Raw genomic sequence first — 56968 nt, 5'->3', positions numbered from 1 at the left:
CAAGGTGCTACTGCCGTTCCCGCGGCTGTTTGTCGTCGCCACCCGCTAAGGGCGACGCCAGCGCCAGATGACGCAGGCGTAGATGGCCAGGTTCAGCACCAGCACGATGCCGCCCAGCAGCAGCTGGACTTGCGGCGTCAGGCCGGCGGGGTAGATCAGCGGCCAGATGTAGTGTTCGACGAAGCCGCCGTGGTAACCCGCGTCACCGGCGGCCAGACGCATGCGGTTTTCCCAGTCGGTGAGCGGGCATTGCAGGTGCAGGCCTTCCACCGCCAGGCCCCAGGCCAGGGCAGGGAGGTGCAGGAGCAGGGCGGGGCGCCACTTGAGCACCAGCAGACCGCCGAACAGGACCAGCAGGATGAAGGCCAGGTGCAGCAGGACCAGGGCGTCGGCGGCCAGGCGGAAAAGCATGGTGGGTGGGCCTGGAAATGAGGTATTCCCAGCATAGTTGTATTGCCTGTGATGGCCTCTTCGCGGCTGAAGCCGCTCCCACAGGTACTGCGCAGGTTTCGGGGGCGGTGGGGTACCTGTGGGAGCGGCTTTAGCCGCGAAGAGGCCGGTACAGGCTCTACAGCTCTTCCTGAACCATCTGCAGGAAGGTGGCCACCACCCGGCGGCTTCTTTGCTCGCTGAGGCACACCAGCGTCTCGGTCAGATGCCGCTGACAATCGACGATCGGCAAGGCACACACCCGCGCGTCCGCGCCAAATTCGGCCGCCGACACCACCCCCACGCCAATCCCCACCACCACGGCTTCACGCGCTGCCTCGCGGCCTTCCACCTGGATCGCCGGGCGAATCCGCAAGCCTGCGCGCTGCATCTCTTCCTCCAGCGTCTGCCGCGTCACCGACCCCGGTTCGCGCAGCACCAGCGGCGTGTCATCCAGGTCCGCCAGGCTGATCGAGCTGCGGCTGGCCCACGGGTGATTGTGGGAGACGAACGCCACCATCGGGTCGCGGCGCAGCGGCACGCAGTACAGCCGCTCGTCATCGACATCGCGCCCGAGCAGCGCCAGGTCGGCCTGGTAGCTGAACAGCCGTGCCAGCGACTCGTCGGTGTTGCCGGTCTCGACCTTGACCTGGATGCCCGGGTAGCGCTGGCAGAAGCGCGCGATCTGCGGCAGCACATGCACGGGCGCATCCACCGCCAGCACCAGGCTGCCGGTATGCAGGGCGCGTGAGTCCTGCAACAGGTCATGGGCCTCAGCCTCGCAGGCGAACAGGCGCTGGCTGATGCCCAGCAGGCGCTCGCCCAGGTCGGTCAGCTGCACCGAGCGTTTGTTGCGCTGGAACAGCAGCACGCCGAAGCGCTCCTCGAGCTTGCGCACCTGGTCGGACACCGCCGGCTGGGTCAGAAACAGCTTTTCCGCCGCGCGGGTGAAGCTGCCGTGCACAGCCACTGCATGGAACGCCTTCAGTTGAGCGTGGGATACCGACATGCCGACTCCAGTAACAAGCTGAACTTATGTGTGAAATACGATAAATCGATTTTCTTTATCAGTCAGCAACTGTTTCCATACGTTTCAACCCGAGGCCGTCGCCACAAGCAGCGGCCGGGCCATGGCCCGCACACGGTGCCATCTGACCAGATGACGAGCCTTCGTCATGCAGTGCGCAACACAACAACAAGACAGGCGTTTTTTAACAATCTGCCGGCACACTTGAGCAAGAGGTCAGAGTCAATGAATCAATCACTAGCCGCGTTGAAACGCTGGCGCATCCAGATTTTCGCGATCACCTGGCTGGCCTACGCCGCCTTCTACTTCACCCGCAAAGCCTTCTCGGTGGCCAAGCTCGGCATCGCTGAAGACCCGACATTCATGCTCGACAAGGCCGCCATGGCCAACCTCGACGCTATCTACCTGGCCGCCTATGCCGTGGGCCAGTTCACCTGGGGCATGCTCGCCGACCGCTTTGGCCCGCGTGTGGTGGTACTGGGCGGCCTGCTGATTTCGGCCGCGGCCGCGGTGGTGATGGGCAATTACGCGACCTTCCCGATCTTCGCCACCTGCATGCTCATCCAGGGCCTGGCGCAATCCACCGGTTGGGCCGGGCTGTGCAAGAACATCGGCAGCTTCTTCCCGGCCTCGCAGCGCGGGCGGGTGCTGGGGCTGTGGAGTTCGTGCTACGCCTTCGGCGGCCTGGTCGCTTCGCCGTTCGCCGGCTGGTGGGCTTACACACTGGTCGGCACCTGGCATGCAGCGTTCTTCTCCAGTGCCGCGGTGGTGGCCGGTGTGGCCGTGCTGTTCTTCTTCCTGCAGCGCAACAAGCCCGAAGACGTCGGCCTGGCAGCCGTCGAACCGGAGCCACAGAGCATGGCCCCGGCCGGCAACCTGTGCAGCGTCTGGGCGCCACTGCGCGAAATCCTGCGCAACCGCACGGTGCTGACCCTGGGCATGGCGTACTTCCTGTTGAAGCCGGCGCGCTACGCGATCCTGTTGTGGGGCCCGGTGATCGTCTTCGAGCAGATGCCGTCGGTGGGCAAGGTTGGCGCGGCGATCATCCCGACCGCCTTCGAACTGGCCGGGCTGCTGGGCCCGATCATCATCGGCCTGGCCTCGGACAAACTGTTCGGTGCCCGGCGCATGCCGGCCTGCGTGATCAGCCTGGTGCTGCTGACGGTGACCCTGGCCGCGTTCATGGGGGCCATGCACAGCGGCAGCATCGTGCTGGTGGTCGCCCTGCTGTTCGTCATGGGCCTGACCCTGTACGGGCCGGACTCGATGATCAGCGGCGCGGCGGCTATCGACTTCGGCACGGCCAAGGCCGGCGCCACCGCGGCAGGCTTCGTCAACGGCTGCGGTTCGGTGGGGGCGGTGCTCGGTGGCCTGCTGCCAGGCTACTTCGACAGTGTCACGGTGTTCATCGTGTTCGCTGGCTGCGCGCTGTTCTCGGCCCTGGTGCTGCTGCCGCACTGGAACAGCCGCCCGGCCAGTACGCCCCAGGCTGAGGACGTGGCACCCAACACCAGCATGGCGATCAAGCCACTGCGCAGCTGAAGGAAAGCGCGCAAGGCCGACAAACCGTGAGATTACTTGTCGATCCGCTGCCCGAGGGCGTATAAACTGCTCCCACTTTTGGCCGGTCGCTTCCTGAACCGGCCGCTGAAACAAAGAGAGTCGACATGGGCGCACAGTGGAAAGCCAAACATAGAGAAACAGCTGCCAATGCCAAGGGCAAGATCATGGGCAAGCTGGCCAAGGAAATCCAGATCGCGGCCAAATCCGGCGCCGACCCGGACATGAACCCGCGCCTGCGCCTGGCCATCGTCCAGGCCAAGAAAGCCTCGATGACCCGCGAGACCCTTGAGCGTGCCATCAAGAAAGGCGCTGGCCTGGACGGTGAGGCCGTGCAGTACCATGCCGTCAGCTATGAAGGCTTCGCCCCGCACCAGGTGCCACTGATCGTCGAGTGCCTGACCGACAACGTCAACCGCACCGTGGCGCAGATTCGCGTGCTGTTCCGCAAGGGCCAGCTGGGCGCCAGCGGCTCGGTGACCTGGGACTTCAACCATGTCGGCCTGATCGAAGCCACCCCGGAAGGCGATGCCGACCCGGAAATGGCCGCCATCGAAGCCGGTGCCCAGGACTTCGAGGAAGGTGAAGAAGAAGGTTCGACCTTGTTCATCACCGATACCACCGATCTGGATGCCGTGCAGAAGGCGCTGCCTGAGCATGGTTTCACCGTGACTTCGGCGAAGATCGGCTACACCCCGAAGAACCCGGTGAGCGCTGCCAGCCTGAGCGCTGAAGCACTGGCCGAGGTGGAAGCGTTCCTCGAGGCGATCGACGAGAACGATGACGTGCAGAACGTCTACGTTGGCCTGACTGACTAAAAAAGCTGGGGCCGCTTCGCGGCCCATTCGCGACACAAGGCCGCTCCTACAGGAATACGCGTTTCCCTGTAGGAGCGGCCTTGTGTCGCGAAACGAGGGCAAAGCCCTCGCCAGCAATCCGGAGCCGAACACCGATGAACCCCACCTTCGCCTCCCTCAGCCTCGCCCACCTGCGCACCCTCGACTGCCTCCTGCAGCTCAAGAACCTCAGCCACGCCGCCGACCGCCTGGATGTCAGCCAATCGGCCCTGAGCCGCCAGCTGGCCCACCTGCGCGAAGCCTTCGACGACCCGTTGCTGGTGCGCCAGGGCCGCGGTTATGTGCTCAGCGAACACGCCGAAGCCCTGGTCGAACCCCTGCGCCAAGTGCTCGAAGAACTCCAGGCCCTGCGCCAACCCGCCGCCTTCGACCCGGCCCGCTGCGAGCGGCGCTTCTGCCTGGCCGCCTCCGACTACGTGGCCGAGCACATGCTGCCGCTGCTGGTGGCTGCCTTGGAGCAGGAAGCCCCAGGCGTCTCCATCGACTACCGCACCTGGCAGGCCGGGCAATACGCCTTGCTCGCCAGCGGCGAGATCGACCTGGCCACCACCTTGTTCGACGAATCGCCGCCCAACCTGCATGGGCGACTGCTCGGCGAAGACCGCGCGGTGTGCCTGATGCGCCAGGATCACCCGCTGACCGCGCTGGACGTGCTTGGCCAGGACGACTACCTGGCCTGCAAGCATGTGCGCATTTCTGGTGGCGGCGACAAGGACAGTTTCATCGACCGCCACCTGCGCGCCCAGGGCCTGCAACGGCGCATCAGCCTGGAAGTGCCGTTCTTCTCGGCCACCGTGCAAGTGATTGGCAACAGCCAGGCGCTGGCCACGGTGCCCGAGCACATCGCCCGGCAGCTGTGCCGCCTGCATGGGCTGGCGTGGCGGCCGTTGGGGTTTGTCGAACATACCCAGCGCTATTGGGTAGTGTGGCATCAGCGCTTGCAGGCCTCGGCCGAGCACCGCTGGTTGCGCAACCGGGTGTTCGAGCTGTGGCGGCAGTCGCAGTTCGGGGTGCAGGGCGGGGTTGCGGGTTTGCCATAGCAGGTATGCGCGAAGCGGGGTTATTCGCGTGGGCGCAGGCGCCTAGACTGGGGGCACTGGACAATCCTCAGGAGAGCGCGCGTGACCCCAGAACAATTCCGCCAGTACGGCCACCAGTTGATCGACCTGATCGCCGACTACCGCCAATCCGTCGGCGAACGCCCGGTCATGGCCCAGGTCGAGCCCGGCTACCTCAAGGCCCAGCTGCCCCAAGGCGCCCCGCAGCAGGGCGAGCCGTTCGAGGCCATCCTCGACGACGTCAACCAACTGGTCATGCCCGGCCTGTCGCACTGGCAGCACCCGGACTTCTACGGCTACTTCCCGTCCAACGGCACCCTGTCGTCGGTGCTCGGCGATTTCCTCAGCACCGGCCTCGGCGTGCTCGGCCTGTCGTGGCAATCCAGCCCGGCGCTGAGCGAGCTGGAGGAAACCACCCTCGACTGGCTGCGCCAGTTGCTCGGCCTGTCGGGCCAGTGGAGCGGGGTGATCCAGGACACTGCGTCCACCAGCACCCTGGTGGCGCTGATCAGCGCCCGCGAGCGTGCCACCGACTACGCGCTGGTCCGCGGCGGCCTGCAGGCCGAAGCCAAGCCGTTGATCGTCTATGTCAGCGCCCATGCCCACAGCTCGGTGGACAAGGCCGCACTGCTGGCCGGCTTTGGCCGCGCCAACATCCGCCTGATCGCTACCGATGAGCAGTTCGCCATGCGCCCGGAAGCGCTGCGGGCGGCCATCGAGCAAGACCTGGCCGCCGGCAACCAGCCATGCGCCGTGGTGGCCACGACCGGCACCACCACCACCACCGCCCTCGACCCACTGCGCCCGATCGGCGAAATCGCCCAGGCCAACGGGCTGTGGCTGCATGTCGATTCGGCCATGGCCGGTTCGGCGATGATCCTCCCGGAATGCCGCTGGATGTGGGACGGCATCGAGCTGGCCGACTCTGTGGTGGTCAATGCTCACAAGTGGCTGGGCGTGGCGTTCGATTGCTCGATCTACTACGTGCGTGATCCACAGCATTTGATCCGGGTGATGAGCACCAACCCGAGCTACCTGCAGTCGGCGGTGGATGGCGAGGTGAAGAACCTGCGGGATTGGGGGATTCCGCTGGGTCGCCGGTTCCGTGCGCTGAAATTGTGGTTCATGTTGCGCAGCGAAGGCGTGGAGGCGTTGCAGCAGCGCTTGCGCCGGGACCTGGACAATGCCCGCTGGCTGGCGGAACAGGTTGCAGCTGCGGCGGAGTGGGACGTGCTGGCGCCGGTGCAACTGCAGACCTTGTGCATTCGCCACCGGCCAGCGGGGCTGGAGGGGGAGGCGCTGGATGCGCATACCAAGGCGTGGGCTGAGCGGTTGAATGCGTCCGGGGTGGCGTATGTGACGCCGGCGACGCTGGAAGGGCGGTGGATGGTGCGGGTGTCGGTGGGGGCCTTGCCGACCGAGCGGGAGCATGTCGAGAAGCTTTGGCTGAACCTGCAGGATGTGGTTAAAGGCTGACATCGCCGGGGCTGCTTTGCAGCCCTTTCGCGACACAAGGCCGCTCCTACAGGAGTACGCGATTCCCTGTAGGAGCGGCCTTGTGTCGCGAAAGGGCCGCAAAGCGGCCCCCTGCAATCTATCAGTTGCTCACCGCCTGAAAGCTACCCTTGCGGCTGGCCTCGAAGGCTTCCTTTTCCATCGGCTTGGCATCCGGATTACCCAGGTCTTCCATCGCCATCCGATGGGTCTCCGGCGCAATGTAGGCCGCCAGTGCACACACGCAGGTGATAAAGAACGCCAGGCCACCGATCACCAGCGGAATGTTCTCCGAACCCGGTGGCGCCACCAGGGCGAACAGCGCCGGCAGCATGGCGGTGAGCATAGTGCCGATGTTCTGCGCGATGGCCATGGCCGATACGCGGTAGCGGGTGTGGAACAGCTCCGGGTAGAAGCTTGGGAACACCGCGTTGTAGCCCTGGTAGACCATGCCCCACATCACGATCGAGGCGGCGAAGGCCAGTGGCACGTTCTGGATGCTGATCGCATACAGGTAGACGAAGGCCAGCAGGCCAGAGCCCAGGCAGCCGGCGATCATGGTCGGGCGGCGGCCGATCTTGTCGGACAGGTTGCCCACGAACGGGATCACCAGCACAGCGACAATGTTGCCCACTACCGGGATCCACAGGTACACGCTCTTGTCGAAGCCGATACCGTAGGCTGGCTGCACCGCGTAGGCCGCGCCGAAGATGGTGGCAACTACCGGGATCACGTTCATCAGGGCCATGAACATCACCAGCACCATGTGCTTCCAGCTGTGGCGGAAGGCCTCGCTGATTGGCGACTTGGCAACCTTGTCCTGCTTCTCTTCCTTCACGAACGCCGGGGTTTCGTGCACTTCCTTGCGGATGATGAAGCCCGCGATCAGGACGAAGGCGCTCATCAGGAACGGAATGCGCCAGCCCCAGTCATTGAAGGCGTCGCTCGGCATGAAGTAGGCCAGTGGCAGGAACACCGCCGCTGCCAGCACCTGGCCGGCCTGCACGCCCTGCAAGGTGAAGCTGGCGTAGTAACCGCGCCGTCCGAACGGGGCGTGCTCCATGATCATCGAACTTGCGCCGGAGATTTCACCGGCCACGGCAAAGCCCTGGACCAGGCGCAGCACCACCAGCAAGGCCGGGGCCAGCAGGCCGATGTCGTGGTAGGTCGGCAGCAGGCCCACGGCCATGGTCGACAGGCCCATCAGGAACATGCACAGCAGCAATACGTTCTTGCGCCCGCGGGTGTCACCCCAGTGGCCGAGCACGAAGGCGCCGATCGGGCGCGCCAGGTAGCCCACGCCGTAGGTGGCCAGCGAGGCGATGATGGCCATTTTCGGGTCGGTGTTGGGGAAGAAGATCTGCGGGAAGATCAGCGCCGCAGCCTGGGCATAGATGAAGAAATCGTAGTATTCGAGTGCCGAGCCAATCCATCCGCTGGCGGTCGCTTTCTTGGCTTGAGAGCTTGAGTGGGCCATCGTTGTCTCCGTTGTTCTTGTAGGTCGTCGCACGGCTGGCGTCGCCCAGGGGCGGCCAGAGGGGGTGCGATCGCTTGTCGGGAGTAGGGCGGTTATAGCGCTGACGATCGCAGGCGGTGTCTGCAAAGGGAGGACGAACGAGCAGGTGCGGATCGCAAGGCGATGGAGGTGTGCATAGGTCGGTACCCGGTTTATTGAACTTATTATGTCGTGACGTTGGGCTTGTCTGCGCAGGTGCTGTCGAACGCCCGTCAGGGCAGAAGAGGGCGGTCGGTGTGCCTGCGTCTGGGTCCATGTTTGCCTAGGGTTGGCAGTGAATCAATTCGCCAGAATCGGTTTTGTGCGGTAATCGAACGCAAAACTAACCATTTCGTACAAACAGATTGCCGGGCCGACTTTACCTGCGAATAATCGACAGTGCCAGGAACCCAGCGCGGTTTCGGCCCGTCGTCCGTCCAATAACAAGGAACTTCCCCATGCAGCGTTCGATAGCCACCGTGTCCTTGAGCGGCACCCTGCCGGAAAAGCTCGAAGCCATCGCCGCCGCCGGTTTCGACGGCGTCGAGATCTTCGAGAACGACCTGTTGTACTACGCCGGTAGCCCCCGTGAAGTGCGGCAGATGTGCGCCGACCTCGGCATTGCCATCACCCTTTTCCAGCCGTTTCGCGACTTCGAAGGCTGCCGCCGCGACCGCCTGCAGAAGAACCTCGACCGCGCCGAGCGCAAGTTCGACCTGATGCAAGAGCTGGGCACCGACCTGGTGCTGGTGTGCAGCAACGTCCAGGCCGACGCCCTTGGGGATGAACAGCTGCTGGTGGACGACCTGCGCCTGCTCGGCGAGCACGCGGGCAAGCGCGGCCTGCGTATTGGCTACGAAGCCCTGGCCTGGGGCCGCCATGTCAATACCTACCAGCAAGTGTGGAACCTGGTGCGCCAGGCCGACCACCCGGCGCTGGGCGTGATCCTCGACAGCTTCCACACCCTGTCGCTCAAGGGTGATCCGGCGGCGATCCGCGACATTCCCGGCGACAAGATCTTCTTCGTGCAGATGGCCGACGCGCCGATCCTGAACATGGATGTGCTGGAGTGGAGCCGCCACTTCCGTAACTTCCCGGGCCAGGGCGAAATGGACCTGGCCGGCTTCCTCGCGCCGATCCTCGCCACCGGCTACCGCGGCCCGCTGTCGCTGGAAATCTTCAACGACGGCTTCCGCGCCGCACCGCCACGGCAGAACGCCGCCGACGGCCTGCGCTCGCTGTTGTACCTCGAAGAGCAGACCCGCCTGCGCCTGGAGCAGGAAGGCACCGCCATCGAGCCGGGCGTGCTGTTCACCCCGCCGGCCGCCAGCGCCTATGATGGCGTGGAGTTCCTCGAATTTGCCGTCGACGAAGCCGTCGGCGCGCGCCTGGGTGGCTGGCTCAAGCGCCTGGGCTTTGCCGAAGCCGGCAAGCACCGTAGCAAGGACGTGCGCCTGCTGCGCCAGAACGACATCAACATCGTGCTCAACGCCGAGCCGTATTCCTTCGGCCACAACTTCTTCGAGGCCCACGGCCCGTCGCTGTGCGCCACCGCCCTGCGGGTGAAGGACGAGCATGCCGCGCTGCAACGCGCCACGGACTTCCGTGGCCAGCCATTCCGCGGCCTGGTCGGCCCCAACGAATGCGAAGTGCCTGCCGTGCGTGCGCCGGACGGCAGCCTGATCTACCTGGTGGAACAGGGCAAGGAAGGGCCGTCGCTGTACGACACCGACTTCCGCCTCGACCCGGCCGCCAGCGCCACTGGTGGCCTGCAGCGCATCGACCACATGGCCCTGGCGCTGCCGGCCGAATCGCTGGACAGCTGGGTGCTGTTCTACAAGAGCCTGTTCGATTTTGCCGCCGATGACGAAGTGGTGCTGCCCGACCCGTACGGCCTGGTCAAGAGCCGCGCCTTGCGCAGCCCGTGTGGCAGCCTGCGTTTGCCGCTGAACATCTCGGAAAACCGCAACACCGCCATCGCCCATGCGCTGTCCAGCTATCGTGGCTCGGGCGTGCACCACATCGCCTTCGATTGCACGGACATCTTCAGCGAAGTGGCGCGGGCCAAGGAGTCCGGGGTGCCACTGCTGGAGATCCCGCTGAACTACTACGACGACCTCGCGGCGCGCTTCGATTTCAACGACGAGTTCCTCAGCGAGCTGGCCTATTACAACGTGCTGTACGACCGTGATGCCCAGGGTGGCGAGCTGTTCCACGTGTACACCGAACCGTTCGAGGAGCGCTTCTTCTTCGAGATCATCCAGCGCAAGGGCGGCTATGCCGGGTATGGCGCGGCGAACGTCGCGGTGCGCCTGGCGGCCATGGCCAAGCGCCGCAGCGGGGCAGCGCGCAAGCCGGTGTTGTGATCGCAGGTACCCGAAACCGTGTCATCTATGCTTATGAAGCTTTTGTCAGAGGATGTGATTCATCCGAGGTGAGAGGGCAATCATGAGCAAGGTATTCGTCAACATCGGCCTCAGCCTTGACGGCTACATGGCCCCGGAAGGCATGGACATCGCGCACTGGGACAGCCCCGGTTACAAGCACTGGGGCGCCAGGTGGGGTGAGTTGATGAGCTGGATCCTCAAGCAGCAGTACTTCCGCGAAAAGCTCATGTTCGCTTCGGGCGGCGAGACCGGCCCGGTCAACGACATGCTGCGCCACACCCTGGAGCGTACCGGCGCCGCCATCATGGGCAAGCGCATGTTCGAGCAGGGCGAGCGCAGCTGGCCGGAGGAGGCACCTTTCCATTGCCCGGTGTACGTGCTCACCCACGAAAAGCGCGAACCTTGGGTGCGGCCGGGCGGCACGACCTTCCATTTCTGCAACGATGGGCCGGCGAAAGCCCTTGAGCTGGCCAGGGCGGCTGCGGGTGGACGTGACATTCGCATCTCGGGTGGCGCGGACGTGATACAGCAGTACTTGCGTATGGATGCCATCGAGGAACTGGAAATCGCCCTGGCTCCGGTGCTCTTTGGCAGTGGAAGACGCCTGTTCGAGAACCTGTACGAGCCGGTGGCGCAATTTCGCGTCGACCAGGTATTCCCCACGCCAGACGCAACCCATCTGCGTTACGTGAAACGGTAAGCGATGGGGCCGCATGGCGGCCCCGTTTCACCTCGCAATCATTTCACGCTGATGGGTACTGTCACGCTCTGCCCCAGTGCCGACTTCACGGTAATCGTCGCCGGTGCCGCCGGTACGCTGCCGGTGGTGGTCACCGACAACCGCCAGCGTGCCCCGCTGGTTGCTGCCGTCAGCGTCGCCGTGCCCAGGTTCAGCGGGCCATTGGTGGTGGCTGCGGTCACGTTGATGCTGTTGCCGGTGGCCACCGAGGTGGTGCCGGCGATGTCCCAGGTGTAGCGAGCGTTGCTGCGTTCCTGCACCACGGCGCTGCTGACCTGGACCTGGTCCGCTGCCACAGCAGGGCTCACGACGATGCTGACTGTGGCCGGTGCCAGCGACTCGGCGCCCTTGGTGTCGCGCGCGGTGTAGGTAAAGCTGGCGGTGAGCGCTGTGCTGATCGTGGCGGGCGGGGTGTAGGTGATGGTCGTGCCGTCGGTGCTGACCTTGCCAAGGCCGGAGTCGGGCTGGCTCAGGCCGGTGACGGTCAAGGGCAGGTTGCCTTCGGGGTCGGTGTCGTTAGCCAGCACGTTGAGCACGATCGGCTTGCCGGCCGTGGTTGCGGCGCTGTCATTCGCGGCCAGCGGTGGCTTGTTGTTGCTGTCGCTGTTGTTGGTGAGGCCGCTACGGAAGGTCGGCAGGCCCACCGAAGGCGCGTATTCCACGCCATCCCAGCCGGGCAGCGGGGCGGGCATGACCTGGAACTGGCCAGGGTGTTCCAGGTCCCAGCGCAGCAGCATCGACGTGTCTTCATGCTGGGTGTTGTGGCAGTGTTCCATGTAGGTCCCGGCGAACTCGCGAAAGTGCAGGGCCACTTCCAGTTCTTGCGAGGAGTCGGCTTCCGCGCCGATGCGGTAGACGTCCTTGCGCGCCCATTTTTCCCACTCTGGCGGTGCCTTGCCGTCACGGCTGAGGATCACGCCTTCCTCGAAGTGCACATGCACCGGATGGCTCCAGCCGTTGCCACCGTTCCTGATCCGCCACACTTCCAGCGTGCCGTCGCCGCTGAAACCGCCCGGGGTCGCTTCGTTGGCCAGCTGCGGTGCGGCGCTGATGCGCCGTGGGTCCATGTTGTAGCCGGCGCCACCGTCGGTCTTGATGGTCCAGGGTGCACTGTCGGTGCCGTCGGAGCGGCCAAAGATGAACTCGCGGTGGCGGGCCGCCTTGATCCTGGCCTGGTCAGCGGCCGCAGAACGGTCGATTGGCAGCGGGATCATCTTCAGGCCCTCTGGCTTGCCCGGCTTGGCCGGTTCGAAAGCGGCCGGGTCCATGCTCACGTCCTGGCCGCTGTAGGGCTGCACCAGCAATTGCAGGAACTTGCCCACTACCGGGTCGCCCTTGTCCCATTCGGGCCCGTTGCTGGTCTGCTTGAGCACTGCCTTGTACTGCTCGGACAGCACATCAGCCAAGGGGATGGCCTGTTTCGGGCCCTTGCCGGACTCATGCTCCATCAGGTTGACGAAGTACAGCTTGTCGCCGGCTTTTATCCCGTTCTTGGCGAAGTTGATGATGATGTCGTAGCGCTCGGCAATGGCTTGTACCGGCAGGATGCCGTTGTTGTCCTGCAGGTTGCCGTCGCCGTTGAGGTCCATCGTGCCGTCGAACGGCACGGCGTGCTCCATGATGTTGCCGTCGTTGGCGATCATGTGGAACGGCACCCGGGCATACGACAGATTGGAGCCCGGAGGCCCTTTGAACTCACCGCTGTTGCCGGCGATTTCGCGCACCACGGCGAACTTGAAGTAGCGCGACACCGAGCCGTTGAGGATACGGAAGCGGTAGCTGCGGGCGCGGACCTTGAGCCTGGGCTGGTACTGCCAGTTGACCAGCACCTGGTCACCGAGGAAGCCGTCGGTGTTGAACGGGTTGAACCACAGCTGGCCGTTCTGATCCCAGGCCTTGTCGGCGATCACCAGGTTGACGTCGTAGTCGCGGTTACCCCACGGCATGGCCGAGCCGCTGGGGAAGCGCAGGTTGACACCGTCCTGCAGCGCTTCGTTGCCGCGGTCGATGGCGCTGTAGTAGTTCATCATCACGGCGTTGCCTTTGTAGACGTTCTGCGCCGTGAAATCCATCATGTGGTCGTGGAACCAGTGGCTGCTCATGGTTTCGCGCCAGTCGCCACGAATCTTGATGCTGCCGTTCTCGCAGGTTTTCAGCCCCGGGTTGGCGTCGTTGACGAACAGGGTTTCACCCGGCGAGCAGGGGAACGCGGCGTGTGGGTCTTCGGCACGGGTATTGATGGTGTCGTAGCCGGCCAGCTGCAACGGCCAGCGGTAGTCGTAGTACTGGCCGGGGAAGAAGTAGGCGTTGGCGAAGCCATCGCTCTCGGCCGGCGAGTGACCGTTGTGCTCGTGGGTGGAAATGGTGTGCAGGCCAAAGCCGGCGTTGGCCGATGGATCGATCGGCAGCGCGTTGTAATGGCGCATCAGAATCGGCTGGCCATAACGGACCATCAGCAGCTTCGGTGGGAAGGTGCCGTCGAAGGTCCACAGCGACTTGTGGTTCTGCACCGGGAAGTTCGGGTGGAAACGGGTGTCGATGCCCTTGGTGGTACCGAGGGTGGTCGGGATGTCCGAGGTCTGGAAATACAGCCCGCCGGGTGCAAATTCGCCGACGGCATAGTTGTGCAACTGCTTGCGGTCGCGCAGCCCCTGGTTGATGCGTGCTCCCGCCTGTACGGTCTTGAACGCGGTCTGCGGGAAGAACTCGTTCCAGCGCTGGTGCGACCAGCCTTTCCCGGGTGGCCGGCCTTCCGCCGGCGAACCGACCGGTTTGCGGTCGAGGAACAGCTCGATCTGCGCTTTCCACGGGTTGCGGTCGAGGGTATTGGAGAACTGGGACGGGAAGGGGAACAGGCCCGGTTGCCTGAGGAAGGCTTCCAGGGCGTTGCTGCTCGGGCTGCTGCGGGCGACCACGTCCGGGTCCTGGGTGGGAGGCGGGCCAAGCGTCGGGACCGGGAAGGTCAATGGCGGAGCTGGCAGGCTCGGGTCAAGTTTGTCCGAACCGAATTCCTCGAACAGCAGCAATTGCTGGGTGAACGGCTGCGCCCCGAACAACGGGCTCGGCTTGCCGTTGGTTGGGTAACTGCGTGATGTTTGCAGCGCGGGCGGCAGCACGTTGTCGACGCGGTTGGTGGCGCGGTCGCCGAAAACGCCGTCTTGCAGTTCCAGCGCACCTTGGTTGGCTGGCGGCAGGTCGTACAAGAGGCGCAAGGCCGGTTCGGGGTTGGCTGGTTGCTCGGTGAAGTGCGAGGGGTCCGTCGGCGGCGGCGGGCTCAGGTCGTCGAGCGGGGCAGCGAGGGCGCAGCCCAGCCCGAGGCTGAGCATTAACGCGGAAACGGCGGACAACCTGAATGCATGGCGCGTGGTGGGGGTAACGGCAGGTGCTTGCATTGCCTTATGCCTCGCTCGCAGAGCGTTGGCCCGGGGCCAACAATGGCGTTTTGCCTGGGTAGGCAGGGCGGAGCAATGGCTGTGCCAACGGATTGTCGCGCAAGGCCGTGTCACGGCAGCCCTTGCGCGGCCTGGGGCGCGCAAAACGCTGGGGCGCTAAAGGCTACGCAAGAGCCCGCGCGCTGGGGCCTGAGCCCCATCTACAGTGGGGAATCAGAGGTTCGAATGTCCCATCGGCCTGCAGCAACCACAGCCTCCGACCAATAGCCCGCTTCCCTGCACCTCCCCACTCACGGATAATCCCTTCCTAATTCCAATAATCACCCCGTGAGCCCCCATGACCGACCCCGTGGCCCCTCTCAGCCCGCCTGAACCCTCGGCTACGCGCCAACCGCGCAAGAACAACCCCGAGAAAACCCGCGAGGACATCCTCCAGGCCGCCATCAACGAGTTCGTCCAGCAGGGCCTGGCCGGCGCGCGCGTGGACGCCATCGCCGAGCGCACGGCCACCTCCAAGCGCATGATCTACTACTACTTCGGCAGCAAGGAGCAGCTGTACGTCGAGTGCCTGGTCAAGCTGTATGGCGACATCCGCAAGACCGAGCAGAGCCTGGACCTGGAGTCGCTGCCGGCCGAGCAGGCGATTCGCCGGCTGTCCGAGTTCACCTTCGACCACCACGACCGCAACGTCGATTTCGTGCGCATGGTCTGCACCGAGAACATCCATTACGGCGAGTACGTCAAGAAGTCCCCGGCCATTCGCGAGATGAGCAGCCTGGTGCTGCAGGCATTGGGCAGCACCCTGGCGCGTGGCGTGGAAGAGGGCGTGTTCCGCCCCGGCATCGAGGTCATCGACCTGCATATGCTGATGAGTTCGTTCTGCTTCTACCGGGTGTCCAACCGCCACACCTTCGGCGATATTTTCCAGATCGACCTGGCTGATGAGCAGGTCAAGCAGCGCCACCGGCAGATGATTTGCGACGTGGTGCTCAGCTACATCCGCGCCTGAACCCGCTTACTCGCCCAGCCGTTGCTCGCGCGACGGCGGGTAGCCGAAGTAGGCGGCATAGCACTTGCTGAAGTGCGATACCGAGACGAAACCGCACGCCACTGCCACCTCCATCACCGACAGGTCGGAGTACTGCAGCAGGCGGCGGCTCTTGGTGATGCGCAGTTCCATGTAGTAGCGCCGCGGCGAGGTGCCGAGCTGGGCCTGGAACAGCCGGTCGATCTGCCGCCGCGAGCGGCCGCTGTAGGCCGCCAGCTGGTCGAGGCTCAGGGTCTCTTCGAGGTTGTTTTCCATCAGCTCGACGATGGTGCGCAGGTGCAGGCTCATGGACTTTTTCGCCCCGGGGCCGACCTGGCGGTAGCGGGCGCCGGAGAACGACAGGATTTCTTCCACGCCTTCGGCCAGGCCGTCGCCGTACAGGCGGCGTACCAGGCCGAGCATCAGCTCCATGGCGCCGTTGGGGCTGGCGGCGCTGAGGCGGTCGCGGTCGAGGGTGAAGCTGGCCGGGGTGATGCGGGTTTGCGGGCTGCGTTCGGACAGGCTGGCGCGCTGTTCGGGGTGGATGCTGCAGCCGTAGTCGTCGAGCACGCCAGCCCGGCCGAGGAACCAGGCGCCGTTCCACAGCCCGCCCAGGGCCATGCCGTGGCTGGCGCAGTCGTCCAGCAGGCGGTCGAGTTCGGGGTATTTCAGCGGCGTGCGCAGGCCGCCGCAGACGATCAGCAGGTCAAGTTCCTTGAGTTCATTGGCGGACAGTTCGCTGGCGACCAGTTCCAGGCCCAGGTCGCTCAGCACCCGGTCACCCTTGAGTGACAGCGGGGTGAAGCGGAAGCTGTCGGCGCGCAGCAGGTTGGCGGTGACCAGCACGTCCATGGCCACGGTGAAACTGGCCATCGAGAAGTGCTCGAGCAGGATGAAGTCGACGCGGTAGGGGGCCTCGGGGCTACCGGCGCTGGCCTTGAGCCGCAGCATGTTGCTGGTGCTGGTCTTCTTGCTGAACTGACGTGGGGTGGGCACTCTGGACTCCGCTTCCTGGCTGGCCAGCAGAGTGTGGCGGGAGCGTGCGGGAAAGACAACGTCCGGGGGGCGCATGTCGTATTGCAGGTCGTGTTGAGGCAAGTGGGCTATGCTGGCGCGCCTGTTCTGGAGAACCTCGATGAAATACGCCGTCGCATTGCTGTTCGGTCTGCTGCCGTTGCTGGCCCATGCTCTGGAGGCAGGCGAGCGGTTGGCGCCCTGGACGCTGCTTGACCAGTACGACCAGCCCTACAGCCTGAACGCCGACACTCACATACTCCTGGTGGCCCGCGACATGGAGGGCGCCAAGCTGGTCAAGGCCGCCCTGGCCGATACGCCCAAGGGCTATCTGGAGGCGCGTGATGCGGTGTTCGTCGCCGATATCCAGCGGATGCCGGCGCTGGTCAGCAAGCTGTTTGCCATTCCGGCGATGCGCGATTACAGCTACCGGGTGATGCTCGACCGCGAAGGCCGCGTGGCCAGCCGCTATCCGGGGCAGGCAGGGCAGGTGTTGTGGTTGCAGTTGAAAGATGGGGAGTTGGTGAGCCAGCAGACTTTTGCCGACGTTGGGGCATTCAAAGCTGCGTTGGCGCGCTTGCCGCACAAATCCGACTGAACCCTCAGCACTGGCCGTAACCCAACCCCGTACATGCCAACGGGAGAGTGCTCATGGAAATCGGAACGATCTGGATCATTGTCGCGACCCTGGTCATCCTGCTGGAGATCTTCGCCATCTGGCACATCATCGGCAGCGATCGGCGCGCAGAGCGCAAGATGCTGTGGATCGTGTTCGTGGTCTACGCACCGTTCCCGGGGTTGCTGTTCTGGGCCTGGCGCGGGCCACGGGCGGTGAAGGGCAGGGCGGTGCTGCAGGAAAAATGACGGCCGGGGTATCAGGCGCAGTGCGCCTGATACCACAGGCTTCAGTCCGGCGTGATACCGATCTTGATCTCCGGGTCGAGGCCGCTCACCAGCAGGCTGCCGGCGAAGCTGACCGTGTCCTGCACCTCAAGCGCCTTGAACGCGTCGCGGATGCGGGTACGAATCGCCTTGCCGGCCTCTTTGCGTTTTTCTTCCGCAGTGCCTGGGGAAAGGACCAGTTCACCGTTCAGGGTCGTTTCGATCTTGCCGGACTTTTTCCAGCCCATCTCTTCGCGCAGGTGGGTACGCGCTGCTGCTGCGTCACCTTCATGATCATTGTTCACAGGGCTGATGGTGTAGGCGAGTTGGAACGCGTAGGGCTTGCTCATGGCTTGTCCTTCAGTGAAGCGGCGCTGCGCCGCGGTTGTGGCCTCCGTGCCGGGACCTGCAATCTAGCGAACTGCGCGGCTGAAGCCTACATACGCGGTGTTGGGCTTCTGTACTTCAGTTGAGAAATTTCCTACAAGCGCTTGACCTCTACCTAACTCGAGCCAACAGACTCGGACGCTCATTCACACGAAGGAGCGTTCCATGACCCGCGCAGTCCAGCTGTCCAATCCACAAGGCCTGTACGACCCCAGCGCCAACGCCTATTCCCATGTTGCCGAGGTGACTGCCGGTAGCCGCCTGCTGTTTATCGCCGGGCAGGGCGGGGAGGATGCCAATGGGCAGCTTTCGCCCGAATTTGCAGGGCAGGCCCGCCAGGCGCTGGCCAATCTGCAGATTGCGCTGGCTTCGAAAGGGGCAGAGTTGGCACAGGTGTTCAAGCTGACATTGCTGATTGTCGATCACAGTGAGGAACGCCTGGCGCAGTGGGTGGCTGAGGCGGACCGGGCCTGGGGAGGCCACATGAAGCCGACCTGCACGCTGATACCGGTGCCGCGCCTGGCACTGGATGGCATGCTGGTGGAGATCGAGGCCGTGGCAGCTGTGGCGTGAGCCTGTAGCGGCCTGTTCGCGGGCTTGCCCGCTCCCACAGGTACTGCACGGTATTCAGAACCTGCGGTGAACCTGTGGGAGCGGGCGAGCCCGCGAATACGCCATCACAGGTCATGCAAAAGCCTTAGAATGACCTTTTCCCCGAGCCCACCCAGCCATGCTGCCCATCGAACTGCTGCCTACCACTCCCGACCAGGCCGACCTGATCCGTAACCTCTATCAGTTCTACGCCTATGAGTCCTCCGACTGGGAGCAGGAAGATGTCGAGGTGGACGGCCGTTTCTACATCCACGAAGAGCACCTGCAGCGCTACTGGCAGTCCCCAGGCTGGAGCGCCAGCCTGGTGCTGGTGGACGGTTTCATCGCCGGCTTCGTGCTGGTCGAACGCAGCGAGTTGCCCGGCATCGAGGCGCTGGAACTGGCCGACCTGTTCATCCTCAAGCGCTATCGGCGCCAGGGCATCGGCCGCGCCGTGGCCAATGAGTTCCTCGCCAACCCGGGTGACTGGCTGCTGCGCTGCTACGCCCTGGACCCGATCGCGGTGGCGTTCTGCAAGGCGGTGGTGGCCGACCTGCACCGGCCAGTGCAACAGATCTTCCCCGGCGATGATCCGGACCTGCTCACCTACCAGGTAACCTCCACTCGCCACTGACTGCCTGTCGATGCAGCATAATTTTGTGACCCACTTCACAAAATCCGCTCGCAAGGCATAATGCCAGCACTGCTTTACAAGACCCGGCCGCGCTGGCCAGGGGTTCCTTTCGCACACGTCGCAGGTTCAGGTAAATTTCATGTCGCTAGTCGCAAGCCCCGACATCATGTACCGGCTGTTGATCCAGAGCGTGGTGGACTATGCCATCTACCTGCTCACCCCCGACGGTATTGTCGCCAACTGGAACCCCGGCGCCCAGCGGGCCAAGGGCTACCGCGCCGAAGAAATCGTCGGCCAGCATTACTCGCTGTTCTACAGCGAAGACGAGCGCGCGGCCGGCCTGCCCGAGCAGAACCTGGAGCAGGCGCGCAGCACCGGTCGCTTCGAAGAGATCGGCTCGCGCCTGCGCAAGGACGGCTCGGCTTTTCATGCCCATGTAGTGATCGACGCGGTTCGCGATGACAACGGCCAACTGGTCGGTTTCGCCAAGGTCACCCGCGACATTTCCGAGCGCCGCCAGCAGGAGCTGGAGCTGCTGCAGGCCAAGGAGCTGGCCGAGCAGTACAGCCAGGAAATGGCCAACCTGTCGCAGTTTCTCGACTCGGTGATCGCCAACATCCCCGCCAGCGTCATCGTCCAGGACCTTGAAAGCCAGCGCATCCTGCTCGCCAACCAGCAGGCCGAGCGCCTGTTCGGTGGCGGCGGCAAGCCGATGATCGGCCATACGCCTGGCGAGTGCCTGGCACCGGCCGCGGCCGATTACCTGGAAACCCAGCTCAGCCGAGGCGCGCGCAGCAGCAAAGGCTTTGCCGCCGAAACCCGGGTCGATACCGCCTGTGGCCCGCGCACCCTGCGCAGCCGCGCGCTGCTCAGCCAGAAATGCGAGGGTCAGGCCGATTACGTGCTGTTCGTGGCCGAAGACGCCACCGAAGAGCTCGCCGCCCACGCGCAGATCCACCACATGGCGCACCACGACGCGCTCACCGGGCTGCCCAACCGTACCTTGTTCCACGAGCGCCTCAAGCAGGCCCTGGTGCGCGGCCACGAGAGCGAAAAGCTCACCGCCGCGCTGTGCCTGGACCTGGACAACTTCAAGAACATCAACGATTCCCTCGGCCATGCCTTCGGCGACAAGCTGCTGCGCGCCCTGGGCAAGCGCCTGCGCCGCGAGTTGCGCGAGCACGACACCCTGGCCCGGCTGGGCGGCGACGAATTTGCCGTGGTGCTGACCCACCTGGACAGCCGCGAAGCCGCCTGCAATACCGCCAGGCGCCTGATCGAGGCCATCTGCCCACCGTTCCAGATCGAGGGTCACCAGTTCTCGGTAGGCGTCAGCATCGGTATCGCCCTTGCACCTGAAGACCATGAGCAGGCCGAACAACTGCTCGGTTACGCCGACATGGCCCTGTACGAGGCCAAGCGCAATGGCCGCAGCCGTTACGAGTGCTTCCACCTCGAACTGGATGTTGCCGCCCGCCAGCGCCGCCTGGTCGAGACCGACCTGCGCACCGCCTTGCACCTGGGGCAGCTGCACCTGCACTACCAGCCGGTGGTGGATCAACAGACCAGCAGCGTGACCGGCTACGAAGCGCTGCTGCGCTGGGAGCACCCGACCCGGGGCATGGTCATGCCCATGGACTTCATCCCCATCGCCGAAGAAACCGGGCTGATCCACGAACTCGGCACCCGTGCGCTGAACCTGGCGTGCCAGGAGGCGGCCACCTGGGGTACCGAACAGACCGTGTCGGTGAACCTGTCGCCGGTGCAGTTCAAGAACGCCAACCTGGTTCACACCGTGACCCTGGCCCTGGCCGATTCGGGGCTGGCGCCGCAGCGCCTGGAACTGGAGATCACCGAGTCGGTGCTGCTCGGCAACAGCGAAGAGAACGTGCGCACCTTGCGGGCGCTGAAGGACCTGGGCGTGTCGATCTCGCTGGATGACTTTGGTACGGGCTATTCGTCGTTGGGCTATCTGCGTTCGTTCCCGTTCGACCGGATCAAGATCGACAAGTCGTTCGTGCATGACATGTGCGACAGCCGCGAAGCGATGTCGATCATCCGCGCGATCACGGAGCTGTCCAACAGCCTGATGATCAAGACCACGGCCGAAGGGGTGGAGTCGGAGGAGCAGATGCAGCGGCTGCGGGCGGAAGGGTGCTCGCACTTCCAGGGCTATCTGTATGGGCGGCCGGCGCCGGCCAGCGAGCGCCTGAAGCAGGTCTGCGTGTAACCGTTCGAGGGCTTGGGGGCTGCTTTGCAGCCCATTCGCGACACAAGGCCGCTCCTACAGGGGATCGCGAATCCCTGTAGGAGCGGCCTTGTGTCGCGAAAGGGCCGCAAAGCGGCCCCCTGGTTTCTCAGCTATTCCAGTCGGGCGCAAAGTCCGGGCTGACCACCCGCTGATCCTTCGGCAACCCGGCAATCAGCGCCCGGTCGGCATCATCCAGGCGCACCTCCAGCGCCGCCAGGTTGGCCAGCTGGTTCTCCCGGCTGCTGGCCTTGGGAATCACCGCCACCCCATCCTGGTCCAGCAGCCACTTCAATGCCACCTGGCTCGGCAGCACGTCATGCTTGCGCGCAATCTCGCGGATCACCGCCTGCTCCGCTGCACGGCCTCGGGCCAGCGGGGTATAGGCGGTCAGCAGCAGGTCATGCTGGCGGGCGTAGTCGAGCAGCGGTTGCTGGCTGAGCAGCACGTGGTACTCGACCTGGATCGCCGATAGCGGCGCGCCCAGCTCTTCGATCACCCGGCGCAGCAGGCCAAGCGGGAAGTTGGCCACGCCAATGCTGCGCGCCTTGCCCTCATCGCGCAGGGCCACCAGGGTTTCGATGCTGCGGGCCAGGTCCCAGTCCTTGCCGGGCCAGTGGATGTGGAACAGGTCGACCTGTTCGGTGCCCAGCGCGCGCAGGCTGTCTTCCAGCGACTGGCGCATGGCCTTGGGCGCCAGGCGGTCCCACCAGACCTTGGTGGTCAGGTGGATCTGCTCGCGGGGCACACTGCTGTCGCGCAGGGCCTGGCCGACGGCAGCCTCGTTGTCATAGGCGGTGGCCGTGTCGATGTGCCGGTAACCCAGTTCCAGCGCCTGGTGCACGGCACGGGTGCAGGCGTCGCCGGTCATCGGCCAGGTGCCCAGGCCGATGCAGGGCAGGTCGAGGCCGTTGCGGGTAGTGAGCCGTTGCATGAAAACTCCTTGTTCGAGGTCGAGGTCCGTCATCGATGGTGCGCGCTTTGCCGGGCACGGAACATGTAGCCGCGGCGGAAAGTGGTCGATCAGCGAACGGAATGGCAAACGTGCCACGCAAAGCCCGGAAATGAACTTCCTCAAGTCGTCGTATCTCTTCTAGAATCCGTGCTGTCGCAGCTTCCCCTGGCGCAGCATGCAGCCGCGCCGCCGTCGAGAACGCCATGAGTTCCAGCACACCGCTGTCCGGAGTCAACCAACCCCTGCGTGGCATCGCCCTGGTGGTGGTGGCGACGTTCCTGTTTGCCAGTCACGATGCCTTGTCCAAGTTCCTCGGTGGGCTGTACCCGATCGTCATGGTGGTGTGGGCCCGCTACGTGGTGCACACGCTGCTGATGGCCGGGATCTTCCTGCCCAAGTCGGGCCTCAATGTGCTGCGCACCCGCCGCCCGGTGTTGCAGACCTTGCGGGCGTTGAGCCTGCTGAGCACCAGCCTGCTGTTCACCACCGGCCTGCAATACCTGCCGCTGGCCGAGGCGACCTCGGTCAACTTCCTTGCCCCGGTGCTGGTCACGGCGCTGTCGGCGCCCTTGCTCAAGGAGCGGGTGACGCCTGGGCAGTGGGTGGCCGTGGTGCTGGGCTTCATCGGTGTGCTGGTGGTGGTGCACCCCGGTGGCGCGATGTTCACCCCGGCGATCCTGTATCCATTCGGTTCGGCATTGGGCTTCTGCTTCTATCAGCTGCTCACTCGCATCCTGGCAGCCTATGACAGCCCGACCACCAGCAACTTCTACGCCGGGCTGTGCAACACCCTGGTGATGAGTGCGCTGGTGCCGTTCTTCTGGGAAGTTCCGCGCTGGGAGCATGCGTTGCTGATGCTGGCCCTGGGTGGTTTCGGCATGAGCGCGCACCTGCTGCTGACCCAGGCCTTCCGCCATGCCGCGCCAGCGCTGTTGGCGCCGTTCAGCTACTGCCAGATCGTGTTTGCCGGGTTGCTGGGGCTGCTGATCTACGGCCAGGTGCCCGACAGCGCGAGCTTGCTGGGTATCGCCATCATCTGCCTGAGCGGCCTGGGCGCGGCCTGGATGCAGCGCAAGAAGTAAAAGAGTGCCCGGGCGTCCATCCCTGTGGGAGCCGCGCTTGCCGGCGATGGGCCGCAAAGCGGCCCCGGCAATTTATGCAACAACCTTGAAATCGTGGGGCCGCTTTGCGGCCCATCGCCGGCAAGCGCGGCTCCCACAAGTAGAGCGCACGCCTGTCAGGCTAATTGGTAGGTGGTCTTCACCCGGGTAAAGAACTGCCGCGCATGGGTACCTTGTTCCCGCGACCCCAGGCTCGAAGCACCATTGCCACCAAACGGCACGTGGTAATCCACCCCCGCCGTCGGCAGGTTGACCATCACCATGCCCGCCGAACTGTTGCGCTTGAAGTGCTCGGCATGGCGCAGCGAGGTGGTGACGATCCCCGCCGACAAACCGAACGCCGTGTCCTCGGCAGCGGCAAAGGCTTCGTCATAGTCCCGCACCTTGAGCACGCTCAACACCGGCCCGAAGATCTCTTCGCGGTAGATACGCATGTCCGGCGTCACCTCGGTGAACAGTGCCGGGGTGAACAGATACGCCCCCGCAGCGTTCTCCACCGTCTCGCCACCGCACACCAGTTTCGCCCCCTGTTCACGGCCGCTGGCCACGTACGCCAGGTTCTGCTCCAGCTGCCGGCCATCGACCACCGGGCCGATATCGGTACTGGCCTGCAGCGCATCGCCCACCTTCAGCGCACGGGTACGCTCGGCCAGGCGCGCGACGAAGGCATCGTGGATGCCCTCGGTGACGATCACCCGCGAGCTTGCCGTGCAACGCTGCCCGGTGCTGAAGAACGAACCGTTCAGCGCCACGTCCACGGCCTGTTCCAGGTCGGCATCGTCGAGCACGATCAGCGGGTTCTTGCCGCCCATTTCCAGTTGCACTTTCTTCATGCCTTCCGCTGCCAGCCGGGCAATCTGCCGGCCGGTGTTTTCCGAGCCGGTAAAGCTGATGCCATCGATCAGCGGCGAGCGGATGATCGTGTCGCCGACGCTGCGCCCCGGCCCGATCAGCATGTTGAACACGCCCGCTGGCAGGCCGGCGCGGGCGATGATCTCGGTCAGGGCCCAGGCCGAAGAAGGCACCAGCTCGGCGGGCTTGAACACCACGCAGTTGCCGAAGCACAGCGCCGGGGCGATCTTCCACGCCGGGATGGCGATCGGGAAGTTCCACGGTGCAATGATGCCGATCACGCCCAACGGCTGGGTGAACACGTCGATGCCCACGTCCTGGCGCACCGACTGGTACTTCTCGCCTTCGGCGCGCAGCGCCTCCTGGGCGTAGAACTTGAACGAGCGCCCGGCGCGGTCCACTTCACCGAGGGCCTCGCGGACGATCTTGCCTTCCTCGCGGGCCAGCAGGGTGGCCAGCTCCTGGCGGCGGGCGAGGATTTCGCTGCCGATGAAGTCCAGCGCATCGGCGCGTTGCTGCGGGTTGCTGCGCGCCCAGCCAGGTGCGGCGCGGCGGGCGGCGGCGAGGGCCTGTTCGGTCAGCGCCTGGTCGGCGCGCACGAAGCGCTCGATCACTTCGCCGGGGTTGGACGGGTTGCGGTTTTCCAGCACGTCGCTGCCGCTGTCCAGGGCGACGAAGGCGCCGTCGACGTAACTGCTCTTGGTAACCAGGGTCATGCGCTACGGATCCTTCTGCTGTTGGCTTGGCGGGCGACGAACGCGCTGATGTTGTCCACGGCGCTGTCCATCAGCTGCTGCATGGCGTCTTCGCTGCTCCAGGCGATGTGCGGGTTGAGCAGGAAGTCGTCGCGGTCGATCAGCTGGAACAGCGGGTTGCTCGGGTGCAGCGGCTCGACTTCCACCACGTCCAGCGCCACGCCACCCAGTCGCCCTTGCTGCAGGGCGTCGATCAACGCCGCCTCGTTGACCACGCCACCACGGCCGGTGTTGACCACGATGGCATCCGGCTTCATCAGCGCCAGGCGGTCGGCGTCGATCAGGTTGTGGGTTTCGGGCGTGAGCGGGCAATTGATCGACAGCACGTCGCAGCTGCGCAGCAGTTCGGCCAGCGGTCGGCAGTCGGCACCACGGCGCTTGCCACCACGGTCCTCGAACAGCACCTGCATGCCGAAGGCCCGCGCCAGCTCGGCCAGGCGCAGGGCAATCGGGCCGCTGCCGATGATCGCCAGCTGCTTGCCGCGCACATCGCGGATGCGGTGGTCGAAGTAGATGTTCTTGTATTCGGCCTCGCCGGCATGCACCTGGCGCATCAGCCGGGTGAATGCGGCCGGGCGGCGGAACAGCTCGAGAATCATCGCCAGGCTGTGCTCGGCCACGGTGTTGGCGGCGTAGCCCGGCACGCTGGCCACTTCGATGCCATGGGCGTTGCAGTAATCGACATCGACGATGTCGCGGCCGGTCAGGGCCAGCGAGATCATCTTCAGCTTGGGCAACTGGCGCAGGTGCTCTTCACGCAGCGGCACGCTGCAGGTGAAGGCGATGGTGGCATCCTGCAGGTGCTCGATCATCTGTTCCGGGTGGGTGTAGGCAAACTGTTGCCAGGTGTGTTCGCAGTCCGGGCGCTTGAGCCGGGTGGAGGGCGCCAGGCCCTCGTCGTCGAGCAGGACGATATGTTCGCTCATGCTGTCTTCCTTATTTTTTTTGCGCCGGCACATAGCCGGCCGGAGCCATGCTGACCAGCTGGCGGGTGACGAAACCGGCGTCCTGGTCGTGGTCTTCCAGCGATTCCTTGCGCACCAGCGCATCGCGCACCATGTGCGCGCCGAAGAAGCGGAACGGCTCTGGCGGCAGCAGCTTCATCTTCTGGTTGACCAGGCCGCAGTTGGCCCACTCGTCATTGGCGTGGGTGGCCAGCGACTTGATGATGCGGCTGGCGAATACCGTGGTGGCCACGCCGTTGCCCGAGAAGCCGATGCCGTAGCTCACCGTCTGGTGATGGTCGAGGTAGCCGAAGTTGGGCAGGCCCTTCATGGCCCGGTCGATCGGGCCGGTCCAGCTGCTGACCACCGGCACGTCCTCCAGCTGCGGGTACAGGCGGCGCAGCTCGGCGGCGACCTTGTCGGCAGCCGGCGAAGGCTTTTCATAGAGGTTGCCGATACGCCCGGCATAGGCGAACTGGCCCAGCGGCTTGCCGAACACCACACGGCCGTCCGGGGTGTTGCGCCAGTAGTTGAGCACGGTGCGCGAGTCGGTCATGCACTCGCCGCGGCTGAAACCGATGGCGTCGAGCTTGGCCTTGACCGGCGCAGTGGCCACCATGTCGCTGGACATGATCGCGATCATCCGGCGCAATTCCGGGAACTGTGCGCCCCAGGCGTTGAGCGCCAGTACCACGTGGTTGGCCTTCACGTGGCCTTTGGCGGTGTGCACTACGGGGTTCTTGCCGCGTACCAAATGGGTGAACGGCGACTTCTCGAAGATCTTCACCCCCAGCTTCAGCGCCACCCGGCGCAGGCCGCGGGCGAGCATGGCTGGCTGCACGGTGGCGGCGTTGGGGTCGAAGATGCCGCCCAGCACCAGCGGCGAGCCGACGCGGCCGCGGATGGTTTCGCGGTCCAGGTCCTGGAACGGGTTGACGTCGAGTTTCTGCAGGCCGTCGGTGAGCACCCGCCAGGAGTTCATCTGCCGCTGGTTGGTCGCCGTCCACAGCCAGCCGTCCTTGCGGTACTGGGCATCGATGCCGTGCTCCTGGCAGAAGCTGCCGATCTCGTCGATCGCCGACTCCGCCGCCTCGCAGATGCGCCGCGCCTCGACGTCGCCACAAATGGTGCGCACCGACAGGTACTTGCCCCACCAGTTGGTGGCAATGCCGCCATTGCGGCCGCTGGCACCGGAGCCACAGCGGTCGCGTTCGACGATGACGATGGTCTTTTCAGGATGTGCCTGTTTCAGGCGGATGGCCGACCACAGGCCAAGGAAGCCACCGCCGACGATACACACGTCGGCTTGAATCGAGTCCTGCAGGGCAGGGGCCAGGTCGCTGTCCAGGTCGAGTGCCTGGGCATACCAGAATCCGCGGTACATGAGGGGTGCCTCTGAGCATGTTGTTGTGACGACATGATGCTCAGCGCGGTCAGTGGCCCGATATTACAGCCATGACAATTGATAGAACGGCGGCGCGTTTTGTCATGGACTTACTATTTGTCGTGCGGCATATGATATGCCGGACGCCGGGTGCATCCTACAATGGCGCTATTCAGCAAGGTCATGAGGCCGACATTCATGGTTGCGCAACTACAAGAACAACTACAAACCCTTGAACCACCGGCTCAGATCAAGCCCGAACTGCGCGTCGGCTTCGTGCTGCTCAACCAGTTCACCCTGGTGCCTGTCGCCGGCCTGGTGGATTCGCTGCGCTTTGCCGCCGACAAGTCGTTCCGCAGCCAGCAAGTGTATTGCCAGTGGGACTGGATGACCCTCGACGACCAGCCGATTGCCGCCAGTTGCGGCATGCCAATCTCGCCGACCAAATCGCTCAACCTGTTCGCCCAGTACGACTACATCGTGCTGGCCGGCGGCTTGCTCGGCGAAACCCGCAACCCGCCGGACTGGCTGCTGGATGCCTTGCGCGACGTGCATGCGGCCAACATCCCGATCATCGCCCTGTGCTCGGCGTCGTTCGTGCTGGGCAAGGCCGGCCTGCTCGATGGCCGCCGGTGCGCGGTGCACTTCACCCTGCGCGACGAGTTCCGCGAGCGCTTCCCGCTGTCGACCATGGTCATCGACAAGAGCTACGTCGATGACCGCGGCATCATCACCTGCCCGGGCGGCACCGCCATTGATCTCGCGGCCAACCTGATCCGCCGCCACTGCGGTGCGGTGCGGGCGCAGAAGGGCCTGGAATACCTGCTGGTGGATGAGCGGGCGGAGGAGGAGAGCGACAAGGCCGCCAGCGAATGCGTTTACCAGAACGACCGGGTGCAGCGGGCAATCGCCTTCATGCGCGCCAACCTCGATGCGTCGATGACGCTCAAGGCGGTGGCCGAAGCGGTGGGCACCCACCCGCGACAGTTGCACCGCGAGTTCGTCGCCAACACCCAGGAACCGCCGGCCAACTACTGGCGCAAGCTGCGCCTGGACCATGCGCGGCGCCTGCTGGTGAACACCAGCCAGAACATCACCACCATCGCCTTGGCCTGCGGGTTTTCCGATGCCTCGCACTTCATTTTGTGGTTCCGCAAGCAGTATGGCGAGACGCCGTATAGTTTCCGCAAGCGCCGGCATGAAGTGGAGCGGTTTGCCTGGCACGGTGACAAAGTAGGTCTGGACCCGGATTTGTGAGCTTACTTCGCCGGCCTATTCGCGGGTAAACCCGCTCCCACAGGGATCGCACAATACTCAGGCTTGCGCTGTACCTGTGGGAGCGGGCTCGCCCGCGAATGGGCCGCAAAGCGGCCCCGGCGATCTCAAAGCTGCCCGAAGGCCTGAATCTCGATCTTGTACTCAGGCGTCGCCAAAGCAGCCCCCACACAAGCCCGCACCGGCGGCTGGTTCCCCACCCAGGCGTCATACACCTCGTTCATCGCCGCAAACTCGCCCATGTCGGACAGCCAGATCTGCATGCGTGTGAGGTTTTGCTTGCCAGCCCCGATCTGCCCCAGCCACTGCTCCAACTGCGCCAGTACGCAACGCGTCTGCGCAGCGATATCACCCGCTTGCAGCGCAACGATCCCCGAGGTCTCGATGCGCCCATCCACCAGCACCATCTGGCTGGCCCGTGGGCCAGGGTTGATCCGTTCGATCATCTGCCGACTCCTCAGAACAGCACGTAGGTCTTGCGCAGGGTTTCGTGGATATGCCACACGCCCTCGCAGTTTTCCGGGAACAGCACTGCATCGCCGGCACGCAGCTCCACCGCTTCGCCACCATCAGGGGTGAAGGTGCAGCGGCCACTGATGATATGGCTGAACTCGCGGTTCTTGAGGAAGCGGCGGAATACACCTGGGCTGCTTTCCCACACACCGATGCTGGCACCCACCGCTTGATCGGTCTGGTCCTGGGCGGAGGCGGCATGGGCGATCGGTTCGCCGATCGGCAGGCGGGCAGGGGCCGGCTCGCCCAGCAGCGAGGCAGGGGCATTGCGGACAACGGTAAGGACTTGGCTCATGACGGGTTCCTTCAGGCTTTACGAGCGACAGATTTATAGGTTGGCGAAGCCGTTGCGGCTTGGCCGCCGAGGGCAGCGGCCTGCTGCAGGTCGAGCTTGCTGGTCTCGGGGGCCAGCCACCAGGAGATCAGCGCACCGAACAGCGAGATCAGGGCAGCGGCGAACATGGTGTTGGCCACGCCATAACTGGCCAGGGAGATCGGTACCAGGTAGGTGCCCACGGCGGCACCAATGCGCGACAGCGAAGTAGCCAAACCCACTGCAGAAGCGCGGATCTCTGTAGGGAACAGTTCGTTGGGGTACACGTATTCCAGCACCTGGGCACCGCCGATCAGTACCGCATAGGCGCCGAACAGCACCAGTACGGTGGTTGGCGACGCGTCGGGGAACACGCCCAGCAGCACCAGCGACAAGCCCGACCAGAGGAAGCTGTGGATCAGCATCTTGCGTCGCCCCAGGCGGTTGATCAGCAGGGTCGCCAGCAGGCAGCCGAGGGTGAACAGGAAGGTGATGGCGATCGAGCCGTAGGCGGCCCAGTCGCCGGTCAGCTTCAGCGCCTGCAGCACCTTAGGGGCGAAGGCATAGATGGCGAACAGCGGCACGATGGCGCAGGTCCAGAACAGCGTGACGAAAGCCATGCGCTTGCCGTAGCCGGAGTGGAACAGCGACCACAGCGACACCGGTTTGCCGCTGCTCTGCTCGGGCAGGTCGGCAATCGAGTAATCCGGGCCGTAGACCTTCTTGATCACCGCGTCGGCTTCGGCCTTGCGGCCCTTGCTCAGCAACCAGCGTGGCGATTCCGGCGTGCCGCTGCGGGCAATCAGGAACAGCGCCCCCGGCACCAGCGCGCTGGCCAGCACCCAGCGCCAGCCGTCGTCACCGCCCACGCGCAGCAGCAACTCGCCGACCACGTAGGCTACGGCAGCGCCGGCAAACCACATCAGCACCATGGCCGCCAGCAGCGGGCCGCGCTGCTTGCGCGGGAGGAACTCGGCCAGCAGCGACGTGGCGATCGGATAGTCGGCCCCGACCGCGACACCGATCAGCAAGCGCCAGGCGAACAGCGCCCAGGCTGACTCGACCCAGTACTGTGCCACCGAGAAGCCGACGATGGCGATCAGGTCCACCAGGTACAACACCTTGCGCCCGTATTTGTCGGTGAACCAGCCACCGATGAAACCGCCAAGAAACACCCCGATCAGGGCCGAGGCCGCGATCAGGCCTTCCCAGAAGGCCGACAGCTGCAAGGCGTTGGTAATTTGCAGCATGGCCACGCCGATGATGCTCAGCACATAACCATCGAGGAACGGCCCGCCTGCGGAGTAGACGGTCAGTTTGCGGTGGAAGGCATTCAGCGGAGCATCTTCGACAGAGCGTTTGGATGTGGTCATTCAACTTACCTCTTGTTGTTATTCACGCATCAGCGTCGCGGCACTATGGCACTGGCCTCGCGGGGCTCCATATAACGGCTGGGACGAGTCATGGGATGCGTTGGCGGGGCTTGCCCAGGGCTTATGCAAGTTGTCCTGGATGTTCTAGAGGGGAGGGTGGGGGCTTTTCTATCGTGGGCTTGCCCGCTCCCACAGGATTGCCGCAGCCCTGAAGCCGGCGCAGTCCCTGTGGGAGCGGGCAAGCCCGCGAAGAAGGCAACACAGATCTTCCAGAACAAACACAAGAATCCGGAACCAGAATCATGACCCGTCCCCCCTTGGAATCCCTCGACGGCGACCACTACGACGTGGTGGTCATCGGCGCCGGTGCGGTCGGCTGTGCCGCCGCCCGGCAGCTGGCCGCGCGCAACTTCCGTACCCTGCTGGTCGACCGTGGCGACATCGGTGCCGGCACCTCATCGCGCTCCAGTCGCATGCTCTATTCGGGCCTGGGCTACCTGGCCGCGCGCTACCCGCTGTGGCAGATCCCGTTTCGCCCGCTCGACATGTGGCAGCGCCTGCGCTACACCCGCGAGGTGATGCGCTGTCGCGCCGAGCTGGTCAAGGACATGCCCGGGCACCTGACCAAGCACCGTTTCCACTACCCGTTCCGCAAGGGCGACCGTTACCCGCCATGGCTGGTGGACATGGGTTTTCGCCTGGTCGAGGCGCTTGGTGGCTGGAAAGTACCCCTGGCCTACCGCCGCCAGTCGGCGCAGCAGGCGGCCGGCGACAGCGCCATGGCTGCCGGCCTTGGCGGGCCGTTGCGTGGCGTGGGGGTGTTCGAGGAATACATGTACGCCTGGCCCGAGCGCATCTGCGTCGACACCGCGCTGGACGCACAATGGCGCGGCGCGACGGTGCGCACCTATACCCGTGTCAGTCAGCTGCAGCGCAGCGAGGGCCAGTGGCAACTGACCCTGGACGAGCAGGCCCCCGAGGCGCTCGGCCAGGCGCACGTCACTGCCAAGGTGGTGATCAACGCTGCCGGGCCATGGGTCGATCGTGTGGCCGGTGCGGCCGACCGTGGCCCGCGGGTGCTCGGCATCAAGGGCGTCAATGTCATGGTACGGCTGCCCGAGGCCTATCGTGGCCAAGGCCTCGAAGCGTTCTCCAGCAAGGGCGAGCCTTACTACGTGTTCCCCTGGCGTGAATTCCACTTCATCGGCCCGACCGAATCGCACTTCACCGACGACCCGGACACGGTGCGCGTCGAGGACGGCGAGATCGACTACATCCTCGCCGAGGCCAATCACCTGTTCCCCGACCTGCAACTGACCCGCGCCGACGTGCAGCACTGCTGGTGCGGCGTGCGCCCGACCTCGACCCTGGATGGCCGCAGCACCTACCTGCCGGTGCGCCTGAGCGAGGCGGCCGGCAAGCCCGACCTGCTGACCCTGACCGGCTCGACCATCATGCTCCATCGCCATGCCGCGCGGGTGATCGCCCGAGGTGTGGAGGCGCGGTTGGGCAAGCGGGGCAAGGCGCCCAAGGGCATGATCGAACGCGAGCGCATCGATGGCCAGGACATTGCCCGTATCGTTGCCCGTGAGCATGTGGTGCGGTTGGTGGACCTGGTGCGCCGGCGTTTGCCATGCGGGCTGGACCCGGACCTGGGGCGCGAGCGGGTGGAGCAGTTGTCACACTGTACGGCAGCGGCGATGGGCTGGACGGAGGCTCGGCGGCAGGAGGAGCTGAAGCACTTCGAGGAAGACACTGCCCGGGTGTATCGACAGGCTTAGATCTCCACCGGCCTCTTCGCGGGCATGCCCGCTCCCACAGGGATCGCACAGATCTGAAGGTTTGTGCAGTACCTGTGGGAGCGGCTTTAGCCGCGAAAGGGCCGGGGCAGGAAAAACCTATCGCCCAGCCAACCCCGACCGGGTCAGCAAGGCATCCAGCACCACCTCGCAAGCCGCCCCCCAGTTGGCACTCACCGGCTGATGCATCAGCACCGCCAGACCATCGGCAGTAAAGGTCCCAGGCGTGGCAATCGCCTGCCCCAACGCTTTCAGGGTGTACTCCGGCTGGTTCCGCGCACTGCTCACGCAATCCTGCAGGTTGCCCAGCACCAGCGCACGCGCTTGGGCCGCTGGCAGGCCCTTGTCGGTCAGCCACTGCTGCAAGTCATGCAACAGGAAGTAGAACCAGCCATTCATGCACGCCGCCACCGTGGCCAGCTCGAAGGCCGGCTCATCCTGCACAACCACCAGGTTGCCCAACGGCCCCAGGCACTGTTCGGTCAACTCATCTGCCGGGCACACGACCACGGTGGACTGGTTGTACTGCGCCGCATACGACAGCATCACCCGCACGCAATGCGCGCCAGGGAAGGCTGTGGCCAGCAGTTCCAGGCTGACCCCGGCTGCCAGCGATACCAGGCGCTGGCCGGGGCGCAGGCGCACTTCGCCGGCCAGCTGTGCCAGCGACTCCGGGCGCACGCCGAGGATCACCAGGTCAGCCTGATCGACCACCGCCTGGTTGCTCGGCAGCACCTCGCATCCCTGTTCCACAGCAAGCACCTCGGCTCGCTGCGCGTTGCGTGGCGACAGGTAGAGCGCGCCCTCGAAACCACTGCGGCGCAGGCCGACCACCACTTTTTCGGTCAGCTCGCCGACCCCGAGAATACCCAGCCTGAGCATGTTGCCTCCTTTTCAGCTTTCCAGGCCGGCACGGCGCTGGCCCCAGTGCAGGTTCAGGTTGACCCCCACGCTCAGCAGCGGCTCCGGCGGGTTGCGGTTGGGGCCGTCGGAACCGAGCAGGAAGTCGATCAGCTCGTCGCGCTCGCCGCTCAGCCAGTCGGCCAGCAGGGTGCCGGTGGCGGTGCCACGGGTGATGCCCAGGCCGTTGCAGCACAGCGCCGCGTGCACGTTCGGCGCCAGGGTGCCGAAGTGCGACAGGTGGTTGCGCGACAGGCACATCGAGCCACCCCAGGTGAACTCGAACGGCAGCCCCGAGAGCATCGGGAAGCGCCGCTCGAACGACTCGCGGTGCTGGCGCCCGGCGCGGTCCAGGTAGCGCTGCCGGGCGCGGCCGTTGGCGTTGAAGCTGAAGCTGTTGCGCACCAGCAGGCGCTGGTCCGGGGTGCGCCGCAGGGTGCTGCCGAACGGGTCGGCAGGGATGATGCCCCAGGTCGCCTTGCCGCCCAGGCGCGCCTGTTCTTCTTCGGTCAGCGCACGGGTCATGCTGGCATAGGTGAAGATCGGCAGCAGCCGGCCCGGCAGGAAGCCGAAGTACGAGGCGAAGGCGTTGTTGGTCAGCAGCAGCTGGTCGGCGACGATCTCGCCGTGGGCATGCTTGAGGGTGATGCGCCGGCCCTGTTCGAGGCGAGTGATGGTGGTGCCTTCGTACAGCGTGACGTTGCCCGGCAGGCTTTCGGCCAGGCCCTTGGCCAGCGCGGCCGGCTGCAGCAATTGGGTGCCCGGGGTGTACAGCGCCTTGCGGTAGAAGGCCGTGCCGAAGTGCTCGGGCAGGTCGCGGGTGTCGATCATCTCATAAGGTTGGCCGAGCTTGTCGAGGCCGCTGCGGTAGGCTTCGAGCACCGCCAGGCCCTTGTCCTCGACCGCCGCCTGATACTTGCCATCCGGGCGAATCTGGCAGTCGATGCCGTGCTGGTTGATCAGCCCGCGCAGGATCGATTGGGCGCGCAGGTTGAGCTTGAGGTTCATCCGCGCCGTGGCCAGGTCACCGATGTAGTCGGGGGCGCCGATGTCGTGGGGCAGGTCGATGGCAAAGCCCGAGTTGCGACCCGAGGCGCCGAAGCCGACCTCCTGGGCCTCGACCAGGATAATCTCATCGTCAGGGTGGTGAAGCGCCAGTTGCCGCGCCGCAGCAAGGCCGGTGAAGCCCGCGCCGAGCACCACCCAGCGCGCCTCGCTCCGCCCCCGGTGCGCGGCGCGTGGCTGGCGCTTGGGGCTGAGGTGGAACCAGCCGCAACCGTTGTCGTCCGCGGGGGTAGAGGTGTTTCTGTACATGGGATTTTATCCGTGTTGTTTTCTCCACTATCGCATCGGGGTTTGTGGCGGGCATATAACGGGAGGGACGGGTGGTGGGATGTTCGGGCTCACCTGCGCCCGACAGGTACACGGCGGAATAGCGGCCGCGGGGTGCTGGGGTCAATTTCGGTCAAGTGGCTGCCGGCTGCGACGAACCCGGCATGTTCGGCCAGGCGCTGGCTGGCGAGGTTGTCGATGTCGGTGGTCAGCCACACTGGGGCATCGACAGCGTCCAGCAGGCAGGTCAGCGCTTCGCGCATCAGGCCCTGGCCGCTGCTGGCCTGGTTCGCCCAATAGCCCACTTCGTACTCGTCATTGCCTGGGCGCAGGCCAATGCAGCCGATGACATCCCCGCTGTCTGCGGCGAGCACGAAATAGCGCTTTTCCTTGGCCGGGTCGAGGAACTCCTCGGCGCTCAGTTGCAGCGTTTCCTGCACTTCCTTCAAGGTCCAGTCGGGCTTGGCCCAGGCCAGGAACGGCTGGTGCAGCGCGTAGCTGTCGAGCAGCGCCTGCTGCAGTTGCTGGGCGAACGCCGGCGCGGGGCGGACCAGCAGGGTGCGGGGCGTGGACAAGGTACGGGGCAGATCGGGGTAGGGCATTACAGGCCTTCCTGGGCGGGTTGATCGGGCAAGCTAAGCACATTTTTGTGTAATCTGTGCGAGCTGATTCGCGGTTTGCCGTGAACGCCCAAACCGATCATTCAAAGGAAACTGAAGGTCCGCCCATGCCCGAATACACGCTGCATTGCTTCGCCGAATCCGGCAACGCCTACAAAGCTGCGCTGATGCTCGAACTCACCGGCCAGGACTGGCAACCGGTGTTCGTTGATTTCTTCAATGGCCAGACCCGCGACCCGCAGTGGCGCGACGAGGTCAACGAGCAGGGCGAAGTGCCCGTGCTGGAGCACGCCGGGCAACGGCTCACCCAGTCGGCGCTGATTCTCGAATACCTCGCCGAACGCACCGGCCAATTCGGTCCGCGTGATGACGACGAGAAGCGAGAGATCTGGCGCTGGATGCTGTTCGACAACCACAAGTTCACCAGTTACTACGCGGCCCTGCGGTTCCTGCTGTGCCTGAAGAAGACTGGGGAGACCGATGTGACCGGCTTCTTGCGTGAGCGGGCAACAGCGGCGTACCGGATTGTCGATGCACACCTGGCGAAAACACCGTTCATGGTTGGCGGGCGGCTGACCATCGCCGACTTGTCGCTGGCAGGGTATGTGTTCATGCCGGAGGATACCGGGATCGTGCTGACCGAGTTCAGCCATATCGAGGCGTGGAAGCAGCGAATCCAGGCAGTGCCGGGCTGGAAGCATCCCTATGAACTGATGCCCCGGACGGCGTAAACCTGTGCCGGCCTCTTCGCGGGCAAGCCCGCTCCCACATTATCACCACTTCCTTTGAGGCTCGTGTGGTCCCTGTGGGAGCGGGTTTACCCGCGAAGAGGCCAGCATGGGCAAATGCAATCTCAGATGGATAGACGCACCACGCGGTTATCCAGCACCTGCGGCGCCTGTGCCCGGCGTTTGTTCACCACCAGCTCGCCGATCGCAATCAGCCGCGTGCGCGTGACGTTGCGCGATAACCCCAGCAACTGCGCGGTATGCACCTGGTTGTAATGGCAGAAGTGATACGCCGAACGCAGCAGGGCATTCTCGACCTTCTCGTACAGATCGCCAGGCTGTTCCTCATACAGCCGACTGAACGCCTGCAATAGCAGATCGTCCACGCCATGGCTCGTCGGCGCTTCCTCCCGACGCTCCAGGCGCAGGTTGGACAGCCGCAGGTCCTGCGCCTGTATCACCCCGTCGCCGCAGGTGAGCAGGCTGTGATGAATCACGTTCTCCAGCTCGCGGATATTGCCCGGCCAGCTGTACTCGACCAGCTTGGCCTGGGCCTTGGGGCTCAGCTCCACCGGCCCGTAGCCCAGCCGCTCGCTGTAGCTGCGGATGAAGTGTCGGGCCAGCGGCAGGATGTCCCCCGGCCGGTCGCGCAGCGGGTGCAGCTGCAGGGTCACCACGTTCAGCCGGTAATACAGGTCTTCGCGGAAGTGCCCGGCGTTGATCGCCTTCTCCAGCTGCACGTTGGTTGCCGCCAGCACCCGCACATTGATCGGGATGCTCTTGCGCGAGCCCAGGCGCACCACTTCGCGCTCCTGCAACACGCGCAGCAGCTTGACCTGGATCGGCAGCGGCAGGTCACCGATCTCGTCGAGGAACAGCGTGCCGCCATTGGCCTCTTCGAACCAGCCGGCCTTGGCCGCCAGGGCGCCGGTGAAGGCGCCTTTTTCATGGCCGAACAGCTCGGCCTCGACCAGCGATTCGGCGAACGCACCGCAGTTGACCGCGATGAACGGGCCGTTGCGCCGGCCGCTGAGGTTGTGGATGTGGCGCGCGACCAGTTCCTTGCCCGTGCCGGTTTCGCCAATGATCAGGACGCTGGCCTCGCTGGGGGCGACCTGTTGCAGGTGGGCGAGCAGCGCCTGCGACCTGGGGTCTTCGAAGACCTGTGCGGTCGCCCTGATCGAGGTAGCCAGTGTCGGTGACGGGGGGAGGGTCAGCAGTTGCATGGGCGATACTCAGGAATAGAAGGATGGGGCAGGGCGCTTGCCGCCGAGGGCCCACTCGCCGAGCTCGTGGAGGCGGTAATCCACCGGGTCGTGCAGGGTTTGCGTCCTCAGGTTGCGCCAGTGGCGGTCGAAGCGCAGCGAGGCGTGGGTGGCGCGGGCGCCGGTCACCTCGAACAGGCGGTTGCAGATGTCCAGGCCGTGGCGCGTGGCCGCGACCTTGGCGGTGCCGATGGCCAGGGCCAGGTCGCCGCGCTCTTCGGCGCTCAGCGCCTGCTCCTTGGCCCAGGCGCTGTCGAGCTGGCGGGCGGCGCGGGCGATCAGCAGGCGCACGCTCTCAAGGCCCACCCAGAACTCGCCGTAGTGGCGCAGCACGTAAGGGTCTTCGCTGCTGCTGGCGGCACTGGAGCGGAACCACGGCCGGCTTTCCTTGAGGCTGTACTGGCGCGCTTCGTCGAAGGCACCTTCGGCAATACCGAGGAACAGGTTGGCGAAGTGCAGCTGGGCAATCAGTGGGCGCAGCGCGGCAAACGGCGTGCTCAACGGGCCGGGGTCGAGCAGCAGTTCGGCGTGCTCGACCCGCACCCGTTCGAAGCTGGCGCTGCCACTGTCAGTCTGGCGCTGGCCGATGTTGTTCCAGTCGCTGTGCAGGGTGATGCCGGTGCGCCCGCTGGGGATCGCGGCGATCAGCAGCTTGCCGCCAGCACGCTCGTCCACTGCCGAGGCGATCAGCATTTCCGAGTCGCTGGCACCGGAGCAGAAGCTCTTCTTGCCAGAGAACTCGCACCAGCCGTCGAAGTGCTTGACCACGGTGCGGGTGTCCAGCGGGTTGAGGGCGTTGCCCCAGAACCAGTGCTTGCGTGCGGTCTGCTCGAACCACGGCTGCCACTGTTCGGGACGCGAGAACAGGCGCACGGTGGCCAGCATCAGGTGGTGGAAGCCGAACACGTGGGCAATCGAACTGTCGACCCGGGCGAACTCGCGCACCACCTCGAAGGTGTCGTGCCAGTTCGCGCCCTGGCCGCCGAACGCCTGCGGAATCACCAGCGACAGCAAACCGCTGCTGCGCAAGGCATCGCGTTCGGCCTTGGGCGTGCCGCCGCGCTCGTCGCGCTCCACCGCAGTTTGGGCGAACTGCGTGGCCAGTTCGCGCGCAACCGCCAGTGCTGGCCGGGCCGCATTCAAAGGTGCATTCATGGCGGCTCCTCAGGCGCTTTCACGGAGTGCGTGATGGGCGCCGAACAGCGGCACGGCGCGCTCGGCAGCCAGGCGGATACGCGCGCCGAGGGCATCGCTGGAAACCCGGTAGTCGGCAAGCTCGGCCTGGCTGGCGTAGACGCCGATTGGCAAGGTCAGGGCCTGCAGGAAGCTGAACAGCGGGCGCAGCTGGTGGTCGAGTACCAGCGCATGGCGTTCGCTGCCACCGGTGGCGGCGAGCAGCACCGGGGTATCGACCAGCGCGTCCTGGCCGATCAGGTCGAACAGGTGCTTGAAGTGGCCGGGGAAGCTGCCGCGGTAGACGGGCGCGGCCACCACCAGCAAGTCGGCCTTTTCCACCAGGCGTAGCTGTTGCTCCACGGCGTCGGGCAGTTCGCTGCGCCACAGTGCGGCACCCAGTGGCCGGGCGATGTCACCCAGTTCGATCAGGTGCGGCTTGATGTGCAGGCGTTGGCCCAGTTCGGCGAGGATGGCCTCGGTCAGGGCCAGGGTGCGCGATGGGCGGGCAGTGCCGCCGGACAGGGCGACGACGTTCAGTGGGGTGCTCATGGGCAGGTCTCCGGTTCTGGTTGAGCGGGGGACTTTGCTTGAGCAATCGTCGTGCCGAATCATTAATTCCTTTTAGATCAACAGGTTGCGTATTTTACAGCGCTTCCGGTATTGCCTTGTGGGCGTTGTTTTGTTGATCAGGTGTTGCGCTGCAGACAGTTGGCCGAGTGTTGGCGGCTGTACAGTTGGGAGAGTTATAGCGGAATTGTGACAGCCAAAAAAAGAATAAGAATTCATATTCTTATGCAATAAATCGCATGGCATAAAAAACCCGCTGACCGAGCGGGCGAAAGGAACAACGCTTGCGTGATTCAGTGGGAGCAAACAGTCATCGCAGTGTGCCGCCCGGCCTGGCGCGGCGATTTGGCCAGCGTGACATTCTCTTGAGGCTGCCTGACAAAACGCCGTGCGGGGCTGGCAGGTGGGTGGGCGGGCGTTTGAAGATCGCTCGGCACACCTTCTTGCACTGCCATCCAGGAGTCATGTCATGAGCGATATCCAGCTGTTACCTGCCGTGGTCGAGTTCCTCGCCAGGCCCCATGGCCATTTCATCGAGGGCCAGTACCTGGCGGGCGAGGCGGGGCCGTCGATCGCCATCCATGACCCGTCCAGCGGCACGGTTATCGCTCAAGTGGCCGAGGCCAGCGTTGCTGAAGTCGAGCGCGCGGTGCGCAGCGCGCGGCAAGCCTTCAAGGGCGCCTGGGCCGAGGCTTCGCCGTATCAGAAGGGGGTGGTGCTGAACCGCCTGGCTGACCTGATCGAGGCCAATGCCGAAGAGCTGGCGCAGCTGGAAACCCTGTGCTCGGGCAAGTCGATCAACCTCACCCGCGGCCTGGAGATCGCCCAGAGCGTGGTGTTCCTGCGCTACTTTGCCGGTTGGGCGAGCAAGATCACCGGGCAGACCATGACGCCGTCGATCCCGTCTTTCGCCGGCGAGCGCTACACCGCGTTCACCCTGCGCGAACCGGTGGGCGTGGTGGCCGGGATCGTGCCGTGGAACTTCTCGGTGATGATCGGCATCTGGAAGATCGCTTCGGCGCTGGTCACCGGCTGCACCATCGTCATCAAGCCCAGCGAGTTCACCCCGCTGACGCTGCTGCGCATTGCCGAGCTGGCAATCAAGGCGGGCGTGCCGGCAGGCGCGCTCAACGTGCTGAACGGCCGGGGGCAGGCCGGGCAGCGGCTGATCGAACACCCCGACGTAGCCAAGGTGGCCTTCACCGGTTCCGTGCCGACCGGCATCGCCGTGGGCAAGGCGGCCATGGCGGCCAACCTGACCCGCGCCACCCTGGAACTGGGCGGCAAGAATGCCGCGGCGCTGCTGGCCGATGTCGATGTTGACGGTGCGGTGGCCGGTATCGTGCAAACGGCCTATGTGCACCAGGGGCAGGTGTGCGCATCGCCCGAGCGGCTGTATGTGCACCACAGCAAGGTCGAGGAATTCACCCGCAAGCTGGGGGCGGCGCTGGGGCAGATGAAGATCGGTTCGGCACTGGACCCCGAGGCGCAGTTCGGGCCCCTGGCCAATGCCGCGCACTTGCAGAAGATTCTCGGCTTCTTCGAGCGGGCGCGGGCCAACAACACGGTGGTGTGTGGTGCCAGGGCAGTGGACCGGCCGGGCTACTTCGTCGAGCCGACCGTGGTGCTGGCCAACGGTGCCAGCGACCCGCTGCTGCATGAGGAAACCTTCGGGCCAATCGTCTGCGTGCTGCCGTTCGACAACGAGCAAGAGCTGGTCGAACTGATGAACGACAGCCCCTATGGCCTGACCGCCAGCCTGTGGACCAACGACCTGTCCAAGGCGCTGCGGCTGATTCCGCAGATCGAGGCCGGCACGGTGTGGGTCAACATGCATACCTTCCTCGACCCGGCGGTGCCGTTTGGCGGCGCCAAGGCCTCGGGGGTGGGGCGCGAATTCGGCAGCGCGTTCATCGAGGATTACACCGAGCTGAAGTCAGTGATGATCCGGTATTGAGCCAATCCAGGCGTGTGGGCGCGTCTATCGGCCGCTGCGCCCATATGCCTGGCTGATCCGGTCGATCACCATTGCCAGGGCGACGATGGCCAACCCGGCTTCGACCCCTTGGCCGACGTTGAGCGTCTGGATCCCGGCCAATACATCCTCACCCAGCCCGCGGGCACCGATCATCGAGGCTACTACTACCATCGACAAGGCCATCATCACCGACTGGTTGAGCCCGGCCATGATGCTCGGCAGCGCCAGCGGCAGGGCGATGCGCCGTAGCCGCTGCCAGCGGCCGGCACCCAGGCCGTGGGCGGCCTGCAGCAACGAGGGGTCGATCTGGCTCAGGCCCAGCTCGGTCAGCCTCACCAGCGGCGGCAGGGCATAGATCAAGGTGGCGAACACCGCCGGCACCTTGCCCAGGCCGAACAGCATCAGCACCGGGATCAGGTAGACGAAGGCCGGCAGCGTCTGCATCACGTCCAGTACCGGCAGCAGCAGGCGCCGGGCCAGCGGGCGGGTGGCCAGGAGGATGCCCAGCGGCACGCCGATCAGCACGCACAGCCCGGTACTGACCAGCACCAGGGCCAGGGTCTGCAGCAGTTTGTCCCACAGCCCGAGCATGCCGATGAATGCCAGCAGCGCGACCAGCACCACGCTGCGCACAAGGCTGCGGCTGGCGTGCCAGGCCAGCAGGCCGACCAGCAGCAACAACAGCCACCAGGGCATCAGGCGCAACAGGTTCTCCAGGCCGACCAGCAATTGCAGCAACTGGTCGGAGACACTGCGCAGGTGGTCGCCATAGTGCAATACCAACCAATCGACCAGGCGGTTGATGGTGTTGGCGAAGGACAGTTGCAGGGCTTCGGGGAAGCCCGTGCTCACAGGCTTGCCTCGACCTTGCCGGCCACGTCAGCGGGTAGCCAGGCCTTCCACACATCCGGGTTGGCGCGCAGGAACGCCTTGGCGGCATCGGTGGCTGGCAGGCGCTTTTCGTTCATCTCGGCCAGGGCCTTGTTCAGCCGGTCGATGGGCAGGTCGACTTTTTCGAATACTGCCACCAGCTGCGGATAGCCATCGCGAAAGGCCTTGGACACGCCGATCGACAGTTTTGCCGGCAGCGACTGGCTGCCTTTGGGGTTAGGGTTTTTCGGGTCGGTCAGGGTGGCCCAGGCTTCTGCATCGAACGGTGGCTCCTGCAGGCGCACCAGGTCGTACCGCCCGATCAGCGCCGTGGGGCTCCAGTAATAGAACAGCACGGGTTTCTTGCGGCGAATCGCCGAGTCCACTTCGGCATCCAGTGCAGCGCCGGAGCCGGTGCGGAAGTTGGTGTACAGGTCTTCCAGGCCGTAGGCCTTGAGCTTCTGGCTGTTGACGATTTCCGAGGTCCAGCCGCTGGGGCTGTTGAGGAAGCGGCCTCTGGCTGGGTTTTCAGGGTCCTTGAACACCGACGAATAGCGCTTGAGGTCCTCGACACTGCGCAGGTCGGGGGCGGGGGGCTTGTCGCCCTTGACCACGTAGGCAGGTACCCACCAGCCTTCTTCAGCATGCTTCACCGTGTCACCCAGGGCGAATACCTCGCCGGCCCTTTCGGCGTTGACCCAGGCGGGGCTGCGCCCGGCCCATTCCTCGGCGATCACCTGCAGGTCGTTGTGCGCCAGCGCCACTTCCATGCTCACGGTGCTGCCGGGCAGCGTGTCGGTGGGGTAGCCGTAACCGTGCTCGACGATGTGGCGCAGGATTTCCGTGGTCAGGGCGCCGCTTTCCCAGCCGAGCGCGCCGAAGTGAATGGGTTTGCTCTGTTCCGCCGATGCGGCACTGTCGGTGCTGGCCAGGCCGATGGTGAGCAGCAGGCTGGCCAGCAGCGCAGGGATCTTTTTCATGAGGAGCCTCGTCGTACTGCTTGTTGCGTTGCGGGCAAGTGTAGACGAGGAGGTTTTCGGGGCCGCGAACGGCCCCGGCTGGTCAGACGCGGAACTGGTCCATCAGCGCCTGTTGCTGGTTGGCCAGGCTGTTCAGCGACTGGCTGACCCGCGCCGATTCGTTGGCCTGGCCGGACAGCGATTCGGTGACATCGCGGATGGTCGCGACGTTGCTGTTGATCTCTTCGGCCACCGCACTTTGCTCTTCGGCGGCCGAGGCGATCTGCAGGTTCATGTCGGTGATCACGCTGACCGCCTGGCCGATGCGCTGCAGTGCAGTCACGGCCTGGCCGACCTGCTCGACACCGCCTTGAGCCTGGCGATGGCTGTGGTCCATGCTGCCGACCACATCGCGGGTGCCGGTCTGCAGGGCTTCGATCACCTGGCGGGTTTCCTCCACCGACTCCTGGGTGCGCTGGGCCAGGTTGCGCACTTCATCGGCGACCACGGCAAAGCCACGGCCGGCCTCACCGGCACGGGCCGCCTCGATGGCCGCGTTGAGCGCCAGCAGGTTGGTCTGCTCGGCGATCGAGCGGATCACTTCCAGCACCGAACCGATCTTCTCGCTGTTCTGCGCCAGGCCTTCGACTTCGGCCATGGCCTGGCTCATGTTAGCGGCCAGGGCATCGATGCTGGTGGTGGTGCGGTCGATCACCGCCAGGCCTTCGCGGGTGGCCTGGTCGGCCTCGCGGGCGGCTTGTGCGGCCTGGGCGGCGCTGCGGGCGACGTCCTGGGCAGTGGCGCTCATTTCGTGGGAGGCGGTGGCCACCTGGTCGACCTGGCGGTACTGCTGCTCCATGCCGGCGCTGGTTTCGGTGGCGATGGCCGAAGACTGGTCGGCGGTGCCGCGGGCGGCCTGTACCGAGCGCTTTACCTCGGCGATGGTCGGTTGCAGCTTGTCGAGGAAACGGTTGAACCAGCCGGCCAGCTCACCGAGTTCGTCGCGCTTGTCGTAGGTCAGGCGGCGGGTCAGGTCGCCTTCGCCGCTGGCGATGTCCTTGAGCATCGCCGCCACACCGAGGATCGGCTTGGTCACGCCACGGGCCATCAGCCACACCAGCAGCAGGCCGGCGATTGCTGCGGCCAGGCCCAGGCCCAGCTCCAGCAGGGTGCCGCTGGTGTTCAAGGTGTCCAGTTCTTGTTTGAGGGCTTCGGCGGGGCCGGTCAGGGCATTTTCCGGCACATCCAGCAGCACGCCCCAGGGTTGGGCGCCGGGGATCGGCTCGAAAGCGGCCAGCACTTTCAGGCGTGCCTGGTCGTGGAGGATGCTCAGCTTGCCAGTGGCCAGCTTGCGCACCAGTTCGGCGCCCTGGCGCGGGTCGACCTGGTCGAAACGCTGGGCCAGCTTGCTGGCGTCGGCGCTGTAGCCGGCCAGCAGGCCGACCGGGCTGAGGATGCCGACCGTGGTGCGGCCCTCGTAGAGGCCGCGGCTGGCGTCCTGGCTCAGGGCCTGCAGGCTGTTGAGGTTGATGTCGATGGACAGGGTGGCAATGATCTTGCCGTTGACCGCCAGCGGGAAGACGATGCTGGTCATCAGCACGCGCTGGCCGTCGATGTCATAGAAGTACGGCTCCACCACACAGACCTTGCCGGTGCTGCGCGGGCAGCTCCACCAGGTATTGGCTGGCTGGCCGCTAGGGCCGATCTCGGTGTTGGCCATGTCGTGCTCGGGCAGGGCCATGGCGGTCAGCTGGCCGGCACGCGGTTGCGACCAGTACAGGGCGAAGCGCCCGGTTTCGTTGCTGCCCAGCTCGGCCTTGCCGGCGAACAGGCTGTCCTTGTTGTCCAGCGCATTGGGCTCGAACACCAGCGACAGGCCGAGCAGGTCAGGGTTGGCCTGCAGCGCGGCGCGCACCTGGCGGGTCAGGTCCTCGCGCAGGTCGAAGGCGTCGAGGAAGCGTTTTTCCGCCTGTTCACGCAGGAACAGCACCTGACGCGAGAAGCCCGCGCCGTACTGGTAGGCATCCATGAACTGGCGGCGGATGTTCAGGGCCTGGACTTCACCTTGCGACTCGATACGCGACTGCGCAGCTTCGGTGAGCATCTGCATGCTGCTGGCCTTGACCAGGTCCGAGCTGTGGTCCATGCGGTACAGCGAAAGGCCGACGAGCAGGGTGACGATGCCGGCGAGGCAGAGACCGGCGAGCAGGGTGATCTTCCACTGGATGGAAAGTTGTCGCAAAGGCATGGGGGTGAATCCCTTGTAATAGGAATGTGGCTTGCGACTATTTCGGCCTGCTGTCTCTTTTCTTTATTCAAACGTTCAATTTAATAGTGGCTGCCAGTGAAACAGCCAGCAATATGGCGTTTTTGACATCTGATCCCTACTCCGTCAGAGTGCGCGCTTTTTGTCTGCCGCTACGAGGAAACCCAAACCATGAATGCAGTGATCGCCGCAGTCGGCATCATGCTGATACTCAGCCTGTCCCGCGTGCATGTGGTCATCGCCCTGATCATCGGCGCACTGGCCGGCGGCCTGGTCGGCGGGCTGGGGATCGAAGGCACGCTGAAGGCCTTCAATGGCGGCCTCGGTGGGGGGGCCACGGTGGCACTGTCCTACGCCTTGCTCGGTGCCTTCGCCGTGGCCATCGCCAAGTCGGGCCTGGCCCATGCCCTGGCCGACCGCGCATTGAACATGATCGATCGCCAGGGCCATGCCAACGGCGGCAAGGTCAAATGGCTGCTGATCGGCCTGATGCTGGTAGTGGCGGTTTCGTCGCAGAACATCCTGCCCATCCACATCGCCTTCATCCCGCTGCTGGTGCCGCCGCTGCTGTACGTGCTGACACGTCTGCGCATCGATCGCCGGCTGATCGCCTGCGTGATCACCTTCGGCCTGATCACGCCGTACATGTTCCTGCCGGTTGGCTTTGGCAACATCTTCCTCAACGAAATCCTGCTGGCCAACGTCGCCCGTGCCGGGGTCGATGTCAGCGGGGTCAATGTCACCCACGCCATGGCCATCCCGGCGGCCGGCATGTTCGTCGGCCTGCTGCTGGCGGTATTCATCAGCTACCGCAAGAAGCGTGACTACGACCTGGCGCGCATCGAGCAGGTCGAGCAGGTCAGCGTGCAGTACAACCCGCTGACCCTGCTGGTGGCCGGGCTGGCAATCGCCGCGGCATTCATCGTACAGCTGTGGCTGGACTCGATGATCATCGGCGCCATGGTCGGCTTCCTGATCTTCTCGCTGTCGGGCATCGTGCGCTGGAAGGACACCGACGACCTGTTCACCGAAGGCATGAAGATGATGGCCATGATCGGCTTCATCATGATCGCCGCATCGGGCTTTGCCGATGTGATGAAGGCCACTGGCGAAGTGCAGAGCCTGGTCGAGACCTCGGCGCAATGGATCGACCACAGCAAGGGCATTGGTGCCTTGCTGATGCTGCTGGTGGGCTTGCTGGTGACCATGGGCATCGGTTCGTCGTTCTCGACGGTGCCGATCCTGGCAGCGATCTTCGTGCCGCTGTGCGTGCAATTGGGCTTCGACCCGCTGGCCACGGTGTGCATCGTCGGTACCGCAGGAGCCCTGGGCGATGCTGGCTCGCCAGCTTCGGACTCGACCCTCGGCCCGACCTCGGGGCTGAACGTGGATGGCCAGCACCACCACATCTGGGACACCGTGGTTCCTACCTTCCTCCACTACAACCTGCCGCTGCTGGCGTTCGGTTGGCTGGCGGCGATGACCCTGTAACGCGTCAGCCCTTGTCTGGCGGTGGCGAGATGCTGTTGAGGACGGTGCTGCCGTCCTTGCTGCGGGTCAGGTAGACCGGCAGCACCTTGGGCAGGTTGTCCACCAGCCGCTCGACCTCGCGGGTGTTGTAGATGCCGCTGATACGGATGCGCCCGGTGGCGGGGTCGGCCAACAGCAGTGGGGCGTCGAGGTAGCGGTTGATCACCGGCAGGGCCTGCTCCAGGCTCAGGTTGTCGAGCACCAGCTTGCCGTTGCGCCAGGCCAGGCTGTTGTCGTAGTCGTCGTTCTCGGCGAGCTGCGGTTCGAAATCACCCGTGTGGTAGCTGGCCTGCATGCCAGGGCCCAGGCGGTAGCCACCAGCACCACCGTCGCTGCTGACCAGCACCGAACCCTGCACCAGCGTGACCTTGACCTGGTCCTGGTACTTCCAGACGTTGAACTGGGTACCGGTGACCCGGGTCTGGCCGTGGCCGGCGCGGACGATGAACGGGTGGCTGCTGTCGTGCTGCACCTTGAAGAAGGCCTCGCCCCGCTTGAGGGTGACCTGACGCTGGTCCTTGTAGTTGAGGTAGGTCAGTTCGGTGTGCAGGTTGAGTTCGACCGTGCTGCCGTCGCTCAACTGCACGGTCTGCATCGCGTTGCCCGCTTCGAAGTGCTGGTAGTGGTTGGGCAGCCAGCCTTGCTCCCAACCCACCCAGCCGGCCAGCGGCAATACCAGCAGGGCCAACGCCGCTGCCGACGCCAGCGGCCGCCAGTTGCGCGCCCGTGGCGCGTGTCGTGCAGGCGGGTTGAAGTCGATGACCGTGGCGGTGCGGGGCAACAGGTCGGCGGTTTGCCAGATTTCCAGCATCGCCTGGTATTCCTCGGCGTGACGCGGGTCGGCCGCCAGCCAGCGGGCGAACGCTTCACGTTCGACCTGCGTGCAATCGTCGGCGTGCAGGCGCATGCACCAGTGCGCGGCGGCATCGGTGATGGCTTCGTCTGGGCTGGGATTGAGGCGGTCTTGGTTCATCAAAGCTCCGGGTTTTGCGCATTCTACCCCTGCAAGGGGCTCCCGAGAACCGAGGTAATGGCGAATGACTATCAGTTATGTGTGTTTTTCGTCGGTTGCGCAAGGGATTTCCAGCGTTTGAGAACGCTTCGCGGCAAACACGAAGCGCTCCCTTGCCGCCTCAGAATTGCTCGGCTGCCATCGCGTACAGGCTGGCGCTACCGGCGCGGATGCTGGCATCCAGGGCCAGGCTGCGCGGCAGCAGGCGCTGGAAGAAGAACGCCGCACAGGCCAGCTTGGCGCCATGGAAGGCCGGGTCTTCGGCGTGCCTGGCCTGGGCCGCCGCCGCCATCCGCGCCCACATGTAGGCGTAGGCGGTCAGGCCGAACAGGTGCAGGTATTCCACCGCCACGGCATTGACCAGGTTGGCGTCCTCGCGTGCCCGTGCCCGCAGCCACTCGCTGGTGGCTTCCAGCCGTGCCAGGCTGGCTTGCAAGGCTTCGCGGTGCAGCGGTGCCCCGGCACTGAAGGCCCGCACTTCGGCGGCAAAGCAGGCCAGGGCCTGGCCGCCATCGGCCAGCACTTTGCGCCCGAGCAGGTCGAGGGCCTGGATGCCGTTGGTGCCTTCGTAGATCTGGGCGATGCGCACATCGCGCACACGCTGCTCCTGGCCCCACTCACGGATGTAGCCATGGCCGCCGTACACCTGCTGGCCGAGCACGCAGCTTTCCAGGCCGTTGTCGGTGAAGAACGCCTTGGCCACCGGGGTCAGCAGCGCGACCAGGCGCTGGGCATGCTCGCGCTCACCACCGTCCTCGGCGTAGCGCGCCAGATCGAGCTGCTGGCCGACATAGGCGGCGAAGGAGCGGCCACCTTCGGTGAGGGTGCGCATGGTCAGCAGCATGCGCCTTACATCGCCATGTTCGATGATCGGGTCGGCGGCTTTCTCTGACGCCTTTGGGCCGCTGGCGGCGCGGCTTTGCAGGCGCTCGTTGGCGTAGCGTGCAGCGCTCTGGTACGACGCTTCGGCGCAGCCGATGCCCTGGATGCCGATGGACAGGCGTTCGTAGTTCATCATGGTGAACATCGCCGCCAGGCCCTTGTTCGGCTCACCGACCAGGTAACCGCTGGCACCGTCGAAGTTCATCACGCAGGTGGCCGAGGCCTTGATGCCCATCTTGTGTTCGATCGAACCACAGTGCGCGGCGTTGCGCGGGCCGAGGCTGCCGTCGGCCTCGACAAGGTACTTGGGCACCAGGAACAGCGAGATGCCCTTGGCCCCGGCAGGGGCGTCCGGCAGCTTGGCCAGCACCAGGTGGACGATGTTCTCGGTCAGGTCCTGCTCGCCACCGGTGATGAAGATCTTGCTGCCACTGATGCGATAGCTGCCGTCGGCCTGGGGTTCGGCGCGGCTGCGGATCAGCCCAAGGTCGGTGCCTGCGTGGGGCTCGGTCAGGCACATGGTGCCCGCCCAGCGGCCTTCGTACAGCGGTGGCAGGTAGGTGGCCTTGAGTGCTTCGCTGGCATGGGCATCGATGGCCAGGCAGCTGCCGGCGCTCAGCGCCGAATACAGGCTGAAGCTGCAGTCGGCGGCGTAGAGCATCTCTTCGAACAGCACGCCGAGCATCTTCGGCATGCCCATGCCGCCATACTCAGGGTTGCCGCCCAGGCCCACCCAACCGCCTTCGCGGTAGGTCTGCCAGGCGTCACGGAAGCCGTCCGGGGTGGTGACGTTGCCGGCGTCGAAGTGCACGCCTTGCTCATCGCCGTTGCGGCTGAGCGGGGCGATCAGCTGGCCGGTGACCTTGGCGGCTTCTTCAAGGATGGCGTCGGCGGTTTCGCCGTCGACGCGTTCGGCCAGGGCGGGCAGGCGCGCCCACAGGGCAGGGCCCTGGAACACGTCATGGAGGATGAAGCGCATGTCGCGCAAGGGAGCGGTGTAGTCGGTCATGTCAGGCTCGATAACGGTTCACAGGGCCTTGGCGCGGTCGCGCAGGACGTATTTCTGGATCTTGCCGGTGGAGGTCTTGGGCAGTTCGCCGAAGACCACAGTCTTGGGCACCTTGAACCCGGCCAGGTGTTCGCGGCACCAGCTGATGATGTCGCTCTCGCGGGTCTGCTCGTGGCCGGGCTTGAGGGCGACGAAGGCGCAGGGCGTTTCGCCCCACTTGTCGTCGGCGCGGGCGACCACCGCGGCTTCCAGCACGGCGTGGTGCTTGTACAGGGTGTCTTCGACTTCGATGGTCGAGATGTTCTCGCCGCCGGAAATGATGATGTCCTTGAGCCGGTCCTTGATCTCGACATAGCCATCGGCGTGCCACACGGCCAGGTCACCGGTGTGGAACCAGCCGCCGCGGAAGGCTTCGGCGGTGGCTTCGGGGTTTTTCAGGTAGCCCTTCATCACCGTGTTGCCGCGCATGAAGATCTCGCCCAGGGTGTTGCCGTCTTGCGGTACCGGCTGCAGGGTCTGCGGGTCGGCGACCATCAGGCCGTCGAGGGTGGGGTAGCGCACGCCCTGGCGCGATTTGATCCGCGCCCGTTCCTCCAGCGGCAGTTCGTCCCATTCGTCATGCCAGGCACAGACGGTGACCGGCCCATAGACCTCGGTCAGGCCATAGGTGTGGGTGACCCGGATGCCCATCTGCTCGACCGCACCGATGACCTTGGCCGGTGGTGCGGCGCCGGCGACCATGGCCTGTACCGGGTGTTCGATGGCGGCCTTGGCGGCCTCTGGCATGTTGACCAGGGCGTTGAGCACGATGGGCGCGCCGCACAGGTGGCTGACCCGGTGCTCGCGGATCAGGGTGAGGATCTTCTGTGGGTCGACCCGGCGCAGGAACACGTGGGTGCCGGCCAGCGCGGTGATGGTCCAGGGGTAGCACCAGCCGTTGCAGTGGAACATCGGCAAGGTCCACAGGTACACCGGGCGGTGGCCCATGGCCCAGGTCATCTGGTTGCCGATGGCGTTCAGGTAGGCGCCACGGTGGTGATAGACCACGCCCTTGGGGTTGCCGGTGGTGCCCGAGGTGTAGTTCAGCGAAATCGCCTGCCATTCGTCATCGGGCCACTCCCAGGCAAAATCCGGGTCGCCTTCGGCCAGCAGGGCTTCATAGTCGAGGTCGCTGACCGCACGGCCTTCGCCGTACTCGGGGTCATCCACATCGACCACCAGCGGCGGGTGTTCGAGCAACGCCAGGGCAGTAGCGATCACGCCGTGGAACTCGCGGTCGGTGATCAGCACCTTGGCCTCGCCATGCTGCAGCATGAAGGCGATGGCTTCGGCGTCCAGGCGCACGTTGAGGGTGTTGAGCACGGCGCCGATCATCGGCACACCGAAGTGTGCTTCGAGCATGGCCGGAATGTTCGGCAGCATCACCGCCACCGTGTCGCCTCGGCCGATACCACGCCCGGCCAGGGCGCTGGCCAGGCGCCGGCAGCGCTGGTAGGTCTCGCGCCAGTCGCGGCGAATGGCGCCGTGGATCACGGCCGGGTAATCGCCGTACACGGCGGCGGTACGTTCGATGAAGCTCAGCGGGGTGAGGGCGACGTGGTTGACGGCAGCGGGCATCAGGCCCTGGGCGAAGATCGACATACGGTAATCCTGTAGGGGAGGCAGACGCAGCCTGTGCGTGTGGCCCCCCGGTGGCTGATTGTTAGCTCTGATCAGGGTGCGGGCAGCGCGCCGATGGCCGCTTGCCCCTGTCGCAGTTTTACGCGAACCGCTATCGTAGATGGAATATCGACTATAGCAATATAGTAAAACTACTATAAGAACGAGTGCCGACGTTGGATCAGACCCTTTTCCCCTTGCTCACCAAGGACCCACAACCCAGCGTGCTGCTGGCCGCCGATGCCAGTGCGCTGGCAAGCAATCCGGCCCTGCAGGCATTGATCGGCGCGGGTGCCACGCCGGCCGACTGGCTGCCGAGCAACGCTGCGGGGCTGGTGCGTGCGTGCCTGCGCCAGCACCGGGCAATCGTCGATGTGGAAAAACAGGTCGGCGAACGCATTCTGCTGTGGACTTTCATCCCCGATGACCAGGGCCAGTGGGTGCTGGCGCGCTGCCGCGATGCCAGCGAAGAGCGCCAGGGCACCCGTGAGGCGAGCCGCGCCCGGCGCCTGTATCGGCTGATCATCGAGAACACCACCGACCTCATTTCCCGGCACAGCCCGGATGGCCGCTTTCTCGACGCCTCGCCAGCGGCCTACCGCCTGCTCGGCCTGTGGCCGGAGCAACTGCGCGGCATGCCGGTGCGAGCCCTGCTGCACCCGCGCGAGCGGCGCCAGGTGCTACGCCAGGCCGCCGCCGCACTGGACCAGGACGGTTACCACACCACGACTTGCCGCGTTCGCCATGCCTGCGGCGCCTATCGCTGGTTCGAGATCGCCAGCCGGGCGATCCGCGAGACCTACACGGGTGCAGTGGTGGAAGTGGTCAGTGTGTCGCGGGACATCACCCTGCGCATCGAGGCCCAGGAGAACCTGGCCCACAGCGCCCGGCTCGCCACCCTGGGCGAACTGGCGTCGGGGATCGCCCACGAGATGAATCAGCCGCTGGCGGCGGTGGTCAACTATGCCAATGCCAGCCAACGCTACCTGCAAGGCCTGGAGCGCGACCCGCAGGCGCGTGAGCGGGTCGGCCAGGGCCTGCAACGCATCACCAAGCAGGCGACCCACGCCGCCGAGGTGATTCGCCGCCTGCGTGCGTTCCTGCGCAAGGGGCCGCGGCGCCTGCAGGCGGTGGAGGTGGCCGAAGTGGCGGCCGAAGCCATGCGCCTGTGCGCCTGGGAAGCCGCACGTGACCAGGTCTCGGTCGAACTGCGCCTCAGCGGGCAGTTGCCGGCGGTGTTCGCCGACCGGGTATTGCTCGAACAAGTGCTGCTCAACCTGCTGCGCAATGCCATCGAGGCCAACCGCGAGCAGCATGGCGCGCAGCCGTCACGTATCCTGCTCGGCGCCGTGCGCGAGGGCGACGGGGTGCTGATCGAGGTCGCCGACCAGGGGCCTGGCGTGGCTGCCGAGCGCCTGGATGAGATCTTCACCCCGTTCAGTACCAGCAAGGCCGATGGCCTGGGCCTGGGCCTGAGCATGAGCCGCAGCCTGATCGAAGGGTTTGGCGGCAGCCTCTGGGCGCGTGCGGGTGAGGCGGGCGGGCTGGTGTTGTGCTGCCGCCTGGCAGTGAACCGGGGATAAGGAGAGAGCAGGGTGCAAGCGAAGGTGTATGTGGTCGACGACGACCAGGGCATGCGTGATTCGACGGTGTGGTTGCTGGAGTCGGTGGGCCTGCAGGGCGTGCCGTTCGCCAGCGGCCAGGCGTTTCTCGATGCCTGCGTGGACGATGGGCCGGCCTGCGTGCTGCTCGATGTGCGCATGCCCGGGCTGGGCGGCATGGCGGTGCAGCAGGCACTGCGCGAGCGTGGCCTGCAGCTGCCAGTGATCTTCGTCAGCGGCCATGCCGACGTGCCGATCGTGGTGCGGGCGTTCAAGGCCGGGGCGAGCGACTTCATCGAGAAACCCTACAGCGACCAGCTGCTGCTCGACAGCGTGCAGGCGGCACTGGAGCGGGCAGGGCAGGCGCGCCAGGACGACCTGGTGCTGGCCGCGGTGCAGGCCCGCGTGGATGCCCTGACGCCCCGTGAGCGCGACGTGTTCGTGCCGCTGGCCCAGGGCTTGAACAACCGCGAGATTGCCGAGCGCCTGGGCATCAGCGTGAAGACCGTGGACCTCTACCGGGGGCGGGTAATGAAGCGCCTGCAGGCAGGCAGCCTGGCCGAGCTGGTGGGCATGGCGATTGCCTGCGGGGCCGTGCAGGCGCTGGGCTTGCGCGCGCTGTGAAACGTCGCCGGCAACGGCCGTTTCATGAATATTTGCATAGCACCCTAATCAAAGCTTTGACATTCACTGCCTAGGCAGTAATATTTTTAAACAATTACCCGAGCAGCCCCCGATGTCCCATTTCACCCCGGAAAACTTCCAGACCTGCGCCATCGGCATGCTGCTGGGCCGTGCGGCGATCCTCAAGGACCGCATTCTCGACTGGCATCTCGAATCGGAGGGCGTCACCGCCGCACAGTTCAAGGTGCTGATCATCGTCACCCAGTACCAGGTGGATACCCCGGCCGAACTGTGCCGCTACCTGGGCCTGGACAGCGGTTCGATGACCCGCATGCTCGACCGCCTCGAGCAGAAGGGCCTGATCCTGCGCAACCGCTGCGCCGATGACCGCCGCCAGGTGCGCCTGGCACTGACCGCCGATGGCCAGCGCCTGGCCGACCGCCTGCCGGAGATCGGCGCGGCGGCGATGAACGAACTGGTCGGCGTGCTGCAGCCAGATGAATTGAAGACCCTCGAAGGTCTGCTGGCCAAGGTGCTGCTGGGTGCCGGCGACCCTCTGACGATCCGCCGCTTCGGCGATCGTTGATCCCTGTTACGCATATTCCAAGGTATTGTCATGGCCACTCCCACAGACACCACAACTCCCTCCGCCGACGCGCCTGCGTCGGGCAAGCGCAAGGCCTGGCTGCTCGGCCTGCTGTTGCTGGTGCTGCTCGCCGGCGCCGGCACCTGGGCCTGGTACAGCCTGGTCGGGCGCTGGCACGAAAGCACCGACGACGCCTACGTCAATGGCAACGTGGTGGAGATCACCCCGCTGGTGACCGGCACCGTCACCAGCATCGGCGCCGATGACGGCGACCTGGTGCATGCCGGCCAGGTGCTGTTGCAGTTCGACCCGTCCGACAGCGAAGTGGCCCTGCAGTCCGCCGAAGCCAAGCTGGCGCGCAGCGTGCGCCAGGTGCGCGGGCTGTACAGCAACGTCGACTCGCTCAAGGCCCAGCTGGAAACCCGCCAGGCCGAGCTGCAGAAGGCCCAGCAGAACTACAACCGACGCAAGGTGCTGGCCGACAGCGGCGCAATCGCCGCGGAAGAGATCTCCCATGCCCGTGACGACCTGACCGTGGCCCAGGCCGCCGTCAACGCCGCCCGCCAGCAACTCAACACCAGTACCGCGCTGGTCGACGACACCGTGGTGTCCTCGCACCCCGAGGTCATGGCGGCCGCTGCCGACCTGCGCCAGGCCTACCTCGACAACGCCCGCACCACCCTGGTGGCGCCAGTGACCGGCTATGTCGCCAAGCGTACCGTGCAGCTTGGCCAGCGCCTGCAGCCGGGCACCGCGACCATGGCGGTGATCCCGCTGAACGAAGTGTGGATCGACGCCAACTTCAAGGAAACCCAGCTGCGCGACATGCGCATCGGCCAGCTGGTGGAAGTCAGCGCCGACCTGTACGGCAGCGAGGTCAAGTACAGCGGCACGGTCGACAGCCTTGGCGCTGGCACCGGCAGCGCCTTCGCCCTGTTGCCGGCGCAGAACGCCACCGGCAACTGGATCAAGATCGTCCAGCGCGTGCCGGTGCGCATTCACCTCAGCCCTGACCAGCTCAAGGACCACCCGCTGCGCATCGGCCTGTCCACCGTGGTCGAGGTCGACCTGCACGACCAGAGCGGCCCGACCCTGGCCCAGCAGCCACCGCAGCAGGCCAGCTACACCACCCAGGTGTACGACCGCCAGCTGGCCGAGGCCGATAACCTGATCGCCCGGCTGATCCACGAGAACAGCGCCACCGGCAAGACGGCGCAGCGATGAGCAACAACGCCCCGGCCCAGTTCACCCCGCCGAGCCTGCTGCTGACCACCATCGGCCTGTCGCTGGCGACCTTCATGCAGGTGCTCGACACCACCATCGCCAACGTGGCGCTGCCGACCATTTCCGGCAACCTGGGGGTGAGCTACGAGCAGGGCACCTGGGTGATCACTTCGTTCGCGGTGAGCAACGCCATTGCCTTGCCGCTGACTGGCTGGCTGAGCCGGCGCTTTGGCGAGGTGAAGCTGTTCATCTGGGCCACATTGCTGTTCGTGCTGGCGTCGTTCCTCTGCGGTGTCGCCCAGTCGATGCCGGAGCTGGTGGGCTTCCGTGTCTTGCAGGGGGTGGTGGCCGGGCCGCTGTACCCGATGACCCAGACTTTGCTGATTGCCGTGTACCCCCCCGCGAAAAGGGGCATGGCCCTGGCCTTGCTGGCGATGGTCACGGTGGTGGCGCCGATTGCCGGGCCGATATTGGGTGGCTGGATCACCGACAGCTACAGCTGGCCGTGGATCTTTTTCATCAACGTGCCGATCGGCCTGTTCGCCGCTGCCGTGGTGCGCCAGCAGATGCGCACGCGGCCAGTGGTCACCAGCCGCCAGCCGATGGACTACATTGGCCTGCTGACGCTGATCGTCGGCGTGGGCGCGTTGCAGGTGGTGTTGGACAAGGGCAATGACCTGGACTGGTTCGAGTCGTCGTTCATCATTATCGGCACGCTGATTTCGGTGGTGTTCCTGGCGATCTTCATCATCTGGGAGCTCACCGACCGGCACCCGGTGGTCAACCTGCGGCTGTTCGTGCACCGCAACTTCCGCGTCGGCACCATCGTGCTGGTTGGCGGTTATGCGGGGTTCTTCGGCATCAACCTGATCCTGCCGCAGTGGCTGCAGACGCAGATGGGCTACACCGCCACCTGGGCGGGGCTGGCGGTGGCACCGATCGGCTTGCTGCCGGTGATCATGTCGCCGTTCGTGGGCAAGTACGCGCACCGCTTCGACCTGCGGGTGCTGGCGGGGCTGGCGTTCCTGGCGATTGGCACCAGTTGCTTCATGCGTGCCGGGTTCACCAGCGAGGTGGACTTCCAGCACATCGCTCTGGTGCAGTTGTTCATGGGGATTGGCGTGGCGCTGTTCTTCATGCCGACCTTGAGCATCCTGCTGTCGGACTTGCCGCCGCATCAGATTGCCGATGGTTCGGGGCTGGCGACTTTCCTGCGTACGCTGGGGGGGAGCTTTGCGGCTTCGTTGACGACCTGGATCTGGATTCGTCGGGCGGATCAGCATCATGCGTACCTGAGTGAGCACATCAGCCAGTTCGACCCGGCGACGCGGCATACGCTGGAGCAGATGGGCGGGGCGAGTGCGCAGCATTACGCGCAGCTGGAGCAGATCGTCAACGCGCAGGCGTACATGATGTCGACGGTGGATTACTTCACCTTGATGACCTGGGTGTTTGCCGGGTTGATCCTGTTAGTGTGGCTGGCCAAGCCGCCGTTCACCGCCAAGGCAGGGCCGGCTTCGGCGGGGCATTGAGGCAGTAACGCTGCTCTTCTTGCTCTTGCTCTTGCTCTTGTTCTGCTTTTGCTTTTAAGCGCGCGGTAGTTCAGGCGACGCAGATTGCGACTTCAGGAGGCCGAACGGAGGTCTTGCGGAGGGAGGTGACGGGCATGGATGCC

At 65.2% G+C, this 56968-nt stretch carries 49 protein-coding genes (1 of these 49 cut by a window edge); 24 read left to right on the top strand and 25 right to left on the bottom strand.

The features are described from left to right. Positions 1–49 carry the 3' portion of a trans-aconitate 2-methyltransferase gene (gene tam, locus J7573_RS11290; RefSeq protein ID WP_294334689.1) on the top strand. 728 nt of this gene lie to the left of the window's left edge, so only the last 49 of its 777 coding nucleotides appear in the window; the start codon falls outside the window, past its left edge; its stop codon occupies positions 47–49. Here tam and J7573_RS11285 read toward each other — a convergent pair. Further along, complete coding sequence (locus J7573_RS11285) at positions 46–411, bottom strand: DUF2784 domain-containing protein (RefSeq protein ID WP_294334688.1); 366 nt, start codon at positions 409–411, stop codon at positions 46–48. The genes tam and J7573_RS11285 overlap by 4 nt on opposite strands. 157 nt (positions 412–568) lie before the next feature. After that, positions 569–1438 (bottom strand): LysR family transcriptional regulator, encoded by an 870-nt coding sequence (locus tag J7573_RS11280; protein WP_294334687.1) that lies wholly within the window; start codon positions 1436–1438, stop codon positions 569–571. Between the two features lie 243 nt (positions 1439–1681). Here J7573_RS11280 and J7573_RS11275 point away from each other — a divergent pair, with 243 nt between their 5' ends. The 4 genes from J7573_RS11275 (at position 1682) to J7573_RS11260 (ending at position 6407) form a co-directional block, all read left to right on the top strand. Then, positions 1682–2998, top strand: a complete 1317-nt coding sequence (locus tag J7573_RS11275) for an MFS transporter (RefSeq protein WP_294334684.1) — start codon at positions 1682–1684, stop codon at positions 2996–2998. Between the two features lie 125 nt (positions 2999–3123). Next, positions 3124–3834 (top strand): YebC/PmpR family DNA-binding transcriptional regulator, encoded by a 711-nt coding sequence (locus tag J7573_RS11270; RefSeq protein WP_009685578.1) that lies wholly within the window; start codon positions 3124–3126, stop codon positions 3832–3834. A 134-nt stretch (positions 3835–3968) separates the two neighbouring features. Next, a complete protein-coding gene (locus J7573_RS11265; RefSeq protein ID WP_294334676.1) occupies positions 3969–4913 on the top strand; it encodes a LysR family transcriptional regulator in 945 nt (314 codons plus the stop codon). Positions 4914–4994: 81 nt separating this feature from the next. Then, positions 4995–6407 (top strand): DOPA decarboxylase, encoded by a 1413-nt coding sequence (locus J7573_RS11260; protein WP_294334674.1) that lies wholly within the window; start codon positions 4995–4997, stop codon positions 6405–6407. Positions 6408–6528: 121 nt separating this feature from the next. Here the strand turns inward: J7573_RS11260 and J7573_RS11255 are convergent, their stop codons facing one another. After that, a complete protein-coding gene (locus tag J7573_RS11255) occupies positions 6529–7902 on the bottom strand; it encodes an MFS transporter (protein WP_294334673.1) in 1374 nt (457 codons plus the stop codon). Positions 7903–8378: 476 nt separating this feature from the next. Here J7573_RS11255 and quiC point away from each other — a divergent pair, with 476 nt between their 5' ends. Beyond that, positions 8379–10286: a 3-dehydroshikimate dehydratase QuiC gene (gene quiC, locus J7573_RS11250; protein WP_294334672.1), complete on the top strand. Its 1908-nt coding sequence runs from the start codon at positions 8379–8381 to the stop codon at positions 10284–10286. 82 nt (positions 10287–10368) lie between these two features. After that, positions 10369–11007 (top strand): dihydrofolate reductase family protein, encoded by a 639-nt coding sequence (locus tag J7573_RS11245; RefSeq protein WP_294334671.1) that lies wholly within the window; start codon positions 10369–10371, stop codon positions 11005–11007. 38 nt (positions 11008–11045) lie between these two features. On the opposite strand, the gene J7573_RS11240 is transcribed toward J7573_RS11245, so the two are convergent. Beyond that, positions 11046–14438, bottom strand: a complete 3393-nt coding sequence (locus J7573_RS11240) for an Ig-like domain-containing protein (protein ID WP_294334669.1) — start codon at positions 14436–14438, stop codon at positions 11046–11048. 337 nt (positions 14439–14775) lie between these two features. Between J7573_RS11240 and J7573_RS11235 the strand changes: the two genes are divergently transcribed. After that, positions 14776–15447, top strand: a complete 672-nt coding sequence (locus J7573_RS11235) for a TetR/AcrR family transcriptional regulator (RefSeq protein WP_294334667.1) — start codon at positions 14776–14778, stop codon at positions 15445–15447. A 6-nt stretch (positions 15448–15453) separates the two neighbouring features. Here the strand turns inward: J7573_RS11235 and J7573_RS11230 are convergent, their stop codons facing one another. Next, a complete protein-coding gene (locus J7573_RS11230) occupies positions 15454–16461 on the bottom strand; it encodes a GlxA family transcriptional regulator (protein ID WP_294334666.1) in 1008 nt (335 codons plus the stop codon). Between the two features lie 139 nt (positions 16462–16600). Here J7573_RS11230 and J7573_RS11225 point away from each other — a divergent pair, with 139 nt between their 5' ends. Next, entirely contained in the window at positions 16601–17077 is a 477-nt protein-coding gene (locus tag J7573_RS11225) for an FAD/FMN-containing dehydrogenase (protein WP_294334664.1), read from the top strand. Between the two features lie 53 nt (positions 17078–17130). Further along, positions 17131–17343, top strand: coding sequence for a PLDc N-terminal domain-containing protein (locus J7573_RS11220; RefSeq protein WP_294334662.1), 213 nt, complete (start codon positions 17131–17133; stop codon positions 17341–17343). A 41-nt stretch (positions 17344–17384) separates the two neighbouring features. On the opposite strand, the gene J7573_RS11215 is transcribed toward J7573_RS11220, so the two are convergent. After that, positions 17385–17711: a hypothetical protein gene (locus J7573_RS11215; RefSeq protein ID WP_294334660.1), complete on the bottom strand. Its 327-nt coding sequence runs from the start codon at positions 17709–17711 to the stop codon at positions 17385–17387. 202 nt (positions 17712–17913) lie between these two features. Between J7573_RS11215 and J7573_RS11210 the strand changes: the two genes are divergently transcribed. From J7573_RS11210 to J7573_RS11200, 3 genes are all read left to right on the top strand, one after another. Beyond that, on the top strand, positions 17914–18321 hold the full coding sequence (locus tag J7573_RS11210; protein WP_294334659.1) for a RidA family protein: 408 nt from the start codon (positions 17914–17916) through the stop codon (positions 18319–18321). A gap of 157 nt (positions 18322–18478) precedes the next feature. Next, complete coding sequence (locus J7573_RS11205) at positions 18479–18973, top strand: GNAT family N-acetyltransferase (protein ID WP_294334657.1); 495 nt, start codon at positions 18479–18481, stop codon at positions 18971–18973. Positions 18974–19112: 139 nt separating this feature from the next. Further along, positions 19113–21203: an EAL domain-containing protein gene (locus J7573_RS11200; protein ID WP_294334655.1), complete on the top strand. Its 2091-nt coding sequence runs from the start codon at positions 19113–19115 to the stop codon at positions 21201–21203. A gap of 127 nt (positions 21204–21330) precedes the next feature. Here J7573_RS11200 and J7573_RS11195 read toward each other — a convergent pair whose 3' ends face one another. Further along, positions 21331–22155, bottom strand: coding sequence for an aldo/keto reductase (locus J7573_RS11195; protein ID WP_294334654.1), 825 nt, complete (start codon positions 22153–22155; stop codon positions 21331–21333). A gap of 224 nt (positions 22156–22379) precedes the next feature. Here J7573_RS11195 and J7573_RS11190 point away from each other — a divergent pair, with 224 nt between their 5' ends. Next, on the top strand, positions 22380–23258 hold the full coding sequence (locus tag J7573_RS11190; protein ID WP_294334652.1) for a DMT family transporter: 879 nt from the start codon (positions 22380–22382) through the stop codon (positions 23256–23258). A gap of 155 nt (positions 23259–23413) precedes the next feature. Here the strand turns inward: J7573_RS11190 and J7573_RS11185 are convergent, their stop codons facing one another. The 3 genes from J7573_RS11185 to J7573_RS11175 are packed head-to-tail and all read right to left on the bottom strand — an operon-like array spanning position 23414 to position 27232. After that, on the bottom strand, positions 23414–24865 hold the full coding sequence (locus tag J7573_RS11185) for an aldehyde dehydrogenase family protein (protein WP_294334650.1): 1452 nt from the start codon (positions 24863–24865) through the stop codon (positions 23414–23416). Further along, positions 24862–25830, bottom strand: a complete 969-nt coding sequence (locus J7573_RS11180; RefSeq protein WP_294334648.1) for an NAD(P)-dependent oxidoreductase — start codon at positions 25828–25830, stop codon at positions 24862–24864. The genes J7573_RS11185 and J7573_RS11180 overlap by 4 nt, the downstream gene beginning before the upstream one ends. A 10-nt stretch (positions 25831–25840) precedes the next feature. Further along, positions 25841–27232 (bottom strand): FAD-binding oxidoreductase, encoded by a 1392-nt coding sequence (locus tag J7573_RS11175; RefSeq protein ID WP_294334646.1) that lies wholly within the window; start codon positions 27230–27232, stop codon positions 25841–25843. Between the two features lie 198 nt (positions 27233–27430). On the opposite strand from J7573_RS11175, the gene J7573_RS11170 reads away from it, so the two are divergent. Continuing rightward, on the top strand, positions 27431–28489 hold the full coding sequence (locus tag J7573_RS11170; RefSeq protein ID WP_294334645.1) for a GlxA family transcriptional regulator: 1059 nt from the start codon (positions 27431–27433) through the stop codon (positions 28487–28489). 125 nt (positions 28490–28614) lie between these two features. Here J7573_RS11170 and J7573_RS11165 read toward each other — a convergent pair whose 3' ends face one another. From J7573_RS11165 to J7573_RS11155, 3 genes are read right to left on the bottom strand one after another with little or no spacing between them, the layout of a single operon-like run. After that, positions 28615–28953, bottom strand: a complete 339-nt coding sequence (locus J7573_RS11165) for a RidA family protein (RefSeq protein WP_294334643.1) — start codon at positions 28951–28953, stop codon at positions 28615–28617. A gap of 11 nt (positions 28954–28964) precedes the next feature. Beyond that, positions 28965–29315 carry a cupin domain-containing protein gene (locus J7573_RS11160; protein WP_294334641.1) on the bottom strand — a complete coding sequence of 117 codons (351 nt, stop codon included), beginning with the start codon at positions 29313–29315 and terminating at the stop codon, positions 28965–28967. A gap of 11 nt (positions 29316–29326) precedes the next feature. Further along, positions 29327–30706 (bottom strand): MFS transporter, encoded by a 1380-nt coding sequence (locus tag J7573_RS11155; RefSeq protein ID WP_294334640.1) that lies wholly within the window; start codon positions 30704–30706, stop codon positions 29327–29329. A gap of 302 nt (positions 30707–31008) precedes the next feature. On the opposite strand from J7573_RS11155, the gene J7573_RS11150 reads away from it, so the two are divergent. Then, the gene (locus tag J7573_RS11150) at positions 31009–32487 is read left to right on the top strand and encodes an FAD-dependent oxidoreductase (protein ID WP_294334638.1); all 1479 of its coding nucleotides are present in this window, start codon (positions 31009–31011) and stop codon (positions 32485–32487) included. Between the two features lie 117 nt (positions 32488–32604). On the opposite strand, the gene J7573_RS11145 is transcribed toward J7573_RS11150, so the two are convergent. The 3 genes from J7573_RS11145 to J7573_RS11135 form a co-directional block, all read right to left on the bottom strand. Further along, on the bottom strand, positions 32605–33387 hold the full coding sequence (locus tag J7573_RS11145; RefSeq protein ID WP_294334636.1) for an NAD(P)-binding domain-containing protein: 783 nt from the start codon (positions 33385–33387) through the stop codon (positions 32605–32607). Positions 33388–33399: 12 nt separating this feature from the next. Beyond that, positions 33400–34719 (bottom strand): FAD-binding oxidoreductase, encoded by a 1320-nt coding sequence (locus tag J7573_RS11140; RefSeq protein ID WP_294334635.1) that lies wholly within the window; start codon positions 34717–34719, stop codon positions 33400–33402. A gap of 89 nt (positions 34720–34808) precedes the next feature. Beyond that, positions 34809–35339: a GNAT family protein gene (locus J7573_RS11135; protein ID WP_294334632.1), complete on the bottom strand. Its 531-nt coding sequence runs from the start codon at positions 35337–35339 to the stop codon at positions 34809–34811. 125 nt (positions 35340–35464) lie between these two features. Between J7573_RS11135 and J7573_RS11130 the strand changes: the two genes are divergently transcribed. Then, positions 35465–36088, top strand: a complete 624-nt coding sequence (locus tag J7573_RS11130) for a glutathione S-transferase (protein ID WP_294334631.1) — start codon at positions 35465–35467, stop codon at positions 36086–36088. A gap of 122 nt (positions 36089–36210) precedes the next feature. On the opposite strand, the gene sfnR is transcribed toward J7573_RS11130, so the two are convergent. From sfnR to msuE, 3 genes are read right to left on the bottom strand one after another with little or no spacing between them, the layout of a single operon-like run. Then, positions 36211–37311, bottom strand: coding sequence for a sigma54-dependent transcriptional activator SfnR (gene sfnR / locus J7573_RS11125; protein WP_294334629.1), 1101 nt, complete (start codon positions 37309–37311; stop codon positions 36211–36213). Positions 37312–37320: 9 nt separating this feature from the next. Next, on the bottom strand, positions 37321–38505 hold the full coding sequence (locus J7573_RS11120) for an acyl-CoA dehydrogenase family protein (protein ID WP_294334627.1): 1185 nt from the start codon (positions 38503–38505) through the stop codon (positions 37321–37323). Between the two features lie 9 nt (positions 38506–38514). Next, positions 38515–39075 carry an FMN reductase gene (gene msuE / locus J7573_RS11115; RefSeq protein ID WP_294334625.1) on the bottom strand — a complete coding sequence of 187 codons (561 nt, stop codon included), beginning with the start codon at positions 39073–39075 and terminating at the stop codon, positions 38515–38517. Positions 39076–39562: 487 nt separating this feature from the next. Between msuE and J7573_RS11110 the strand changes: the two genes are divergently transcribed. After that, positions 39563–41050: an aldehyde dehydrogenase family protein gene (locus J7573_RS11110; protein ID WP_294334623.1), complete on the top strand. Its 1488-nt coding sequence runs from the start codon at positions 39563–39565 to the stop codon at positions 41048–41050. Positions 41051–41074: 24 nt separating this feature from the next. Here J7573_RS11110 and J7573_RS11105 read toward each other — a convergent pair whose 3' ends face one another. From J7573_RS11105 to J7573_RS11095, 3 genes are all read right to left on the bottom strand, one after another. After that, positions 41075–41923 (bottom strand): ABC transporter permease subunit, encoded by an 849-nt coding sequence (locus J7573_RS11105; protein WP_294334622.1) that lies wholly within the window; start codon positions 41921–41923, stop codon positions 41075–41077. Continuing rightward, a complete protein-coding gene (locus tag J7573_RS11100) occupies positions 41920–42921 on the bottom strand; it encodes an ABC transporter substrate-binding protein (protein ID WP_294334620.1) in 1002 nt (333 codons plus the stop codon). Before J7573_RS11100 ends, J7573_RS11105 begins: the two co-directional genes overlap by 4 nt. A gap of 82 nt (positions 42922–43003) precedes the next feature. Continuing rightward, positions 43004–45148: a methyl-accepting chemotaxis protein gene (locus J7573_RS11095; protein ID WP_294334618.1), complete on the bottom strand. Its 2145-nt coding sequence runs from the start codon at positions 45146–45148 to the stop codon at positions 43004–43006. Between the two features lie 189 nt (positions 45149–45337). Here J7573_RS11095 and J7573_RS11090 point away from each other — a divergent pair, with 189 nt between their 5' ends. Then, positions 45338–46657 (top strand): Na+/H+ antiporter family protein, encoded by a 1320-nt coding sequence (locus J7573_RS11090; RefSeq protein WP_294334617.1) that lies wholly within the window; start codon positions 45338–45340, stop codon positions 46655–46657. Positions 46658–46661: 4 nt separating this feature from the next. Here the strand turns inward: J7573_RS11090 and J7573_RS11085 are convergent, their stop codons facing one another. The 3 genes from J7573_RS11085 to J7573_RS11075 all read right to left on the bottom strand — a co-directional run bounded on the left by J7573_RS11085 (position 46662) and on the right by J7573_RS11075 (position 51240). Beyond that, positions 46662–47669: a FecR family protein gene (locus J7573_RS11085; RefSeq protein WP_294334615.1), complete on the bottom strand. Its 1008-nt coding sequence runs from the start codon at positions 47667–47669 to the stop codon at positions 46662–46664. Positions 47670–47829: 160 nt separating this feature from the next. After that, entirely contained in the window at positions 47830–49599 is a 1770-nt protein-coding gene (locus tag J7573_RS11080) for an acyl-CoA dehydrogenase C-terminal domain-containing protein (protein WP_294334614.1), read from the bottom strand. 18 nt (positions 49600–49617) lie between these two features. Beyond that, on the bottom strand, positions 49618–51240 hold the full coding sequence (locus tag J7573_RS11075; RefSeq protein ID WP_294334612.1) for an acyl-CoA synthetase: 1623 nt from the start codon (positions 51238–51240) through the stop codon (positions 49618–49620). Positions 51241–51434: 194 nt separating this feature from the next. Here J7573_RS11075 and J7573_RS11070 point away from each other — a divergent pair, with 194 nt between their 5' ends. From J7573_RS11070 to J7573_RS11050, 5 genes are all read left to right on the top strand, one after another. Beyond that, complete coding sequence (locus tag J7573_RS11070; RefSeq protein WP_294334610.1) at positions 51435–52841, top strand: ATP-binding protein; 1407 nt, start codon at positions 51435–51437, stop codon at positions 52839–52841. 12 nt (positions 52842–52853) lie between these two features. Continuing rightward, positions 52854–53483 carry a response regulator transcription factor gene (locus J7573_RS11065; RefSeq protein ID WP_294334609.1) on the top strand — a complete coding sequence of 210 codons (630 nt, stop codon included), beginning with the start codon at positions 52854–52856 and terminating at the stop codon, positions 53481–53483. Positions 53484–53595: 112 nt separating this feature from the next. After that, positions 53596–54069, top strand: coding sequence for a MarR family transcriptional regulator (locus J7573_RS11060; RefSeq protein WP_294334607.1), 474 nt, complete (start codon positions 53596–53598; stop codon positions 54067–54069). A 30-nt stretch (positions 54070–54099) separates the two neighbouring features. After that, positions 54100–55293 carry an HlyD family efflux transporter periplasmic adaptor subunit gene (locus tag J7573_RS11055; RefSeq protein ID WP_294334605.1) on the top strand — a complete coding sequence of 398 codons (1194 nt, stop codon included), beginning with the start codon at positions 54100–54102 and terminating at the stop codon, positions 55291–55293. Beyond that, positions 55290–56825, top strand: coding sequence for a DHA2 family efflux MFS transporter permease subunit (locus J7573_RS11050; protein WP_294334603.1), 1536 nt, complete (start codon positions 55290–55292; stop codon positions 56823–56825). The genes J7573_RS11055 and J7573_RS11050 overlap by 4 nt, the downstream gene beginning before the upstream one ends. The last annotated feature ends 143 nt before the right edge of the window (positions 56826–56968 follow it).

It is taken from the genome of Pseudomonas sp. (assembly GCF_017744435.1).
GTDB lineage: Bacteria > Pseudomonadota > Gammaproteobacteria > Pseudomonadales > Pseudomonadaceae > Aquipseudomonas.
This window is presented reverse-complemented; position numbering and strand designations above follow the sequence as displayed.

Bases quoted from the DNA above. Each gene is read 5' to 3' on its own strand.
- J7573_RS11120 (WP_294334627.1), bottom strand. From the start codon at position 38,505: ATGAATGCACCTTTGAATGCGGCCCGGCCAGCACTGGCGGTTGCGCGC.
- sfnR (WP_294334629.1), bottom strand. From the start codon at position 37,311: ATGCAACTGCTGACCCTCCCCCCGTCACCGACACTGGCTACCTCGATC.
- J7573_RS11195 (WP_294334654.1), bottom strand. From the start codon at position 22,155: ATGCAACGGCTCACTACCCGCAACGGCCTCGACCTGCCCTGCATCGGC.
- J7573_RS11055 (WP_294334605.1), top strand. From the start codon at position 54,100: ATGGCCACTCCCACAGACACCACAACTCCCTCCGCCGACGCGCCTGCG.
- J7573_RS11150 (WP_294334638.1), top strand. From the start codon at position 31,009: ATGACCCGTCCCCCCTTGGAATCCCTCGACGGCGACCACTACGACGTG.
- J7573_RS11145 (WP_294334636.1), bottom strand. From the start codon at position 33,387: ATGCTCAGGCTGGGTATTCTCGGGGTCGGCGAGCTGACCGAAAAAGTG.
- J7573_RS11095 (WP_294334618.1), bottom strand. From the start codon at position 45,148: ATGCCTTTGCGACAACTTTCCATCCAGTGGAAGATCACCCTGCTCGCC.
- J7573_RS11235 (WP_294334667.1), top strand. From the start codon at position 14,776: ATGACCGACCCCGTGGCCCCTCTCAGCCCGCCTGAACCCTCGGCTACG.
- J7573_RS11160 (WP_294334641.1), bottom strand. From the start codon at position 29,315: ATGAGCCAAGTCCTTACCGTTGTCCGCAATGCCCCTGCCTCGCTGCTG.
- J7573_RS11240 (WP_294334669.1), bottom strand. From the start codon at position 14,438: ATGCAAGCACCTGCCGTTACCCCCACCACGCGCCATGCATTCAGGTTG.
- J7573_RS11245 (WP_294334671.1), top strand. From the start codon at position 10,369: ATGAGCAAGGTATTCGTCAACATCGGCCTCAGCCTTGACGGCTACATG.
- J7573_RS11270 (WP_009685578.1), top strand. From the start codon at position 3,124: ATGGGCGCACAGTGGAAAGCCAAACATAGAGAAACAGCTGCCAATGCC.
- J7573_RS11200 (WP_294334655.1), top strand. From the start codon at position 19,113: ATGTCGCTAGTCGCAAGCCCCGACATCATGTACCGGCTGTTGATCCAG.
- J7573_RS11180 (WP_294334648.1), bottom strand. From the start codon at position 25,830: ATGAGCGAACATATCGTCCTGCTCGACGACGAGGGCCTGGCGCCCTCC.
- J7573_RS11155 (WP_294334640.1), bottom strand. From the start codon at position 30,706: ATGACCACATCCAAACGCTCTGTCGAAGATGCTCCGCTGAATGCCTTC.
- J7573_RS11255 (WP_294334673.1), bottom strand. From the start codon at position 7,902: ATGGCCCACTCAAGCTCTCAAGCCAAGAAAGCGACCGCCAGCGGATGG.
- msuE (WP_294334625.1), bottom strand. From the start codon at position 39,075: ATGAGCACCCCACTGAACGTCGTCGCCCTGTCCGGCGGCACTGCCCGC.
- J7573_RS11075 (WP_294334612.1), bottom strand. From the start codon at position 51,240: ATGTCGATCTTCGCCCAGGGCCTGATGCCCGCTGCCGTCAACCACGTC.
- J7573_RS11215 (WP_294334660.1), bottom strand. From the start codon at position 17,711: ATGAGCAAGCCCTACGCGTTCCAACTCGCCTACACCATCAGCCCTGTG.
- J7573_RS11170 (WP_294334645.1), top strand. From the start codon at position 27,431: ATGGTTGCGCAACTACAAGAACAACTACAAACCCTTGAACCACCGGCT.
- J7573_RS11220 (WP_294334662.1), top strand. From the start codon at position 17,131: ATGGAAATCGGAACGATCTGGATCATTGTCGCGACCCTGGTCATCCTG.
- J7573_RS11050 (WP_294334603.1), top strand. From the start codon at position 55,290: ATGAGCAACAACGCCCCGGCCCAGTTCACCCCGCCGAGCCTGCTGCTG.
- J7573_RS11100 (WP_294334620.1), bottom strand. From the start codon at position 42,921: ATGAAAAAGATCCCTGCGCTGCTGGCCAGCCTGCTGCTCACCATCGGC.
- quiC (WP_294334672.1), top strand. From the start codon at position 8,379: ATGCAGCGTTCGATAGCCACCGTGTCCTTGAGCGGCACCCTGCCGGAA.
- J7573_RS11085 (WP_294334615.1), bottom strand. From the start codon at position 47,669: ATGAACCAAGACCGCCTCAATCCCAGCCCAGACGAAGCCATCACCGAT.
- J7573_RS11140 (WP_294334635.1), bottom strand. From the start codon at position 34,719: ATGTACAGAAACACCTCTACCCCCGCGGACGACAACGGTTGCGGCTGG.
- J7573_RS11185 (WP_294334650.1), bottom strand. From the start codon at position 24,865: ATGACCCTGGTTACCAAGAGCAGTTACGTCGACGGCGCCTTCGTCGCC.
- J7573_RS11265 (WP_294334676.1), top strand. From the start codon at position 3,969: ATGAACCCCACCTTCGCCTCCCTCAGCCTCGCCCACCTGCGCACCCTC.
- J7573_RS11190 (WP_294334652.1), top strand. From the start codon at position 22,380: ATGAGTTCCAGCACACCGCTGTCCGGAGTCAACCAACCCCTGCGTGGC.
- J7573_RS11110 (WP_294334623.1), top strand. From the start codon at position 39,563: ATGAGCGATATCCAGCTGTTACCTGCCGTGGTCGAGTTCCTCGCCAGG.
- J7573_RS11130 (WP_294334631.1), top strand. From the start codon at position 35,465: ATGCCCGAATACACGCTGCATTGCTTCGCCGAATCCGGCAACGCCTAC.
- J7573_RS11090 (WP_294334617.1), top strand. From the start codon at position 45,338: ATGAATGCAGTGATCGCCGCAGTCGGCATCATGCTGATACTCAGCCTG.
- J7573_RS11225 (WP_294334664.1), top strand. From the start codon at position 16,601: ATGAAATACGCCGTCGCATTGCTGTTCGGTCTGCTGCCGTTGCTGGCC.
- J7573_RS11135 (WP_294334632.1), bottom strand. From the start codon at position 35,339: ATGCCCTACCCCGATCTGCCCCGTACCTTGTCCACGCCCCGCACCCTG.
- J7573_RS11285 (WP_294334688.1), bottom strand. From the start codon at position 411: ATGCTTTTCCGCCTGGCCGCCGACGCCCTGGTCCTGCTGCACCTGGCC.
- J7573_RS11175 (WP_294334646.1), bottom strand. From the start codon at position 27,232: ATGTACCGCGGATTCTGGTATGCCCAGGCACTCGACCTGGACAGCGAC.
- J7573_RS11165 (WP_294334643.1), bottom strand. From the start codon at position 28,953: ATGATCGAACGGATCAACCCTGGCCCACGGGCCAGCCAGATGGTGCTG.
- J7573_RS11280 (WP_294334687.1), bottom strand. From the start codon at position 1,438: ATGTCGGTATCCCACGCTCAACTGAAGGCGTTCCATGCAGTGGCTGTG.
- J7573_RS11205 (WP_294334657.1), top strand. From the start codon at position 18,479: ATGCTGCCCATCGAACTGCTGCCTACCACTCCCGACCAGGCCGACCTG.
- J7573_RS11060 (WP_294334607.1), top strand. From the start codon at position 53,596: ATGTCCCATTTCACCCCGGAAAACTTCCAGACCTGCGCCATCGGCATG.
- J7573_RS11080 (WP_294334614.1), bottom strand. From the start codon at position 49,599: ATGACCGACTACACCGCTCCCTTGCGCGACATGCGCTTCATCCTCCAT.
- J7573_RS11210 (WP_294334659.1), top strand. From the start codon at position 17,914: ATGACCCGCGCAGTCCAGCTGTCCAATCCACAAGGCCTGTACGACCCC.
- J7573_RS11275 (WP_294334684.1), top strand. From the start codon at position 1,682: ATGAATCAATCACTAGCCGCGTTGAAACGCTGGCGCATCCAGATTTTC.